54 protein-coding genes (1 of these 54 running past the window's edge) are annotated in these 57,671 nt (G+C 60.4%); 10 read left to right on the plus strand and 44 right to left on the minus strand.

All coding sequences use genetic code 11. The features are described from left to right. Positions 1-257 precede the first annotated feature (257 nt). From PMX60_RS07780 to PMX60_RS07790, 3 genes are all read right to left on the minus strand, one after another. A complete protein-coding gene (locus PMX60_RS07780; protein WP_271747462.1) occupies positions 258-1,658 on the minus strand; it encodes a phosphoglucomutase/phosphomannomutase family protein in 1,401 nt (466 codons plus the stop codon). Positions 1,659-1,816: 158 nt separating this feature from the next. Next, positions 1,817-2,710, minus strand: coding sequence for a homocysteine S-methyltransferase family protein (locus tag PMX60_RS07785; protein WP_271747463.1), 894 nt, complete (start codon positions 2,708-2,710; stop codon positions 1,817-1,819). 10 nt (positions 2,711-2,720) lie between these two features. Beyond that, positions 2,721-3,143, minus strand: coding sequence for a metal-dependent transcriptional regulator (locus PMX60_RS07790; protein WP_040359600.1), 423 nt, complete (start codon positions 3,141-3,143; stop codon positions 2,721-2,723). Between the two features lie 120 nt (positions 3,144-3,263). On the opposite strand from PMX60_RS07790, the gene pepT reads away from it, so the two are divergent. Next, positions 3,264-4,511 (plus strand): peptidase T, encoded by a 1,248-nt coding sequence (pepT, locus tag PMX60_RS07795; protein ID WP_271747464.1) that lies wholly within the window; start codon positions 3,264-3,266, stop codon positions 4,509-4,511. 253 nt (positions 4,512-4,764) lie between these two features. Here pepT and PMX60_RS07800 read toward each other — a convergent pair whose 3' ends face one another. From PMX60_RS07800 to PMX60_RS07935, 29 genes are all read right to left on the minus strand, one after another. Then, positions 4,765-6,000: an LCP family protein gene (locus tag PMX60_RS07800; RefSeq protein WP_271747465.1), complete on the minus strand. Its 1,236-nt coding sequence runs from the start codon at positions 5,998-6,000 to the stop codon at positions 4,765-4,767. Between the two features lie 12 nt (positions 6,001-6,012). After that, entirely contained in the window at positions 6,013-7,296 is a 1,284-nt protein-coding gene (murA, locus tag PMX60_RS07805; RefSeq protein WP_271747466.1) for a UDP-N-acetylglucosamine 1-carboxyvinyltransferase, read from the minus strand. A gap of 88 nt (positions 7,297-7,384) precedes the next feature. Next, positions 7,385-7,777, minus strand: coding sequence for an ATP synthase F1 subunit epsilon (gene atpC, locus PMX60_RS07810; RefSeq protein ID WP_006235718.1), 393 nt, complete (start codon positions 7,775-7,777; stop codon positions 7,385-7,387). A 3-nt stretch (positions 7,778-7,780) separates the two neighbouring features. Next, positions 7,781-9,235 carry a F0F1 ATP synthase subunit beta gene (gene atpD / locus PMX60_RS07815; RefSeq protein WP_006235717.1) on the minus strand — a complete coding sequence of 485 codons (1,455 nt, stop codon included), beginning with the start codon at positions 9,233-9,235 and terminating at the stop codon, positions 7,781-7,783. Next, positions 9,235-10,143, minus strand: a complete 909-nt coding sequence (gene atpG / locus PMX60_RS07820) for an ATP synthase F1 subunit gamma (protein WP_055310126.1) — start codon at positions 10,141-10,143, stop codon at positions 9,235-9,237. Before atpG ends, atpD begins: the two co-directional genes overlap by 1 nt. 5 nt (positions 10,144-10,148) lie before the next feature. Continuing rightward, positions 10,149-11,747 carry a F0F1 ATP synthase subunit alpha gene (atpA, locus tag PMX60_RS07825; RefSeq protein ID WP_035138794.1) on the minus strand — a complete coding sequence of 533 codons (1,599 nt, stop codon included), beginning with the start codon at positions 11,745-11,747 and terminating at the stop codon, positions 10,149-10,151. Further along, positions 11,747-12,223, minus strand: coding sequence for a F0F1 ATP synthase subunit delta (locus PMX60_RS07830; protein ID WP_006235713.1), 477 nt, complete (start codon positions 12,221-12,223; stop codon positions 11,747-11,749). Before PMX60_RS07830 ends, atpA begins: the two co-directional genes overlap by 1 nt. Beyond that, positions 12,213-12,815, minus strand: a complete 603-nt coding sequence (atpF, locus tag PMX60_RS07835) for a F0F1 ATP synthase subunit B (RefSeq protein ID WP_006235712.1) — start codon at positions 12,813-12,815, stop codon at positions 12,213-12,215. The genes PMX60_RS07830 and atpF overlap by 11 nt, the downstream gene beginning before the upstream one ends. A 15-nt stretch (positions 12,816-12,830) precedes the next feature. Next, positions 12,831-13,025, minus strand: coding sequence for an ATP synthase subunit c family protein (locus tag PMX60_RS07840; protein WP_022094262.1), 195 nt, complete (start codon positions 13,023-13,025; stop codon positions 12,831-12,833). Positions 13,026-13,149: 124 nt separating this feature from the next. Next, positions 13,150-13,953 carry a F0F1 ATP synthase subunit A gene (atpB, locus tag PMX60_RS07845; protein WP_022094263.1) on the minus strand — a complete coding sequence of 268 codons (804 nt, stop codon included), beginning with the start codon at positions 13,951-13,953 and terminating at the stop codon, positions 13,150-13,152. Between the two features lie 3 nt (positions 13,954-13,956). Continuing rightward, positions 13,957-14,268, minus strand: a complete 312-nt coding sequence (locus PMX60_RS07850) for a hypothetical protein (protein ID WP_118376864.1) — start codon at positions 14,266-14,268, stop codon at positions 13,957-13,959. A gap of 280 nt (positions 14,269-14,548) precedes the next feature. Next, positions 14,549-15,196, minus strand: coding sequence for a uracil phosphoribosyltransferase (gene upp / locus PMX60_RS07855; protein ID WP_118328835.1), 648 nt, complete (start codon positions 15,194-15,196; stop codon positions 14,549-14,551). A 123-nt stretch (positions 15,197-15,319) separates the two neighbouring features. Continuing rightward, entirely contained in the window at positions 15,320-16,861 is a 1,542-nt protein-coding gene (gene glpK, locus PMX60_RS07860; protein ID WP_271747467.1) for a glycerol kinase GlpK, read from the minus strand. A gap of 13 nt (positions 16,862-16,874) precedes the next feature. Further along, entirely contained in the window at positions 16,875-17,618 is a 744-nt protein-coding gene (locus PMX60_RS07865) for an L-threonylcarbamoyladenylate synthase (RefSeq protein ID WP_195568705.1), read from the minus strand. Positions 17,619-17,752: 134 nt separating this feature from the next. Beyond that, positions 17,753-18,244 carry a type II toxin-antitoxin system HicB family antitoxin gene (locus PMX60_RS07870; RefSeq protein WP_271747468.1) on the minus strand — a complete coding sequence of 164 codons (492 nt, stop codon included), beginning with the start codon at positions 18,242-18,244 and terminating at the stop codon, positions 17,753-17,755. After that, positions 18,211-18,396: a type II toxin-antitoxin system HicA family toxin gene (locus tag PMX60_RS10245; RefSeq protein WP_416377929.1), complete on the minus strand. Its 186-nt coding sequence runs from the start codon at positions 18,394-18,396 to the stop codon at positions 18,211-18,213. The genes PMX60_RS07870 and PMX60_RS10245 overlap by 34 nt, the downstream gene beginning before the upstream one ends. Before the next feature lie 68 nt (positions 18,397-18,464). After that, the gene (locus tag PMX60_RS07875; protein ID WP_271747469.1) at positions 18,465-19,715 is read right to left on the minus strand and encodes a N5-glutamine methyltransferase family protein; all 1,251 of its coding nucleotides are present in this window, start codon (positions 19,713-19,715) and stop codon (positions 18,465-18,467) included. A 597-nt stretch (positions 19,716-20,312) separates the two neighbouring features. Beyond that, positions 20,313-21,380, minus strand: a complete 1,068-nt coding sequence (prfA, locus tag PMX60_RS07880; RefSeq protein ID WP_055252487.1) for a peptide chain release factor 1 — start codon at positions 21,378-21,380, stop codon at positions 20,313-20,315. A 229-nt stretch (positions 21,381-21,609) separates the two neighbouring features. Continuing rightward, entirely contained in the window at positions 21,610-23,025 is a 1,416-nt protein-coding gene (locus tag PMX60_RS07885) for a M20/M25/M40 family metallo-hydrolase (RefSeq protein WP_271747470.1), read from the minus strand. A 72-nt stretch (positions 23,026-23,097) separates the two neighbouring features. Next, a complete protein-coding gene (locus PMX60_RS07890; RefSeq protein WP_117821441.1) occupies positions 23,098-23,883 on the minus strand; it encodes an amino acid ABC transporter ATP-binding protein in 786 nt (261 codons plus the stop codon). Positions 23,884-23,905: 22 nt separating this feature from the next. Continuing rightward, on the minus strand, positions 23,906-25,054 hold the full coding sequence (locus PMX60_RS07895; RefSeq protein WP_271747471.1) for an amino acid ABC transporter permease: 1,149 nt from the start codon (positions 25,052-25,054) through the stop codon (positions 23,906-23,908). A 9-nt stretch (positions 25,055-25,063) separates the two neighbouring features. Beyond that, complete coding sequence (locus PMX60_RS07900; protein ID WP_271747473.1) at positions 25,064-25,990, minus strand: transporter substrate-binding domain-containing protein; 927 nt, start codon at positions 25,988-25,990, stop codon at positions 25,064-25,066. Positions 25,991-26,270: 280 nt separating this feature from the next. Then, the gene (locus PMX60_RS07905) at positions 26,271-27,164 is read right to left on the minus strand and encodes an aldose 1-epimerase family protein (protein ID WP_271747474.1); all 894 of its coding nucleotides are present in this window, start codon (positions 27,162-27,164) and stop codon (positions 26,271-26,273) included. Between the two features lie 79 nt (positions 27,165-27,243). After that, a complete protein-coding gene (locus tag PMX60_RS07910; protein ID WP_271747475.1) occupies positions 27,244-28,113 on the minus strand; it encodes a hypothetical protein in 870 nt (289 codons plus the stop codon). A 176-nt stretch (positions 28,114-28,289) separates the two neighbouring features. Continuing rightward, positions 28,290-29,156: a MerR family transcriptional regulator gene (locus tag PMX60_RS07915; RefSeq protein WP_271747476.1), complete on the minus strand. Its 867-nt coding sequence runs from the start codon at positions 29,154-29,156 to the stop codon at positions 28,290-28,292. An 80-nt stretch (positions 29,157-29,236) separates the two neighbouring features. Further along, on the minus strand, positions 29,237-29,815 hold the full coding sequence (locus PMX60_RS07920; protein WP_271747478.1) for a UbiX family flavin prenyltransferase: 579 nt from the start codon (positions 29,813-29,815) through the stop codon (positions 29,237-29,239). Between the two features lie 33 nt (positions 29,816-29,848). After that, entirely contained in the window at positions 29,849-31,336 is a 1,488-nt protein-coding gene (locus tag PMX60_RS07925; RefSeq protein WP_271747479.1) for a UbiD family decarboxylase, read from the minus strand. 142 nt (positions 31,337-31,478) lie between these two features. Beyond that, positions 31,479-32,936 (minus strand): SLC13 family permease, encoded by a 1,458-nt coding sequence (locus PMX60_RS07930; protein WP_070100742.1) that lies wholly within the window; start codon positions 32,934-32,936, stop codon positions 31,479-31,481. A gap of 241 nt (positions 32,937-33,177) precedes the next feature. Then, positions 33,178-34,125: an isopentenyl-diphosphate Delta-isomerase gene (locus PMX60_RS07935; RefSeq protein WP_271747480.1), complete on the minus strand. Its 948-nt coding sequence runs from the start codon at positions 34,123-34,125 to the stop codon at positions 33,178-33,180. A gap of 152 nt (positions 34,126-34,277) precedes the next feature. On the opposite strand from PMX60_RS07935, the gene PMX60_RS07940 reads away from it, so the two are divergent. The 3 genes from PMX60_RS07940 to PMX60_RS07950 all read left to right on the plus strand — a co-directional run bounded on the left by PMX60_RS07940 (position 34,278) and on the right by PMX60_RS07950 (position 37,586). Next, on the plus strand, positions 34,278-35,540 hold the full coding sequence (locus tag PMX60_RS07940; protein WP_271747481.1) for an MFS transporter: 1,263 nt from the start codon (positions 34,278-34,280) through the stop codon (positions 35,538-35,540). 195 nt (positions 35,541-35,735) lie between these two features. Further along, a complete protein-coding gene (locus PMX60_RS07945; protein ID WP_271747482.1) occupies positions 35,736-37,106 on the plus strand; it encodes an ATP-binding protein in 1,371 nt (456 codons plus the stop codon). 33 nt (positions 37,107-37,139) lie between these two features. Next, on the plus strand, positions 37,140-37,586 hold the full coding sequence (locus PMX60_RS07950) for a low molecular weight protein-tyrosine-phosphatase (protein WP_271747483.1): 447 nt from the start codon (positions 37,140-37,142) through the stop codon (positions 37,584-37,586). Between the two features lie 186 nt (positions 37,587-37,772). On the opposite strand, the gene PMX60_RS07955 is transcribed toward PMX60_RS07950, so the two are convergent. From PMX60_RS07955 to PMX60_RS07975, 5 genes are all read right to left on the minus strand, one after another. After that, positions 37,773-39,134: an ATP-binding protein gene (locus tag PMX60_RS07955; protein WP_271747484.1), complete on the minus strand. Its 1,362-nt coding sequence runs from the start codon at positions 39,132-39,134 to the stop codon at positions 37,773-37,775. A gap of 182 nt (positions 39,135-39,316) precedes the next feature. Continuing rightward, the gene (locus PMX60_RS07960; protein ID WP_215693954.1) at positions 39,317-39,646 is read right to left on the minus strand and encodes a TIGR04076 family protein; all 330 of its coding nucleotides are present in this window, start codon (positions 39,644-39,646) and stop codon (positions 39,317-39,319) included. Beyond that, on the minus strand, positions 39,639-40,463 hold the full coding sequence (locus tag PMX60_RS07965) for a PfkB family carbohydrate kinase (protein ID WP_271747485.1): 825 nt from the start codon (positions 40,461-40,463) through the stop codon (positions 39,639-39,641). The genes PMX60_RS07960 and PMX60_RS07965 overlap by 8 nt, the downstream gene beginning before the upstream one ends. 169 nt (positions 40,464-40,632) lie before the next feature. Further along, positions 40,633-40,944: a transposase gene (locus tag PMX60_RS07970; RefSeq protein WP_233544231.1), complete on the minus strand. Its 312-nt coding sequence runs from the start codon at positions 40,942-40,944 to the stop codon at positions 40,633-40,635. Next, a complete protein-coding gene (locus tag PMX60_RS07975; RefSeq protein WP_334203715.1) occupies positions 40,884-41,735 on the minus strand; it encodes an IS110 family transposase in 852 nt (283 codons plus the stop codon). Before PMX60_RS07975 ends, PMX60_RS07970 begins: the two co-directional genes overlap by 61 nt. Before the next feature lie 408 nt (positions 41,736-42,143). Between PMX60_RS07975 and PMX60_RS07980 the strand changes: the two genes are divergently transcribed. From PMX60_RS07980 to PMX60_RS07990, 3 genes are read left to right on the plus strand one after another with little or no spacing between them, the layout of a single operon-like run. Then, positions 42,144-42,650: a MarR family winged helix-turn-helix transcriptional regulator gene (locus PMX60_RS07980; RefSeq protein ID WP_006235682.1), complete on the plus strand. Its 507-nt coding sequence runs from the start codon at positions 42,144-42,146 to the stop codon at positions 42,648-42,650. Then, positions 42,643-44,457 carry an ABC transporter ATP-binding protein gene (locus PMX60_RS07985; protein ID WP_271747486.1) on the plus strand — a complete coding sequence of 605 codons (1,815 nt, stop codon included), beginning with the start codon at positions 42,643-42,645 and terminating at the stop codon, positions 44,455-44,457. Before PMX60_RS07980 ends, PMX60_RS07985 begins: the two co-directional genes overlap by 8 nt. Beyond that, a complete protein-coding gene (locus PMX60_RS07990) occupies positions 44,450-46,369 on the plus strand; it encodes an ABC transporter ATP-binding protein (protein ID WP_215693947.1) in 1,920 nt (639 codons plus the stop codon). Before PMX60_RS07985 ends, PMX60_RS07990 begins: the two co-directional genes overlap by 8 nt. 180 nt (positions 46,370-46,549) lie before the next feature. Here PMX60_RS07990 and PMX60_RS07995 read toward each other — a convergent pair whose 3' ends face one another. The 7 genes from PMX60_RS07995 to PMX60_RS08025 all read right to left on the minus strand — a co-directional run bounded on the left by PMX60_RS07995 (position 46,550) and on the right by PMX60_RS08025 (position 54,731). Further along, positions 46,550-47,641: a GGDEF domain-containing protein gene (locus PMX60_RS07995; RefSeq protein ID WP_225094011.1), complete on the minus strand. Its 1,092-nt coding sequence runs from the start codon at positions 47,639-47,641 to the stop codon at positions 46,550-46,552. Positions 47,642-47,783: 142 nt separating this feature from the next. Further along, positions 47,784-48,518, minus strand: a complete 735-nt coding sequence (gene srtB, locus PMX60_RS08000) for a class B sortase (protein WP_006235673.1) — start codon at positions 48,516-48,518, stop codon at positions 47,784-47,786. A gap of 20 nt (positions 48,519-48,538) precedes the next feature. Then, complete coding sequence (locus tag PMX60_RS08005) at positions 48,539-49,642, minus strand: DUF7601 domain-containing protein (RefSeq protein ID WP_271740533.1); 1,104 nt, start codon at positions 49,640-49,642, stop codon at positions 48,539-48,541. A gap of 51 nt (positions 49,643-49,693) precedes the next feature. Next, positions 49,694-50,149, minus strand: a complete 456-nt coding sequence (gene lepB / locus PMX60_RS08010; RefSeq protein WP_175406088.1) for a signal peptidase I — start codon at positions 50,147-50,149, stop codon at positions 49,694-49,696. A 173-nt stretch (positions 50,150-50,322) separates the two neighbouring features. Then, positions 50,323-51,375 carry a DUF7601 domain-containing protein gene (locus tag PMX60_RS08015; protein WP_271747487.1) on the minus strand — a complete coding sequence of 351 codons (1,053 nt, stop codon included), beginning with the start codon at positions 51,373-51,375 and terminating at the stop codon, positions 50,323-50,325. Continuing rightward, positions 51,323-53,455 carry a hypothetical protein gene (locus PMX60_RS08020; RefSeq protein ID WP_271747488.1) on the minus strand — a complete coding sequence of 711 codons (2,133 nt, stop codon included), beginning with the start codon at positions 53,453-53,455 and terminating at the stop codon, positions 51,323-51,325. The genes PMX60_RS08015 and PMX60_RS08020 overlap by 53 nt, the downstream gene beginning before the upstream one ends. 397 nt (positions 53,456-53,852) lie before the next feature. After that, a complete protein-coding gene (locus tag PMX60_RS08025; protein WP_271747489.1) occupies positions 53,853-54,731 on the minus strand; it encodes a LysR family transcriptional regulator in 879 nt (292 codons plus the stop codon). A gap of 234 nt (positions 54,732-54,965) precedes the next feature. On the opposite strand from PMX60_RS08025, the gene PMX60_RS08030 reads away from it, so the two are divergent. The 3 genes from PMX60_RS08030 to PMX60_RS08040 all read left to right on the plus strand — a co-directional run. Continuing rightward, positions 54,966-55,847, plus strand: coding sequence for an SDR family NAD(P)-dependent oxidoreductase (locus tag PMX60_RS08030; protein ID WP_006235667.1), 882 nt, complete (start codon positions 54,966-54,968; stop codon positions 55,845-55,847). Positions 55,848-55,913: 66 nt separating this feature from the next. Then, entirely contained in the window at positions 55,914-57,170 is a 1,257-nt protein-coding gene (locus tag PMX60_RS08035) for an MFS transporter (protein WP_117646283.1), read from the plus strand. Between the two features lie 69 nt (positions 57,171-57,239). Continuing rightward, a protein-coding gene (locus PMX60_RS08040) for a Gfo/Idh/MocA family protein (protein ID WP_006235665.1) crosses the window boundary here: on the plus strand, positions 57,240-57,671 show its 5' end (the start). It continues 609 nt past the right edge of the window; only the first 432 of its 1,041 coding nucleotides appear in the window; the start codon lies at positions 57,240-57,242; the stop codon falls past the right edge of the window.

Consider the following 57,671-nt stretch of genomic DNA (forward strand, 5'->3'; position numbering starts at 1 on the left):
AAATGGTTCGATGTCTGCCCGGATGCGACACATCTGGTGTGTCCATCCTCGCAGTATCCGGTTCTCAAGGTGCACGCTTTGCGGCTCATCCGGTCCGACCGGGCCGCGCGGCAAGGAGATATATTGCCAGACCGGAGGGGCCCCGGGGGCGGGAATCTGGGCGTACACATTTCCCACACATATTGGAATCCGACTAACGTTTGCCAGCCGTTACCTACCGCTCGCCGAGCATCTCTTTATATAAGGCAGTCTCATGGTTAAAGCGGATACGTTCCCCTAGCTAAAGCACAGCCAGCATCGAGCAACTCGTCACGTTCTTCCACCGAGAACCCCTCGGCGTAGACGCGCACCACCGGTTCGGTCCCGCTAGGACGGACCAGCAGCCACGTGTCATCCTCGAATGCCAAACGCAAGCCATCCATATGACTAACGTTTTGCGGCACCTTGCCACAAATCGACTTGGGGTTTACGCCCGGCAGCAGGGTTCGTAACGTTTCGGCATCTTCGGCCTCAAGGCGCAAATCGCGTCGACCGTAACTCGTCTTACCAAAACTGTCCTCGAGTTGGTCGACCAGAACGCCCAAAGGCGCGTCCGTCTTTGCCATAAGCTCACACAGAATCAGACAGGCGAGGATTCCATCGCGCTCGGGCATATGCGCGGCGATGCCGATACCACCGGCTTCTTCGCCGCCCATGAGGACGCCGCCCTTCTTCATCTCCGCCGCTATATATTTGAAACCGACTGGTTTGACGGTCACGCGGCAGCCAAGCGTCTCGGCAATGCGACGCACGAGCGTCGAGCATGAAAGATTGACGACGACGCGCCCCTCCAAATTACGAAATTGAACCAAGTCGCCCAAAACGAGCGCCATGATCTGATGCGGATGTATATATCTGCCGCGCTCGTCAACCGCGCCGATACGGTCGGCGTCGCCGTCGGTCACCAGGCCAGCGCAAGCTCCGTCCTCGATAACCGTGCGCTCGCAAGCGTCCACCCACGGTTCAACGGGGTCGGGGCAGATATCTTCTTGGTCAGACGCCTGCCCGGCGTGAATCTCGTGCACCTCAACGCCAAGCTCGCGCAGCAAGTCGGCTAGATAGCCCTGGGCTGCGCCGCCCATGGGATCGACAACCACGCGCAGGTGCGCGGCGCGGATGGCTTCGGCATCGACAAACGATGCCACCGCCTGCATATAGTCAGGAATGATATCCGCGGTGCGATATTGCCCCTCGATCCCCATTGGCTCGGGAGCCATAGTCTCTTCGAGCTCTTCGATGACATCCTGGTTGGCGGTCGAGCCGTCACCCATGCGAATCTTGAGGCACAGATAGCCCTGCGGATGATGGGACCCCGTCACCATGAGCGCGCCGCACGCTTCACCGTCATAAGCCGCCGCCCACGTAAGGGCAGGGGTCGGGACAGGTCGCGAAGCGAGCACGGCGTCTAGCCCGTGCGCTGCTAGCACGCCCGCCGCAAGCTCAGCGAACTCGCGCGCCAGGGGCCGGGTGTCGAACCCTATATATACCGTTTTGCCCGGATTGGTCTTTTGCCACAACTCGCCGACGGCATCGGCGATACGGGCAACGTTATCGGCAGTGAAGTCCTCATCGACGCGAGCGCGCCAACCGTCAGTTCCAAAATGAATTATCGCGCACACGCGCAGACACCTCACAGTGTTTGGATCATGGTACGCATGGGGTATACCCGCAACATGCACTCGGCAACCTGCCGGCACCAGCATTCACCATTTGGGCAAATGCTGCCGAGGACATGCAAGCAATAAAAAAAACCGCCCCGTATGGAGCGGTTTGCCCTTTATATATCGAGCGCCTCGGCCATCGCGGCCGTAGTGATTGCCGTGGTTCCACAGCAACTGCCCACCATTGCGGCACCGGCATGTCCCCATTCGATGCATGCGCGCGCGAAAGCTTCGGGGTTCTCGTGCCATACGGGGCCATCCTGAGTCTGGACCGGATCGCCTACGTTGGGACGCACCGTGACGGGAGTAGTCGCCGATGCAACCATCCTGGGCACCGCCGCGTTCGCGGCCGCAAGCGAACAGCAATTAACACCAACCGAGTTTGCGCCGTGTTTTTCGGCGTGCAAAACGGCTGCCTCGATGTTGAGGCCATCGCCCAACAGGTCGCCTTTATCGTCAACGACAAAACTCACCAGAACAGGCATGCCGTCGGCGGCATCTCGGGCGCCGGCAAGCATGGGCTGCAAATTACGGATAGAAGTCACCGTCTCGATCAGCAGACCGTCAACGCCGGCATTGAGCAAGACGTGCGCCTGTTCGCGCGCAATGCCTCGGATTTCACGATACTCGGCAGAGTCCTCGGCAAACCACTCAATACCGATCGGGCCCATCGAGCCCAGCAGCAGCTGAGGGTGCGCCTGGCGGGCATCGTCGACGGCCCCGCGATTGACCTCCGCCACGGACGGCGCAATCTGGTCGTGCTTGAGGGCATAGCTCGATGCCTGAAAGGTGTTGGTAATGAGCACCTGCGCGCCGGCGGCGACATACAAGCGATGGATACGAGAAACGGTCTGCGGCTCTGCCAGATTCCAAAACGCCGGTGGAATGTCGGCGGCATCGTACTCACTCAACAGAACACTGCCCATGGGGCCCTGCGCCAACAAGGTCTCGCTCGACAAGCGGCGCGTAAGTTCCTCGGCACCAAAGCGGTTGTAATAACTCGTATCCATATATATCCCGCTATTCCTCGACGCTGATTCCCTGCTTTTCGAGATAGGCGAGCCAGCGGCTCATCGTGTCCTCGGATAGCGCATGCTCCATCATGCAGGCCTCGGAATCGGCTCGCTCAAATTCGACACCGAGCTCCTGAACCAAAAACGTGCGGATGAGGCGATGACGGTACCAGATAGCCGTGCCAACCTCGCGGCCGCGATCGGTCAGGATCACCTTGCCGTAGTGCGATTGCTCGACAAGCTCGGATGCCTTGAGCGCCGAAACCGCTTTATTGACCGATGCCTTGGAGACGCCAAGGCGCTGCGCGATGTCGACCGATCGCACGCCGTTGGTTTCCCCCTCTTCGCTTTCAATGCGAACCATGCACTCCAAGTAGTCTTCGTTCGCCACCGTCAGATGTAGTTCGCGCGAGCTATTTGTCGTATCCATGATCTTCCGTCCCTTCTGCATTCAATGGCTGATTCTACCCCATCCAAGCGTCGTGGCATGCCGTGGCATACCGTGCTAGAGTTCTTGTTGCACACGACGACCAAGATTGGAGCGGTCTTTATGGAAAACACCACCACGAGCCCCGATGTCCTCGAGCGCTTTTTGCGCTACGTCCAGATCAACACGCAGTCCGAGGATGCAAACTGCGACCAGGTACCCTCGAGCGCCGTTCAGTTTGACCTTGCCAACGTGCTGGCTGAAGAGCTGCGCGAGCTTGGTGCGGAAGATGCCCACGTGACCGAGCACGCCTATGTCTGCGCGCATATCCCCGCAAGTGCGGGCGCTGAGGACAAGCCCGCCCTGGGCCTGATCGCCCATCTCGACACCACCGAAGTTGCACCGGGCGCCGGCGTGAAGCCGCATATCGTACACTACGAAGGCGGCGACCTGGTCTGCGGCACGGTTGACGGAAAGCCCGTTGCCATGAGTACCGCCAAGCTTTCCGCCCTGAATGACCTCGCGGGTGAGGACCTGGTCTGCAGCGATGGTACCACGCTGCTGGGCGCGGACGACAAGGCAGGCGTCGCCGAGATCATGTCGCTTGTCGCGCGTATCGCTCAGGACCCTTCTCTGCCCCATCCCGCACTCGGCATTTGCTTCTGCCCTGACGAGGAAATCGGCCACGGAGCCGAGCTGTTGGATATCGATACCTTTGGCTGCAAGTACGCCTACACGGTCGACGGCGGCCCCATCGGCGAGCTGGAGTGGGAGTGCTTTAACGCCGCCGAGGCGACCGTCCGCTTTGAGGGCCAGTCCATCCACCCGGGCGACGCTAAGGGCCGTATGGTCAACGCAGGCAATCTGTTCTGCGACTTCAACGCGTTGCTCCCCTACGTGCAGCGCCCGGAGTATACGGAAGGCTACGAGGGCTTTTATCACCTTGAGGGTGTATCTGCGACCGTCGATCACGCCACAGCGCGCTATATCGTCCGCGACCATGACGCCGCCAAGTTCCAGCAGAAACTCGACCTTATTGATGCCGCCGCCTCGCTCCTCAACCAGCGTCTGGGTGAGGAGCGCGTGACGGTCGAGATTAAGCAGCAGTATCGAAATATGGCCGAGATCGTTCGTGACTATCCCGAGCTTATTGATGTTGCCAAGGAAGCCTACCTTGCCTGCGGCGTTGAGCCCCAAGTGCTGCCGATTCGCGGCGGCACCGACGGCGCCCAGCTGTCGTTCCGCGGTCTGCCCTGCCCCAACCTTTCCACCGGCGGCTATTGCTACCACGGCGTCAACGAGTTCGTCCCGGTTAGTTCGCTCGTCAAGATGACCGACGTGCTCCAGGAGCTCGTCGCCCGCTTTGCATAGGGAACTCGAACAATCCAGGTAAGCAAAACCGCCCCGTCCTCAAAACCGAGAACGGGGCGGTTTTTGGTGCAAGGGGAGTAGTCAGCACCGCAGGTTGAGCCAACGTCAGCGAGCGACGTCCAAGGCGAACAAGTTGGCATGAAAAAGGCAGGGCATTGACCTTCTGGTCATGCCCTGCCTTTTGAATGACAAATTGTCGCCTTGGGCGGCGCGCAGCGTCGAGCCGTTACGGCGTTTGGTAAAACCGCGTAACTTAGTAGTTGGCTTCGTAGCCGTTGCCGTCGCCGGTGGGCTCTTCGTAGTAGTCCGAATCGCTCGAATCGCTTGAGTCATCGGAATCGTCAGAGCTGACCGATGAGGTTGCGGTACCGTTTGCGTAGTCGTCAGACGTGTTGTTGTTCAGGTCGTCGATTGTAGAGCTGGAACCGTCGGAAAGACCCATGGTGTTGGGACCCTTGGGATCCTTGCCGGCATCGACGCGCTCCATCATTTCCTTGAGCTCGTCCTCGTAGACAAAGACGTAGCTCACACCGTCGATCATGGTGCTGTCGTCGGCGTACGAGGGCAGGTTGGCCGAGTAGATACCGTCGACATCCATACCGCGCATGGCGTTGACCGTAGCCACGATATTCTGAACGCTCATATCGGTTACGAGCATATCGGACAGCGAATTAACCAGGCCAAAAATCTTCGTGGCATCGAAGTTATTGAGAATCTGGTTGGCAAGGGCGCCAAGCACCTGACGCTGGTGGCGCATGCGTGTGTAATCGCCGTCGGCATAGGTGTAGCGGCAGCGGGCATAGGTAAGGGCGGTGGCACCGTCCATATGCTGCTGGCCAGCGGTAATCTTAATATCCAGGTGCTCGGGGTCGTCAACATCATCGGTTGCGTTAATGTCGATACCGCCAACCGAATCAATCAGCGCCTGCATACCGTCGAAGCTGACCTCGGCATAGTGGGAAATCTGAACACCGCACAGCTCGTTGACCGCCTCGACCATGGCCTCGGCGCCGCCAACGGTATGGCAGGCGTTGATCTTCATGGTCTCGCCCTTGTACTCGACCTTGGTGTCGCGCGGAACGGAAATGAGCGTCGCCTGCTTTTGCGTGGGGTCGATGCGTGCCAGGATAATCGAGTCGGCACGATACGTATCCTCGCCCGGACGGCCGTCGGTGCCAAGAAGCAGCACGTAGAACGGATCCTTTGCCTCATCGGTGTCAACCAGAACCCGACGCAGATTGTCGGTAATGACATTAGAATCGCCGAGCTTGCCCATAATGGTGGCAAACCACAGGCCGGCAGCGGTAGTGGCACTCAGCAGCACACCAAGCACGACAATGAGCGCGACGTGACGAATCGTGTGGCTACGACGACGTTGACGAGCGCGCTCGGAATAGCGAGCCACGTTATCGCGACTGTAGATCTTGGCCTGCGCACCAGTTGAGGGTCTTCGGGCGGTGGTATCCGCGAGGGGCTTTTTATTAAACATAGGCAACCTGTATTAGTAGATGACGGGATCGGGGACGGTAGCATGCTCGACATGCGCGCCGAGCGCCTGCAGCTTTTCGACAAACTGCTCGTAGCCGCGCTTGATGTGATGGATAGCCGAAACCTCGGTCGTCCCGTCGGCGATCAAGCCCGCTACGACGAGGGCCGCTCCGCCACGCAGATCGGGCGAGGTAACCTGTGCACCCGAGAAACCCTTGACGCCATGAATCATGGCATGATGGCTCTCGATACGAATGTCGGCACCCATGCGCACCAGCTCAGAGGCAAACATAAAGCGATTCTCGAAGATGTTCTCGGTAATAACGGAACTGCCGTCGGCGAGAGCGGAGAGCACCATAATCTGCGCCTGCATGTCCGTCGGGAAGCCGGGGAACGGAAGCGTTTGGATGTCGACCGGCTTGATACGCTCGGCACGGTTCACATGGACGCCATCCTCGACGCGCTCGCAGTCGATACCCATGAGCTCCATCTTCTTGAGCACCATGCCCAAGTGAATGGGGCAAAAGCCCGTGACATCGACACCACGATCGTCGGCCATCAACGCACCGGCAACGATAAAGGTACCGGCCTCGATGCGGTCGCCCACTACGCGATGGGTAACAGGATGCAGTTCTTCCACGCCCTCGATGGTCACGACAGGCGTACCGGCGCCAACAATCTTGGCGCCCATCTCGTTGAGCATGTTGGCGAGATCGACGATCTCGGGCTCGCGGGCGGCATTGTCGATAACCGTGGTGCCCTGCGCGCGCACGGATGCCATGATGAGGTTCTCGGTCGCACCGACGCTGGCGAACTCGAGCGTAACGGTGGTACCGCGCAGACCTTGGGGCGCATTAGCGTTGATGTAGCCGTGGGCGGTATCGAACTCTACGCCCAGGGCCTCGAGACCAAGAATGTGCATATCGATCTTGCGAGCACCCAGGTTGCAGCCGCCCGGCATGGCGATCTTGGCGCGATGGAAGCGGCCCAGCAGGGGTCCCATCACGGCGGTGGAAGCACGCATCTTGGCGACGAGCTCGTAGGGGGCCTCCCAAGAATCGACCTGAGAGGTATCAATCTCGAGCGTGTGCTCGTCGAGAACATCGATCGTAGCGCCCATGCCCTTGAGCACCTTGCCCATCACGTGGACATCGGAAATATCGGGCACGTTCTGCAGCGTCGTCTTGCCCGGCGCCAGAAGCGTTGCCGCCATGAGTTTGAGTGCGGAGTTCTTGGCGCCCGAAACGGGCACGGAGCCTCCGATGGCGCGGCCACCCTCAACGCGGATAATATCCAAGGTCTACCCTTTCAAAAAGCATGCCCGGGATGGCTGAGCCATCCCGGGCATGATGTGTTCGCAAATGGTCGAACGCTAAATCGTTTGACTATTGGGCAAGCTTGAGCTTACACCATGCGATTTCATTATAGAGGTAGGCGCGGCGTGCATCATCCTCCGACAAATTACCCAGCTTCTCTTCAAAACCTTGAATATCAGCTTTAAGCTTGTCGGCATCGACGGTCGCCAAATCGCAAGCGCGCTCGGCGAGAACGGTCACGACATCGTCCGCAACCTGGGCATAGCCGCCGGCCACGGCAAACGTGTGGTCGACAGTGCCCATGGCCTTATCGGAAACGCGAACGTAACCGCGGTCGATCGTGCAGATCTCGCTGGAGTGAGCAGGCAGAACGCCAAACTCGCCATCCGTGGACGGAATCGACACAAACGCAGCGTCGCCCTCATAGGCGCAGCTCACGGGGCACACGATGCGGATACGCATAACCTACTTCTCCCCCATCTTGCGGGCGCGCTCGCGCACGTCCTCAATCGTGGAAGCATAGCGGAAAGCCTGCTCGGGCAGGTCATCGGCCTTGCCGTCGACAATCTCGGCGAAAGAGCGGACGGTATCCTCGACGCGGACGTAGACACCGGGGTTGCCGGTGAACTTCTCGGCGACGTGGAAGGACTGCGAGAGGAACTGCTGAATCTTACGGGCACGGTTGACCGTAAGGCGCTGCTCCTCGGACAGCTCATCCATACCCAGAATGGCGATGATGTCCTGAAGGTCGGAGTACTCCTGCAGGAGCTCCTGGACCTTGACGGCGACACGGTAGTGCTCCTCGCCGACGATCGAGGGATCGAGAGCGTCGGAGGAAGATGCGAGCGGGTCGATAGCCGGGAACAGGCCGAGCGACGAAATGCTACGCGAAAGAACCGTGGTGGCGTCGAGGTGCGTAAACGTTGTGGCAGGCGCCGGGTCGGTCAGGTCGTCTGCGGGGACGTAGACAGCCTGGACGGAGGTAATGGAGCCCGTCTTGGTCGAGGTAATGCGCTCCTGGAGGTCGCCCATCTCGGTTGCCAGCGTGGGCTGGTAACCAACGGCGGACGGCATACGGCCCAGCAGTGCGGAAACCTCGGAACCTGCCTGGGAGAAGCGGAAGATGTTGTCGATGAACAGCAGAACGTCCTGGCCACGATCACGGAAATACTCAGCGGTAGTAAGGCCGGCCAGACCGATGCGCAGACGCGCTCCGGGCGGCTCGTTCATCTGACCATAGACCAAGCAGGTCTTGTCGATAACGCCAGACTCGCTCATCTCGAGGAACAGGTCGGTGCCCTCGCGAGTACGCTCGCCGACGCCGGTGAACACCGAGGTGCCGCCGTGCTCCTGGGCGAGGTTGTTGATGAGCTCCTGAATCAGAACGGTCTTGCCGACGCCGGCGCCGCCGAACAGGCCCGTCTTGCCGCCACGGATGTAGGGCTCGAGCAGGTCGACAGCCTTGATGCCGGTCTCGAAGATCTCGGTCTTGGTGGTGAGCTCGTCGAAACGGGGCGCTGCATGGTGGATGGGGTAGAACTCCTCCACCTCGGGCATGGGCTTGCCGTCGACGGGCTTGCCCATGACGTTCCAAATGCGGCCGAGCGTCTTGGGACCAACGGGCATCTTCATGGGCTCACCGGTATCGGTGGCGATGAGGCCGCGCTGCAGGCCGTCGGTCGAGGACATGGCGACCGTGCGGACGACGCCGCCCGGAAGCTGGCTCTCGACCTCGAGGATCGTGCTCAGGTGACCGATCGGGGTCTCGGCCTCGACCGTGAGCGCGTTGTAGATCGGGGGCACCGCGCCGTCAAACTTGACGTCGACGACAGGGCCGATGATTCGCACGATGCGACCATCACCGGCAGTCGTCTTCTTGGTGGCTTCCTCGACCGCAAGCTTTACGGTGTTATTAGCCATTACTGTTCCTCCAATGCTGAGGCTCCGCCGACGATCTCGTTAATCTCGGTCGTGATCGAAGCCTGGCGCACGCGACTATACGTGCGGGTAAGGGTCGAGATGATCGCGGTGGCGTTTTCCGTCGCGGAGTGCATGGCCTTGCGGCGTGCACCCTGCTCGGCAGCCGCCGAATCGATCAGGGCCTGGTAGATGACCGTCAGGATATAAGACGGCACAAGCTTGCCGAGAACATGCTCGGGAGAGGGCACGAACTCGAACGTGGACGAGATGCGCTTAGGGGCGTCGGTCTCGTTCTTACGCGGACCGTGGGCCATAGCGATCATCTCGGGGTCGAGCGGCAACAGATGCTCGACGCGAAGCTCCTGATCCACGCGGTTCTTGGCGTGGTGGTAGACAAGCTCGACACGGTCAAGCTCACCGGCACGATACGCATCGCAGATATGAGAGGAGATCATGCGGGCCTGATTGAAATCGGGCTCAGAGGAGTTGCCCTCAAAGTGCATGACGACGTTTTCGCGGTCACGGAAATACGTGGCCGGTTTGCGCCCACACGCGATGATCTCGCACTCGATGCCGTCGTTCGCCCAAGAAGCGGCGAGCTTTTCGGCCGTGCGCTCCACCGTCGTATTGAAACCGCCGGCAAGGCCGCGGTCCGAGGCAATAACGACAATCAGGCCATGCTTGACGCTCTCATGCTTCTGCAGCATGGGATCGGTGCCCGAACAGGAGGCGTCGCCGGCGACCGTCAACATGACGTCGGTCAGCGCCTCCTTATAGGGCTCGGCCTGCTTGGAGCGATCGAGAGCACGACGGATCTTGGCCGTAGAGACCATCTCCATCGTGCGCGTGATCTGCTTGGTCGTGGTAACCGAGGAGATTCGCTTCTTAATGTCGCGAAGGTTGGCCATGGGGCTTAGTTCTCCTCTGATCCAGAAACATCCGAATGGTGCTTGGCCATGAACTGCTGCTTGAAGTCGCCGATGACGCGCAAGAGCTCAGCCTTGGTGTCATCATCGATCTTCTTGGCGCGAACCTTGTCGAGCAGCGAGCCAAAGCCATTGTCCATGTACTCGATGAGCTCGGCACGGAAAGGCAGCACGTCGGCAATCTCCAGGTCATCCAGGAAGCCCTCGTTGCCAGCGAACAGCGTAACGATCTGCTCGCCAACCTCAAACGGCTTGTAGCGCGGCTGCTTAAGGAGCTCAGTCATGCGAGCGCCGTGGGTAAGCTGCTTTTGCGTGGCCTCGTCGAGGTCGGAGCCGAACTGTGTGAAGCCGGCGAGCTCCTGGTACGAAGCAAGGTCCAGACGGAGGTTGCCGGCGACCTGCTTCATGGCCTTGGTCTGTGCGTCGCCACCGACGCGGGACACGGAAATGCCCACGTCGACTGCCGGGCGCTGGCCCTGGAAGAAAAGCTCGGACTGCAGGTAGATCTGACCATCGGTAATGGAAATGACGTTGGTCGGAATGTAGGCCGAGACGTCGCCGTCCTGGGTCTCGATGATCGGAAGAGCCGTCATGGAGCCGTAACCGTTCTTCTTGGACATCTTGACTGCACGCTCGAGCAGACGAGAGTGCAGGTAGAAGATGTCGCCAGGATAGGCCTCGCGTCCGGGCGGACGATGCAGCGTCAGCGACATCTGACGGTAGGCCACGGCCTGCTTGGACAGGTCGTCGTAGATGACGAGCACGTGGCCACCGGGGTTGGTCTCGCTGGCGGGCTTGCCGTCCTCACCGTTGTACATGAAGAACTCGCCGATAGCGGCACCGGCCATAGGCGCGATGTACTGCATAGGGGCGGAATCGGCAGCGGTGGCCGAAACGATAATGGTGTAGTCGAGCGCACCGTGCTGAGCGAGGGTCTCGCGGATGTTGGCAACCGTGGAGGCCTTCTGGCCGATGGCGACATAGATGCAGACCATGCCCTTACCGCGCTGGTTGAGGATAGCGTCGATGGCGATGGCGGTCTTACCGGTCTTACGGTCGCCGATGATGAGCTCACGCTGACCGCGGCCAATAGGCACCATGGAGTCGATGGCCAACAGGCCGGTCTGAACCGGCTCGCACACCGGGGTACGATCGATGACGCCGGGGGCCTTGAACTCGATGGGGCGACGGTGCGTGGCGACGATGTCACCCAGGCCGTCGATAGGCTGGCCGAGCGGATTGACGACGCGGCCGAGCATGGCGCGGCTCACGGGGATATCCATAATGCGGCCAGTGGTGCGGCACTCGTCGCCTTCCTTGATGGAGTCGACGGCACCAAACAGAACGGCGCCGACCTCGTCACGGTCAAGGTTCTGGGCAAGGCCGAAGACGGTCTCACCGGTATCGGAGCTCTTGAACTCCAGAAGCTCGCCTGCCATGGCGCTCTTGAGGCCGGAGACGCGCGCGATGCCGTCGCCTACCTCGTCGACCGTTGAAACCTCATGCGTATCGACCGTCGCGGAGAGGCTCGTGAGCTGCTCCTGCAGTTTCTTGGCGATATCCTGGGCATTGAGGGTTTCGGACATTAGGCTTCACCTCCGTACGAATTAGCAGAGTTTGCGAGGGTCTCCTGCGCGATGCGCAGCTGCGTCTTGACGGAAATGTCACGACGCTCGCCGCGGGCCTCGAGCACCAGGCCGCCCACGATAGACGGGTCGACCTGCTCGATAAGGAATACCTTGCGGCCGAAGTCCTGCTCGCATTTCTTAGTGATGGTTTGACGCAGCTCGTCGTCGAGCGGGATCGCCGTGGTGACGGTCACGCCCACTACATCCTCGTCTTCCTCGGCAACATACTTAAAGGCAGCTGCCACCTTGGGAAGAAGGTCGAGCTGGTCGCGCTTGGACATGGTGTCGAGCACGGCGATGATCTCGGGGCTGGCAGAAGCCAAGCGCTCGATCATCTCGAGGTCCTCGAACACATGGTTCTCGGCCTTAGCGGCTTCCAGAAGGGAGCGCGCGTAGGTCTCGAGCACCTTGTCCTGATAGCGGCTAGTCGGCATTCAGGCTACCTGCTTCCTGGATGTAGCGCTCGATGAGCTTCTTCTGCTCGGCATCGTCCTCGAGCGCCTCGCCCACGATCTTGGTGGCGACGGCAACGGACAGGTCGGCGATGGAGCTCGCGGCACCGGCGTAGATGGACTTGCGCTCGTCCTCGACGGTCGTATGGGCCTTGGCGATGATCTCCTCGGCCTCCTTGTGAGCAGCCTCGATGATACGGGCGCGCTCGGACTCGGCGTCCTTACGGGCCTCGAGAACGATGTCGGCAGCCTGACGACGGGCGTCGGTGACGATCGAGTCGGACTCAGCGCGCTTGGCGATGGCCTCCTGCTTGGTCTTCTCGGCCTCGTCGAGGCTCTCCTCGATCTTCTTGCCGCGCTCCTCCATGGTTTTCATGATGCCCGGCAGGGCGACCTTGGCCAGCACGATCCAGATAATCAGGAAGGCGATAAGCGCCGGGATGAACTCCGCCATCTTAGGGATGAGGATGTCCGCACCGGCGGCGCCGTCCTCGGCGAACGCGGAAACCGGCATGAGCAGCGCGGCCGCGGACGCGGAGAGTGCGATCGCGCTCTTCTGGGATGAAAGATTCATACTTGACGCTCCGTGCTATTTAACGATCAGCGCGACAACGAAGCCGATCAGAGCCAGAGCCTCGCCGAAAGCGGAGCCCATGATGAAGACGGTGAACACGCGGCCCTGGACCTCAGGCTGACGGGCCATAGCACCCGTAGCACCCAGAGCAGACAGGCCGATAGCAAGACCAGCGCCGATAACACCGAGACCGTAACCGATAACTCCCACGATTCCTCCTTTGTCGTGCGTGTCTTATTTCACGCAGGATAACCTTTTTATAACTGCCGGGCTCCATGGGTACGGGCACCGGCGGTTTAACGAATTGCCTTACCTTTAAGGCACGAACGGAAGATTACTCCTCCTCCGCGACCTCCTCTGCCTCAGAGACATACACGGCGGTAAGGACCGTGAAGACGTAAGCCTGGATGGCGCCGACCACAAGCTCGATCGCATAGATCAGGATGAGGATGGCAAGCCAGGCCAGCGAAGGCAGGGCGCCGACGGCGTGGGCCGCGGAAACCTGCTGAAGCAGCGGCTGCATGAACATGCTCGCCATGATGGCGAACGAGCCCATGACCACGTGTCCTGCGAACATGTTGCAGAACAGACGGACGGCGAGCGTGATGAGGCGCAGGAAGGTCGAGAAAAGCTCGACGACCCACACGAGCACGTTCATCGGGAAGCTCACGCCCTGCGGGGCGAGGCTCTTGATGTAGCCGATCACGCCGTGAGCCTTGCATCCGTAGTAGATGAAGTACACGAAGGCGAAAATGGCGAGCGCGGCGGTGGAACCGATTGCGCCGGTGCCGGGCTTCATTCCCGGGATCAGGCCGATCATGTTATTGATCAGGATGAACAGGAAAAGCGAGCACAGGAACGGGAAGTGCTTCTTCCAGTTCTCACCCACGACGCCCTTGCCGATATCGTTCTCGACGTACTCGATGATGTACTCGAAACCGTTGACGAAGAAGCCCTTGGGAACCAGAGTCTGCTTCTTCTTGAACACGGCCAGGACGATCAGGAGCACGATCGTGGAGACGATCAGCCAAAACGAGTACTGCGTGATGCCGCAGCTCAGATCGCCCACGACAGGGGTGGAGCTGAACTCGCTGACCAGATGATTAATCTCATCAGGCAGCTTTTCAAAAATTTCCACGACTTACCTTTCGACCTCATGAGGATCTCGCAGCGCCTTGGCGACACGAACCGTGCAGGCGGCCATAAAGGCCACGAAGCCGATCGCCTCGCCCAGGAGGAACATACGAAATGCCTCTCCGAACAACGCAAACACAACCAGGGTAAAGACGAGCAGGGCGACTGCCGAGACCGCCAGACTCACCATACCCTTGAGCATGTCTGCATTCTGTTTATCGTCAAGAACCGGCTTGAGCGTAAAGACAAAGGGAAGGAAGGCAATTGCGCCCGCGATGGCGCCTGCAACGATAGCGAGCAGATCGGCTATCTGAAACACTGGCGTCCTCACTTTCCTTTTTAACGCCTCACAGAACAGTTCCCGCCAAACATTGGTGACTATTGTACGAGCCAATCGCTAAAGTATAACCGTAAAACAAACGGTTAATACGCACCTGTACGTTTTCTTAAGGCCTTCTTTATGCCGCAGGTACGGTAATACGTTTTTTCGAACCCCTCAGCTCAAAACGTCCGTTAACAGGAGTGCGCGTGGACGTCTTTTGCTCGCCCGCGCGCACCATTTCTTCGTATTTTCGACGTTAGCCGGTATGGCCCAGAGATTACAGCGTGCCGTAGATGCGGTCGCCGGCGTCGCCCAGGCCGGGAACGATGTAGGCGGCCTCGTTGAGATGGTCGTCGATGGCGCACGTATAAATATGTACGTCGGGGTCCTTTTCAGTCAGTGACTTGAGGCCCTCGGGCGCGGCGACGATGCACAGCATGCGGATGTCCTTGACACCGCGCTCGCGCAGGTAGCTGATGGCCATCTCGGCCGAACCGCCCGTGGCGAGCATGGGGTCGACAACCAGGCAGATGCGCTGGTCGATATCCTTGGGCATCTTGCAGTAATACTCATGCGGCTCGTGGGTAACCTCGTCGCGCTCCATACCGATGTGGCCCACGCGAGCGGAGGGTACCAAGTCGAGGATGCCATCGACCATGCCGAGACCCGCGCGCAGGATGGGAACGATGGCGAGCTTCTTGCCGGCAAGCTGCTTAAACGTGGCAGTGGTGATGGGGGTCTCGACCTCGACGTCTTCCATGGGCAGGTCGCGCATGGCTTCGTAGCCGTCAAAAAGTGCGAGCTCGCGCACGAGCTGGCGGAACTGGTTGGTGCCGGTCTCCTTGTCGCGCAGGATCGACAGCTTGTGCTGGACGAGCGGGTGATCGACAAGGGTCACACGGGACGTATCGTAGGTGACGGTCATGGGTTGATTGCCCCTTTCGTTGCGGCCGGAAAATGACCTTGCTGACAAGGCGCATGGCGATGTTGTTGCCGCGCGCCGTGCATTAGTTTAACGGTTTGTTGTATCGAGCAGCTCGTCGCAGCCCTACTGTACGGTGTTGAGCGAGCGTTTGACGGCATCATGCCAGCCCGCCAGGTTTTGCTCGCGGCGCTCGGCGGACATATGGGGAAGGAAGGTCTTAACGATCTGAGCGTTTTGCTCCAGCTCCTCCAGGTCCTCCCAATAGCCGACGGCAAGGCCCGCCAAGTACGCGGCGCCGATCGCCGTGGTCTCCACCGTCTCGCACTGCAGCACGGGGATATCCAGCAGATCGGCCTGAAATTGCATGATGAACTCGTTGCGCGAGGCACCGCCATCGACGGACAGGCGCTCAATCGAAAGTCCCACGTCCTGCTCCATGGCGCGCAGCACGTCATAACTCTGGTAGGCCATGGACTCGCAGGCCGCACGCACAATGGTCGCGCGACTCGAGGCACCGGTCAGGCCGCACACGATACCGCGAGCACGCGGGTCCCACCAGGGGGCGCCCAGGCCAGCGAAGGCGGGGACGAAGTAGCAGCCCTCGTTGTCGTTGATCGAAGCGGCAAGTTGCGCAGACTCGCTCACGCTCGAGATGATGCCCATGTTGTTGCGCAGCCAGTTCATCGTTGAGCCGGCGGCAAAAATAGAGCCCTCGAGCGCATAGCTGACTTTGCCGTCCGCAGCGATACCGATGGTGGAGACCAGGCCATTCTTGGATTCGACGATCTCGTCGCCGGTGTTCATGAGCATAAAGCAGCCCGTGCCATAGGTGTTTTTGGTCTGGCCGGGACGGAAACAGCAGTGGCCGAACAGCGACGCCTGCTGGTCGCCCGCCACGCCCATGATGGGCGGCATGTTGGTCATGATGTCGCTCGCGACGCGGCCGTAGTCGCCCGAGCTCCAGCGAACCTCGGGCATCATGGAGCGTGGAACGTCAAAGAGTGCCAGCAGGTCGTCGTCCCAATCGAGCGTATGGATATTAAAGAGTGCCGTGCGGCTGGCATTGGTGTAGTCGGTAGCAAAGACCTGGCCGCCGGTGAGGTTGTAGATGAGCCAGGTGTCGATGGTGCCAAACATGAGGTCGCCCGCCGCCGCGCTCTCGCGTGCGCCGTCGACGTTGTCGAGAATCCACTGCACCTTGGAGGCCGAGAAATACGGGTCGAGCGTGAGTCCCGTGCGGGAGCGCACCAGCTCTTCTGCGCCCTGCTCGACCAGCTCGTCGATCAGAGGTGCGGTGCGACGGCATTGCCACACGATGGCGTTATAGATGGGTTGGCCGCTTATGCGGTCCCACACCACCGTGGTCTCGCGCTGGTTGGAGATACCGATGGCGGCAATGCGGTTAGAATGGATGCCGCTCTTAAACTGGACCTCCATCATCACGCCGATCTGGCTGGCAAGCACCTCCGTGGGATCCTGCTCCACCCAGCCGGGACGCGGGAAGCTGGTTTTGACGCTACGGCGCGCCTGGGCGACGATGCAGCCGTACTCGTCGACGATGGTCGCAAGTACCGAGGTAGTGCCGCAGTCGAGCGCCATGATGTAGGAACCGCCAAAGCTAAACGAGGCGTCTTCCATGCCCAGGCTGCCTAGATTCAACGACATCGCTTACACCTTTCTATTGCATCGGGTCGGACAGGACCCGTTCGATCTCTGATGCGGGAAGCGCGCCTTGGCGCAGGATCTGGAGCTCGCCGTGCTGAAACGACACGATGGTTGAGGCGTCGCGACACGGGGTCTCACCGGCGTCGACGGCCACATCGACCCCCTCCAGGATGCGCTCCTCCACCGTGACAAAACTTGCCGGCGCGGGCGCGCCATGCGTGTTGGCGCTGGTGCAGGCAAGAGGGCTGCCGCAGGCGCGGATGAGCGCCTGCACCACGGGCGAGGCCGAAGCGCGAAGTGCCACCGTGTCGTCGGCGGCGCGCATAAAGGTCGGCACGCAGGGGGCCGCCTTAACCACGATAGTCAGGGCGCCCGGCCAGCATCGTCGGGCGAGCACGCGGGCCTCGTTAGGGATATCCACGCCATAGCGGTCGAGTGCCTCGGCATCATCGACCAGCCAGGCAACCGTTTGGGTGAGCTCGCGCTGCTTGAGGGTAAAGATACGACGATAGCCGGTGCCGAGTGCGGGGACCGCGGCGCCGTTGACGGTGGCCTGCGGATCGCGCGGCCACGGCAGAGGTTCACTTGTATCTTGTGGAACGGCATCCGAGAAGGCGTTGACCGCCACGGCGACACCGTAGACCGTCTCGGTTGGAATAAGCGCCAGGCCGCCGCGACCGAGTAGCTCGGCCGTGCGCTCGACTGCAAGCCGATGCGGCTCGCGCGCTCCCTCGTATACCCGATAGACCGTCTGCATGTGTATGCCAGCCCCTTACGCTCTGGTGCAAGTTTGTTTACTGTGGGGCATTCTCGCACGAAACGTTCAACCTATTTGCCCAGAGCGCATGTTGGTTTGGTGAGCGGCTCTAGTAGTCGGTGAAAGTGAGGGGGTTATTGGACTGCGACGAACTTCTTTGGCCTGCCGGCGTGGCGTTCTTGGGCGGCGTAGCGCTCGATGCTGTCTATCGTTATCATCCGACGGCCGTCGACGAGTTCAACATCGAGCTTTCCGGCTTTGACCAGCGCGGTAATCCGCGGAGCGGAGACTTTGAGGTCCAGCGCTGCGTCTTTAAATGTTCGGCACGCCGCTTCCCGAGCGTCCTCGTGGTCGATTTCGACTGAAAGGGCCACGACCTCGGCCGAGCGTTCGTACCCTGCCGGAGTCAAACCGTTGTTGAGGTCGTCGGCCAAAAACGCCATCAGCGCCTCAGCGGCATGGGCAATCGCTTCTTCGCGCGTATCACCATCGGCAAAGGCGCCGGGAATCTGCGGGAAGCTAGCACAGTAACCGTCGTCTTCTTTTATGAGAACGCAGTCATAGGTAAATCGCTGCCTCATTTTGCCTCCAACTACCATCCAGCTTGGCGACGAATACTTGCCCACGTGCCCTTCTTTGGTCGATCACCACCAGAGCCGTTCACGGTGATAACACGGTCACCAGAAACGTACTTAGCATGACTACCGACTTGCGCGACCTTCACGAATCCATCGTGCTTGAGTAGGGCAATGATTTCCCGAAAGGTAGGAGGTTGCATGGGCCGACCTCTTTCAGCCGTCCTAATTATAAACTATTTTATAATTTTTGCTAACCAGTTAATAAATATTACTGGCGCTGCTTGGGCTCGGTGACGATGGCTCGAACGATGCGGGGACGATCGGTGAGGTCGTGGACGATACGCACGTCCGAAAGGCCTGCCTGGCGACAGAGCTCGGCCGCGGCATCGAGGGCACCCTCGTAGAGCTCGCAGGCAAACAGGCCGCCGGCACGCAGCATGTAAGGCGCCGCATTGAGCAGGCGGCGGAAGATATCGAGGCCGTCGGCGCCGCCCTCGAGCGCCAGGTCGGGCTCAAAGTCCTTGACCTCGTGCGGCAGCGAACGCATGACGTCGGTCGGGATGTAAGGCGGATTGGAGACGAGCACGTCGAAGGTACCCCACTCGTCGTGGGGAATGGAGCTCACCAGGTTGGTGAGGCTGAAGGCAACATCATCTGCCGTGAGGCCGAGCGCGTCGCGGTTTTTGGTGGCCAGATCGATGGCGCGCGGCTCGATATCGGTGGCGGTACAGGTGACGTGGCCGCGGCGCTCCCAGGCAAGGGAGAGCGAGATGCAGCCCGTGCCGCAGCCGACCTCGAGAACGCGGGCGATGCGGGGCTCGGCTGGGGCAGGCGAAGCGGCATCCTGAGCTGAAGCCGTCTCCTGGCCGGCACCCTCGATGGCGATGCCGTATTCGTCGAGCTCGGGCTCGACGGCTTCCGCGGTGTCGGCTTCTGCTGCCTGCACGGCGGCTTCCTCGGCCTCGCGGTCGGCCAGCTCCTCGGCATAGGCACGGCTGCCCAATACGTCGCCGCCTAGCGCCGCTTCATCGGCAGCCGTCAGGTTAGCGGCACGGCGCTCGGCGGTCGCGCGTTCGTCTGCCAGCGCCGCCTCGGCCTTGCGTGCCTCCTCGACCTCATCGTTCCAAGGCAGCTCAACACGCTGACGGGCAGCAGCCTCGGGGCTCAGCACCTCGGCATCCAGATAATTGAGGACTTCCTCGACGAGCATCTCGGTTTCGGGGCGCGGAATGAGCACACCGGGGGCGCACGCGACGTCGATCATGCGAAACTGCGTGCTGCCCGTGATGTATTGCAGCGGCTCGCCCTTAGCGCGGCGGACAACGGCCGCATGCATGGTCTCGAGCTGGGCCGCGTTAAGCGTCTCGTCCATGCGCATATATAGGTCAATGCGTGCCAGGCCCGTGGCGGCGCACAGCAGCCACTCGGCAGAAAGACGGGGGTGCTCCTCGCCGCGTTCGGCCAGGTACTCCTTGGTCCACTCGAGACAACGCTTGATGGTCCAGATCTCGTTTGCCATGGGGCCCTCCCCTCTTAAGCGCCGGGCGGCGCGCGAATGTCGGAGCAGATTGTAAGCGAGGCTAGCGCTTGGCAAGGGGCGATTGAAGGCGATTATCGAGAATCAGCCCAGAATTTTGCACCGGTCTCGCTCAAAGTGTTCATTCGCCGACGTCTAGATTTGCATTCGTCAAGCTTTTGGTAAGGTTGACCCAAAACTGACCAATATCTAACCAAGAACTTGCCAAGTCACTTGACGTGCGACGCATCAAAAAATGCACTGCGACTTCTCGGACGATTTTTTGAGCATTATTATCGATAGCAGATAAACGCCGTTGATTGCTTTAAGCAGTTAAATTGCTTAATTTCTAACAAAGCAGATTAAATAAACTCGAATAGCAATTTACTCAACCTAGTCATTTAAGAACGTCCCCAATGACTACCCAAGAGAACGCCGCAGGTAGAGGACGGACAGCGAGCGACGTCCAGAGCGAACAAGTTGGCATGAAAAAGGCGAGGCATAGACCTTCTGGTCATGCCTCGCCTTTTGAATGACAAATTGTCGCTCTGGGCGGCGCGCAGCGTCGAGCCGTTACGCGGTTTGGTAAAACCGCGTAACCTAAACTGCTTGTGCCAGCTTCTCGGCTCGCTCGGCGGCGGCGAGCGCCTCGATGACGGTGCCGAGCTGATCGCCCAGAAGGACGCCGTTGTAGGTAGAGTTAAAGCCGATACGGTGATCGGTCACGCGGTCCTGGGGCTGGTTGTAAGTACGGATCTTCTCGGAACGGTTGCCGTGGCCGATCTGGCTCTGGCGCTCGGCACCGAGCTCGGCCTGCTGCTTCTCGAGCTCCATCTCGTACAGACGGGCGCGCAGCATCTGCATGCAGACTTCGCGGTTCTGAATCTGGGAGCGCTGTTCCTGCGACTGCACCACGGTGTTGGTGGGCAAGTGGGTGATGCGCACGGCGGAGTAGGTAGTGTTAACGCACTGACCGCCAGGGCCGGAGGCGCAGTAGGTGTCGATGCGCAGGTCGGACTGGTTGATCTGGACGTCGATTTCCTCGGCCTCGGGAAGCACGGCTACGGTAGCCGTGGAGGTCTGAATGCGGCCCTGGGACTCGGTCTTGGGAACGCGCTGGACGCGGTGCACGCCGGACTCGAACTTCATGACGGAGTAAACGCGGTCGCCCTCGACCTTGAACTCAATGGACTTAAAGCCGCCGGCCTCGCTGGGGCTGGAATCGAGCACGGTGGTCTTCCAACCGCGCGACTCGCAAAAGCGCTGGTACATCTTGTACAGATCGCCGGCAAAGATGGCCGCCTCGTCGCCACCGGCGGCGGAGCGAATCTCGACGATGGTGTTCTTGTCGTCGTTGGGGTCGCTCGGGATGAGCATGTACTTGATGTCTTCCTCGAGCTGGGGGAGCTTTGCCTCGTTTTCGGAGATGTCCATCTGGAGCATCTCCTTCTCATCGGCATCGGTGGTATCGTGCAGCATCTCCTTGGCAGCCTCGATGTCATCGAGCGCGCCGATGTACTCGCGCGAAGCGGCGATGAGGTCGGACTGGTGCGCGTACTCCTTGTTGAGACGCGTGAACTCCTTGATATCGGAGGCGACGGCCGGGTCGGAAAGCTTCTTCTCGAGCTCCTCGTAGGCCTTGATAATCTTTTCGAGCTTGTCGCGCATGGCGGGACTCCTTTATATGCGTGAAGGTGAAAATCGGCAGAGTTGATGGGGCGCGCGGCGCCACTGCGGGGGTAAGCCCGGCTAGAACATGTCGATCTTCAGATACATGCGTATCCCTTCGCGTATGGGGTACATAGTTGCGGTCTAAACCATACATGATAGCGTGCGCAGGCAAACCTGCATATAACCCGCACGGAATCTGACAAAGGGACAGTCCCTTTGTCGGATTCTAGAGCGTATGGAGCAGGGCGATGAGGAAGCGGACACCCTGGAGGTAGGCGCGGCGGGTGATGCGCTCGTTGGTGCCGTGGACGCCGCGGTCGCACTCGTCATCGTCGACCACAAAGGCCGAGAAGCGAATGCACTCGGAACAAATGCGCTGGTAGTTGGCAGCGTCGGTCGCGCCGATCACGGTCGAGGGGACAATCGCCAACGGCTCGGATGATCCGTTTTCCTCCGTCCCCTTTGGATCACGGAAATAGCGGGCGGCGATGGAGCGAACCGCCTCGAGACCGGGACCACCGATGCGCGGGGACGGCGAGGGTTCGGAGCTGCCGGGGCCCAGCTCCACTTCGACACGACCGGCAAGGTCCGCCCCGGCAACCGCCTCACGGCAGCGCGCCACAACGTCGGCCACGCTCGTGCCCTCGAGCATGCGGAAGTTAATGTTGGCCCACATATCCTGCGGCATTACGTTGGCGCCGGTGCTGCCACCCTCGATCTGCGTGGGCGCGCAGGTGGTGGTCACGAGCGGATAGAGCTTCTTGCTGGCGAGGCACTCGCGCACGATGGTGTCCTTGTTGGAGGCAATTTCATCGGCCGTGTAGAGCCCCAACTCGACGAGTTGGGCGGCAAGCAAGTCGGTCACGCGCGTCGGCCACTCGATATCGCAGATTGCGGCAATGGAGCGGCTCAGCACCTCGAGCGATGTGCCGCCGTAGGGGTTGGACGAATGCCCGCCCTCGCTCTTCGTCTTGAGCACGATATCGGCATAGCCCTTCTCGGCCAGGTCGGCGTGCATAAGCCAGCCCTCGCCCGCGCCGTACTCGGCAGCCGGAACGATGCGGTAGTCGCCCTCGTCGATCAGGTACTCAAGCTCAATGCCGCGCTCTTCGAGCACGCGGCCGATGACACCCGCACCGAACTGCGTGGTTTCCTCGTCCTGGCCAAAAGCCAGCAGCAGGGTGCGCTCGTGCTCCCAGCCGTGGGCCAGCGCATACTCAACCGCCTCGAGAATGCCTGCGACTTGGTCTTTCATGTCGATGGCGCCGCGGCCCCAAATGTAGGCATCGTCCACATGTCCGCCAAAGGGGGCGTGCGTCCAATCGTCCTCGGTGCCCGGCACCACGGGAACCACGTCCATGTGGCCCATGAGCATGACGGGTTTGAGGGCAGGGTCGGAACCGCTAAGCGTCAGCAATAGCGAATGATCGATGAGCTCGACCTTACCCGCTGTAAATACGCGCGGCCACGCCTGCTGCATATAGGCGCGCAGGTCGTCGAACGGCTGCCAGTTCACCGCCTCGGCATCCATGCTCGAGATGGTCGGAAACGACAGCACACGGCCCAAGCGCTCGCATGCGCCGGCCTCGTCTATACCGGCAAAATCATCCTCATGCGCAAAGAAGCGCCAAACCTCGGCCATGACATCCTTTCGATTGTGATGACGAGGGCCGCCCCACCGGAGCGGCCCTGCCACGTAAGCGTTTGCGGTCGGCTATTTGTCCTCGAGATAACGCGAGAGGAACTCGCGGGTACGCTGGTGCTTGGGGTTGCCGAAGAGCTCGGCCGGCGCGGCATCCTCGAGGACCACGCCCTTGTCCATAAAGACCACGCGGTCGGACACCGTGCGGGCAAAGGCCATCTCGTGCGTGACGACGACCATGGTCATGCCGTCGGCAGCGAGCTTGCGCATGACCTCGAGCACCTCTCCCACGATCTCGGGGTCGAGTGCGGAGGTCGGCTCGTCGAACAGCATGATCTGCGGGTTCATGCATAGAGCACGAGCGATGGCCACGCGCTGCTTTTGACCACCGGACAGGCGACCCACGGCGGCGTGCGCGAATTTTTCGAGTCCCACACTCGTCAGATGCTCCATCGCAATTTTTTCAGCCTCGGCCTTGCTCATCTTTTTGAGCGTGACGGGCGCGAGCGTGCAGTTGTCGAGCACGTCCATGTTGTTGAACAGGTTAAAGCCCTGGAACACCATGCCGATGTCCTCGCGGAGTTTATTGATATTGCAGCGCTCGGCCGTAAGGTCCTGGCCGTGAAACCAGATGTGGCCCGCGTCCGGGGTCTCGAGCAGGTTGAGGCAGCGCAGGAAGGTCGACTTGCCCGAGCCCGAGGCGCCGATAATGGTAACGACCTCGCCGGGGTTAACGGACAGGTCGATGCCCTTGAGCACCTCGAGCGAGCCGAAGCTCTTGCGCAGGCCCTCGACGCGGATGAGCGGCTCATTGGTCTGTGCGGCGGCCGCAACGCCGGTAATGGCGGTATCTGCCATGATGATTCTCCTCGTCTTGAGCCTAATTGGAGCTGGGCAGCGTGACCGGAGCCTCGGCGCCGAGCTTTTTGCCAAAGGCCTCGAGCAGGCGGCTCGCCACGAGCGTCAGGATCAGGTAGACCACGAGCGCCACGCAGTAGACCTCCATCTGGCGGTAGTACACGCCGGCGACGGTGGTGGTGGCGTACATAAGGTCGAACACGCCGATGACCGAGAGCACCGACGAATCCTTGATGTTGATGATGAGCTCGTTGGTGAGTGCGGGAATCGCGTTTTTAATACCCTGGGGGAACACGACCTTGCGCATAGCCTGCCACTGCGACAGGCCCAGCGAACGTGCTGCCTCGGCCTGGCCGGGATCGATGGACTCGATGCCGCCGCGCAGGACCTCCATCATGTAGGCGGTGGAGTTGAGCGAGATGGTAACGAGGCCGGCGGTGAAGGTGCTCCAGATCTGGTTGGCCTGGGCGGTCTCGAAGCCCATACCACGCAAAACGGTGAAGCCCGCGTAATAGATGAGCAGACCCTGGACCATCATGGGCGTGCCGCGCACGATGGTGGAGTAGACGGTCGCAAAGCCGCGGCCGATACTCTTAAAGAAGCGCACCAGGTCGTTATCCACGCGATCGAAGGTCTGAATACGCAGGAACACGAAGAGCAGTGCCAGGAAGAATGCGATGACGGTGCCGAAGGTGGCAAGCGCGATGGTGATCTCGATACCGCGAATGAAGAAGTCCCCGCTCTTGTAGGTCATGTAGACCAAGCTCGACAAAAAGTCGCTGGGGTTGGAATCCGAGACAATGCTCACCTGCACCAGGTCGATAAACGACATGACGCAGCGGTCGATAAAGAAGATCGCCGCAATGGCGACCACGACGTAGCTGCCCAGGCGCGCAGCGTGGCGGCAACGCTCGGATGCAAACGGCGACTTTTCGCGATAGTCGCTCCAGTGCATGAGCTTGGTGACCAGCGCCACCGCCGACACGACGAGCCAGGCCCAAAGGATTGCCCAAAGGCAATCTTGGAACACGCCCATAGGCGCCAAGAAGCTCAGCGGCGTGGGGTTGCGCTGGCTAAACGCCAGGCCGAGCGCCGCGATAACGCTCGTGCCCAGGTACACATAACGGTGGTCGGCCTTGATAAAGGAGGCCAGACGATTGATGGTTTTCATGCTGCCTCCCTATGCCGGCTGACGGTCGAGACACGCGTCCCACATTTGGTCGCGCTCCTCTTGGCTAATGCCCTTGAGCGTCTTATCGATGAGCTTAAGCAGCTTGTCCGAGCCCTTGCGGCAGCCGACGTTTGCCGTGACTTCCTGCTTAAAGCCCTCGCCCTCGGCAAATTGAATCGGCACGATACCCGGGTTTTGGGCCATATAGCCCTTCTCGTTCTCGGTATTGTAGGTCACGGCGTCGCAGGTGCCCTGCATCAGGTTCGAAAACACCGTGGGGACCGAATCGACCGGGTTCTTGTGGACAACGCCCGGGATCTCGTCGATGACGGTATCGAGCATGGTGTCCTTTTGGCCGAGGACCGTTGCGCCGCTAAAGTCGCTGAGCTTGGTCGCATTTTGGTAGGGCGAGCCCTCTTTTACGAACAGGCCAAAGTAGCCAATGAAGTACGGGTCGGAAAAGCCGACGGACTCCTCGCGCTCGGGCGTGGCGCTCATGCCGGCAATGATGAGGTCGATCTGGCCGTTGTTGAGCGAATCGATAAGACCCGAGAAGCTCTGTTTGACGGCAACGGGCTCGCCGCCGAGGGCCTTGCAGACGATCTTGGCGATCTGCACGTCGTAACCGTCGGCATAGGCGCCCTGCACGTTGTCGATGGGGATAGTGTACTCGCTGGCTTCGGAGACCTGCCAGTTGTACGGGGCGTAGGCCGCCTCCATGCCGATGCGGATCTTGTCCTTGCCGATCACGGAATCGGACAGGTCGTCGCGACCGCCGCCCGTCGTGGGCTGAACTACTTCCAGCGTGGAGGGGCGCTGGCAACCGGCAAGTGCGCCGGCGACGACAGAAGCGCTCGCAGCGAGAGCACTACCCAAAAAGATGCGACGGCTGCATACCGGCTGTGGATGCGCGTCGCGTTGATGGGGAGAATGCATAATCTGCCTTCCCTGTTGAATCGTATGCTGACGACTTAACAGGATATACGCCACCGACCAGCAGCGCAGCACAAGCTCGAAAAATTAATAGACACGCGGTAGTCATTGGGAACGTCGATGTTTTGGGCATGCCAGCGAGCGCCGCCCAGAGCGAACAAGTTGGCATGAAAAAGGCATGGCATAGACCTTCTGGTCATGCCGTGCCTTTTGAATGACAAATTGTCGCTCTGGGTAGCGCGCAACGTCGACCGGTCCGCTGTTCGTTAGAACGGCGGAACCTCTAGAGCAACGTAACGCTAAAGGTGCGCTTGTCGGTGGCGCCGGGAGCCAAGGTGATGGTGTTGACCTTGTGCTCAAAGACGTCGTCCTCGGTGTCCATGGTGGTGTGACCGGTCCAAGGCTCGAGCGCCACAAACGGAGCGTCGTTGGCGGCAGACCACACGCCAATGTACTTAAAGCCCTCAAAGTCGATCTTGACACCGTGGCCCGACTTGCGACCGCGCAGCGTGAGCGTGGAGCCCGGGGTATCGGTGAACATGATGGCATCGTTATCGAAGCTGCGATGCGTGATGGGCAGCACGTCCGAGTTATCGGGAGCCTTGTAGCTACCCTCGAACGTCATAAGACCGTCGGGCGTGATGATGGGAGCCTCGTTCGTCCATGCCTCGGTAAACGCCAGCTCGTAATCCTCGAATGCCTCGTCCTCGGCACCGGGAGCCGGTACGTTAAACGCGGGGTGGCCGCCCACCGAGAACGGCAAGTCCACGTCGCCGGTGTTGGTGACGGCAAAGGTCTGGGTGAGGGTGGCGTCGCCGGTCAGGGCATAGGTCATGTTGAGCTTAAAGTGGAACGGAAAGGCCTTGAGCGACTCGGGCGTGTCGGTGATCTCGTAGGTGACGGACGAGCCGTCCTCCGAAACCTCGACCAGCTTGTGCTCGACGATGCGCGCGAGGCCGTGGCGCGGCATCTCGCAGGTGCCGGCCGCAGACGTTGCCGTGTTGTTGCGCAGCGAACCCACAATGGGGAACAGGATGGGCGCATGCTTGCCCCAAAAGGCGGGGTCGCCCTGCCACAGATACTCGTTGCCGTTGAGGGCAAGGCTCGTGAGCTGGGCGCCCATGGAATCGATGGCCGCGGTGAGGCTGCCGCGCTTGATGGTAGTGACGGTAGACATGCTACTTCCTCCAAAAGAAAACAATAGTGTCGAGGGCTATTGTCCCACTCTTGGCGGCGGGGTTGAGCGACAGGCGCAGTTATTGAGCAATAGCGTAAAGGTCAAACCCGCCCTGCGGAGTGCTATCGACCGTATCGGGCGCCTGCGAGTTAAAGCTCACGGGAACCATGCGCTTTGAGGCGCGGAAGCGCGTGCCGTCGGTGGCGACGGGCGGTTCGTCGACGGTGAGCTCGTAGTCGCCGGGCTTGAGCTCGATGCCGTCACCAGCGGAATTGACGTATTGATACTCGTCAATCGTCTGCCCTTTGAGCGTACGCCCCACGATGTGGATGAGCATTTGGCTGTCGCCACGCGCGGTGTCCCACATCGCGCCGTCCTTGACCTCGACCGACACATGTACCGAGCGCGTGCGGCTGAGCGATTGCTCGACAGACATCTCGACCTTGGCGGCGTCTTGACGCTGCTGCTCGACATGGCTCCAAACGCTACCGATTGCCGAGCAGGCGATAACGCCGGCCATGAAGGCGATGAGGATGGAGCCGAGCGGAGAACGGCGGCCCGCGTCTTCCTCACGAGCCAGGTCGGGGCGATGTGTGGGCGCAGGCGCCTGGGCGCCTTGCGCGGGCACGTCGAGAATGCTGAAGGATGCCGTGCTGTCGGGGTCGATGGTGTGACGCGGCTGCGGGATCTTTGCCGGCGAGATGGACATGTCCGCCGGCTCACCGAGTGTGGCCGTGGCATCGGCCTTAGCCTCATCGGCCTCGGCTTGGGCCCAAGCCTGCTCAAAGGTCAGGGGCTCGGCGGCATCGGAGGCGGCATCAGGCTCGACAGCGGCATCGTTGCCGGTCTCGTCCTCGTCGCTCGACACGTCACGCGACGCGGGCTCGTCCCACTCCTCGTCCGGAGCCTCGCCCTCGCTATACCACCATTCAAAGTTATCGATATCCATACGGGGCGCCCCTTAGGCCTCGCAAATAAACACTTGTTAGCCTTATACCCGCAGATGGCGCTGGAGCTCGCACGGAATGCGATAAAGGGACTGCTCCTTTGTCGCATCGAAGTTGCGGTGGAATAGTTCCTGTTTGCACGCCCACTCGAGCTATTTAGGGACTATTTCACCGCAAGTTATTTGAGGGCGACGGAGATTTGGATACAGCAGAAGTCCTCTTGGTGAGACTCGTCGTAACTCGTGGTGTCCAGGTAGCAAAAATCGAAAGCATTGCCGATGGGCTGGAGCGCGTGCCTGTCCATGCAGGCCACGATGGCGCGGATACCCTCGGGCTCGTACGGCATGCCCCAGCGACTCATGCACAGGTACGTGCCCTCGGGCAGCACCTCGACGCCAATCTCCGCCAGCTCGGCAGGATCGCTCGGCAGTATTTCCTCGGCACCACGCGGCAACACGGCAAAGGAACCGGCACCGGCGATGGGGTCGCCGGAATACAGCGCCTCGCGACGCAGCATGGCGCCCCAACCGCGCATGGGGCGTGTGCCCGTGAGCGCACGCATGCGCAGAATCGCCCGCATGAGCGTGGGGTGCAGCATCGAGCGGCCACGCTCGATATCGTCCGGGAACTCCTCAAAGACCACATAGCGGCGCTCGAATTGCTTGAGCTCCGGTTTGCCCTCGCGCTCGCGCCAATAGACCGCCTCGTCGTAAAAACTCAGCCGCTCCTGCACGCTCGCACGCTCGGCTTTGAGCCCGGCAATCTGCTCGTCGAGCGCCTGCACCCGCGAGCGCAGGTGGTCGGTCATCTCTCCAATGTCGAACGTCGAGGTCAGGCGATCGATCTCATCGAGCTCCAGCCCCAAGTCGCGCAACATGCAAATCAGGCGCATAAGCGGAATCTGCGTGGGCGAATAGAAACGGTAGCCCTTTTCGTTGACCACGGCGGGTTTAAACAGACCGATCTTGTCGTAGTAGATGAGCGTTTGGCGTGAGACGTTAAACAAGCTCGCCATCTCGCTAATCGCATACATACCCGTCTGCATAGGTCCTCCCGACACACCAAAGCCCGCCGCCCACAGGGGCAGCGGGCTCAAACACTACTCGTATCCTACCCTAAAGATGCCTATGACCAGCGCTTATAGTTTTCGCACGACTCGCCAACAGCTTCGAGCGCCTTGGCGGCGATGTGATGCACTGCATCGTCGAGCGTGGCGGGGCCGTTGTAAAACGTGAGCATGGGCGGCATGAGCATGACGCCCGGCACGCGCGCCAGGCGCGCCATGTTGTCGACATGGATCGCACTGAAGGGCGTCTCGCGCACCATGAGCACCAGGCGGCGCTGCTCTTTCATCTGCACGTCGGCCGCACGCAGCAACAGGTTTTCGCTGTAGCCGCTCGCAATGCCGGCGAGCGTCTTCATGGAGCAGGGCGCCACAATCATGCCGGCGACCGGATAGGTGCCACTTGCGATGGCAGCGCCGATGTTCTTGTTGTCGTAGACCACATCGGCATGCGCGGCAAACTCGTCGAGCGTCATGCCGAGCTCCTGCTCGATGGTGATCTCTCCCCCGCGCGTGACGACAAGCGCCGACTCGGCACCGGCCTGGCGCAGGCACTTGAGACACTCGAGGCCCAGCGCAGCGCCGCTGGCACCAGAAACGCCAACGACAATGCGACGGGAACGGACAGAAGACTCAGGCATGACAACTCCTTAGTTACTTGGTAGGGCTACTTGCTAGAAGGCGAGCTCGGCGGCCCACTTCTCTTCATCGATCTCCATGAACTGCGAGCGGATGAAGTTCTTCTTGAGGTTGAACGGAACCGTGCAGTCGAAGATGGCCTTGCAGGCGATGCCGTGCTCGCGGATCGAAGGATCGAACGCGGGGTCGTTGGACGGATCGAGCACGTGGCAGTGGCAGCCGGGGATGGTGATAAGGTCGACGTCGGCCTGGAAACGCGTGGTCATGGCCCACATCACGTCGCTCATATCGAAGATGTCGACATCCTCGTCGACCAGGATCACATGCTTGAGCTCGGAGAATGCCGAGAAGGCGAGCATGGCGGCGTTGCGCTGACGGCCCTCGTCATTCTTGCTCGACTTCTTGAACTGCATGATGGCAACGAACTTGCCGCCACCGCAGGGAGCGGCGTGGACGTTGAGCAGACGGCCCGGGATAGCGGTCTCGACCATCTTGTAGATGGAGGCCTCAGTGGGGATGCCGGCCATGGACACGTGCTCGTGCGAAGGGCCGATGCAGCTCTCCATGATGGGGTTGACGCGCGTGGTGACGGCGGTGATCTTGATCACCGGGCAGACCTTGGCGCCACCGGTGTAGCCGGGGAACTCGGGCATGGCGTAGCCGTGGCCATTGACGTCCTCGTTGATGGTCTCGTCGTGCATGAGGTAGCCCTCGAGCACGTACTCGGCATTGGCAATGCACTTCTGCGGAACGGTGACGCAGTCGGCGAGCTCGACGGCGTGGCCGCGCAGGGCACCGGCGATCTGCAGCTCGTTAAAACCAAGCGGCGTGGTGGGAGCCTCGAAGCCGCAGCACATGTACACGGCGGGGTCCAGACCGATGGAGATGGAGATGGGCATGTCCTCGCCGCGCTGGCAATACTCGTCAAAGAACGCACCGAGGTGACGGCTGCCCGGGGTGATCCACATGGCGAGCTTGTCCTTGTCGACGCAGGAGAAGCGGTGGATGGTCACGTCGGACTGGGAGCCATCGGGACTCGTGCCGTAGGCGAGGCCCATGGTGATGTAGGGGCCGCCGTCGACGGGCGTGTTGGTGGGAGCGGGAACGATCTTGCGCAGGTCGAAGCCCTCGTCGATCGCCTTGTACACGACCTCCTGGCAGTCGACGTGCTTGCCCTCGGCGATCTGCTCGGGCGCGATCAGGTTCTCGAAGCGCTTGCCGATCTCGAGGCCCAGGCGCTCCTCGTCCAGGTCGAGCAGGGCGGCAACGCGCTTGCGGCTGGCAAGCATGCCGATGCAGACCTTGGCATCGTCAAAGCCCTTGACGTTGTTGAAGACCATCGCCGGACCCTCTTTGGTCGGGCGCATGACGGTGCCGCCAGCACCGACGTGACGGTAGACGCCCGAGACCTCGGCATCGGGATCGACCTGGGTGTCGGTCTCAAGCAGCTGGCCCGGCATCTCACGCAAAAAGTCGAGCGCGGAACGCAGGTCGTGGATCTGGGAAGCATCGGTAGTGGACATGGCGTACTCCTTTCGGGAGAGTGTCCGGCGACGGGGTGCCGCCGGACGGGGTAACGTAATGGGGCCGCGGCGCTCACAAATGGAGCGCTCGACCACTCGAAGTTCAAGCGCTTGGCTGCTTACAGCCGGGGCGCTCGACCGCTTACATCAGGCCAAAGAGGTGGAACCAGGCGGCCTCGACCAGCACGACGACAAAGACGACCGCGGTGAGGGGGATGCCCATGCGCATAGCCTCTTTGGAGGTGTAGCCGCCGGCGTCCTTGCCTTCGCCGATAAGGATCGGCAGGTTATGGAACGGCAGGATGTAGTGGATGTTGATGGACGTGAAGACGATGAGCGCCACGGCGAGTGGGCTCACGCTGGAGCCGGCGGCAAAGCTGATAAATGCCGGCACGCACACGCCGAGCACGGCCATGACCGAGCCCATGAACATGTGGATGATCATGGAAAGCGCGGCGACGAGCAGGGCGAACAGGAAGATGTTCTCAGGCACGGAGCTGGGGAGCACGACGTCGGCGATCCAGGCGTTCATGCCGGTGGCACCGCCCACGGAGCCCACGGCCATGGCGGCCGTCAGGAACATGAGGGACTTGATGTCGACAGCGTTCCAGCTGGCGGGAGTGAGGACTTCGCCGATGATGGGCATGGCGAGAGCAACGCCAATGGCCAGGGTGACCCAGCCGATATAGTCGCCCGAGACGGTGAGCCACAGCGCGATGGCGATGACAAGCCACACGATGGTGCGGATCTCCTTGACGGAGAGCTTGCCGAGCGCGGCCTGCTTGGCCACGATCTGCTCGCGATCGTAGACGAGCTCCTTGCTGGGCTTAAAGAGGAAAAGGCCCAGGAACAGGGTGCACAGCAGCGCAACCAGCATAGGCACGCTCATGTACAGGAACCAGTCGACGAAGGACGGGCTCATGCCGCCGGCCTCGGCACTGTACTGCGCAACGAGCGGGTTAAGCGTGGAGTCGCCCGTCAGGAAGAACATGGAACCCGGGGCGGCAGCGGCAAACACGAGGAAGCCGAGCTTGCCCTTGTCGTCGTCACCGTAGCCGGCGGACTCGGCGATGACCGAGACGACGGCGAGGATGAGGAAGGCGCGGGGGAACGGATGCGGGATCAGCAGCGACAGCACAAAGGTGAGCGCGAAGATCGAGATGATGAGCGACTTGGCGTCGCGCACGAACTTGAGCATGAACGCGTAGGCGATGCGCTCGCCCAGGCCCGACTCCTTGACCGCGCTGGCGATGAGGTAGGCGCCGATGACGAGCCACATGGTGGCCTTGGTCCACGAGCTAAACGTGGAGGCGACCGTCGCCGAGATGCTCGCGGCGCCCGTGTCGTCCACGCACACCTTGAACAGGACGAGCAGTGCGCAGTAGAGCAGGCCCACAAAGCCCGGCTGTGCCACGCCGCATGCCCAGAACACCACCGTGGCGAGCGTCAGTGCCAGACAGGTCTGACCGCCGACCGTGAGCTCGACCGTCGAGCTCAGCTCCGCCAAAGGAAGAAACTTCACCAGCAAAAAGACAACGATACCCAGCACAAAGCCAATTTCGCGCTTGGTGATCTTAAACGCCTTCTTTTCCGCTTCCATCTCCCCACCTTTCTTGTTGGGGGCGCTCCGAATTCGCAGCCATGTTGCCGCTTAAAAAGGGGCGCCCGTTATCGGACACCCCTTACGTTGCGCTGTGTTGCGGCAATACAGTCAAGCGGATTTTTTGGATGAGAAGCGATTCCCTAGACAAAAACCGTCACAACATTCGACGCTTTTCCTCGTTTTCGAGATTTTCGCCGAATGTTGTGACGGTTTGGATGTGGCAAAGGGACTGTCTTTTTTACATAGCGAGGGCCGTGCGGATGAATGGGTCGCCGAGGGCCTCGCGGAGCCAGGGGGCCAGCTGCTCGGGGTGACCCTGCAGGTAGCCTTTGAGCTCGGACGGAGCCACGCGACGCACTTCCGAGATCTCCTCTTGGTTGATATGCAGCTCGCCCGGCTCAACATGGGCAAGGTAGACCTCGCACCATTCGCACTCGCAGCGACCGTCGCCGTGGTCCTCGCGGTACACCACGTGTCCGAGGTGCTTGAGCTGATCGGGCTCGCGCGTAATGCCGAGCTCTTCGTTGATGCGGCGCGCCGTGGCGGCCGCGACGTCTTCCCTGGGGAGCGGATGGCCGGCGCAGCTATCGGCCAGCACCCCGCCCCACAGGCGCTTGAGCGGACTGCGGCGACAGAGCAGCAGGCGCGCGTCTTCGCCCCGGCCCTCGACCAAAAGCGTCAGAAATGCCTGATGCAGGATGCCCTCACCAGCATGGGCCTCGATGCGGTCGACGGGGCCAAGCGCCTCGCCGGTCGCAGCATCGACCGCCACGACCTCGGCGCCCGCACCGCCCTCATCCCAGCCGGCGCGCAGAATGCGGGCTGCGGCTTCCTCGAGCGCGGCGATGAGCTCCTTGGTGGTGTCGAGCACGCGCTGCAGGTCGTCACCGCTCGCTTGTTCAACATGAAAACCCGTGCTTGCAACTACCGGCACGCCAAAGCGCGTGGCCAGCGCCGCCGCGATATCGTGCGCCGGGATCTCGTCTCGATGGCACGGAACGGCCAGGATGCTCACCGTTGCCGTACGGCCGGGCTCGGGGCGCGGAATGGCCTGCGCCGTGGCGCCCAGGTGCGCAAACTCCGGCGAGCAGGCGTACACCGCCATGCCTCGCGGCGTCACCGTCAGCTGGGCCTCGAGCGCAAACTTGCCCTCGCCCACTGCAACCTTTGTCGTGTGCATACCCATGGGATCTCCTGCCGCCCGCGATGTACCTGAGACCATCTTCGCCTGTATTGCGACTATACAGGCAAGCCCTCCATGTGACAAAGGGACTGCCCCTTTGTCACATTCTGTTAGAGTTGCAGGAAGTGAATCCCGCTTATTCATGCGACATTGGAGTGACAACCTTGACCGCCGCAACCACGCCTAAAAGTAAGCCAACCGCCGCCGCGCTCTCCCCCGCGCGCACCAAGCTCTGCCTGGCGCTGCTCGTGCTGTTGGGATTCTCGCTCGGCTGCTCCGAGTTCGTGGTCATCGGCATCGAAAGCGACTTGGCAACGGAACTCGGCATATCACTTGCCACTGCGGGCCAGCTCATCAGCGTGTTTGCGCTCGTCTACGCTATCGCGACGCCGGTGCTCGCGCTCAGCACGGGGCGATTCCGCCGCTACCAGCTGCTCGTGTGCTATAGCGTCGTCTTTGTGCTCGGCAACCTGGTCATGGCGTTGGCTCCCAACTTCCAGGTGCTGTTTATCTCACGCATTGTCCTGGGCTCTGTCTCGGGTGCGCTGCTCGCCGTGGGCGTGACGTACATCCCTGAGCTGCTATCCCCGCAGCAAACCTCACTTGCCATCTCGGTCGTGTACGGCGCGTTTTCCGTGGCGATGGTCTTTGTGACCTCGATTGGCAAGTTTGTGGCCGACACACTCGATTGGCACGTGGCCATGTACGGCACGCTGACCTTTGCCGTTTTGATCTGTAGCGCGCTCGTGGCGTTTATGCCTCGCGCCGGGCAGACCGATGAGCCCGCCACCTTCCGCGAGCAGGCGGGGCTACTACGCGAGCCGAGTATCATCACCGGCATGCTCATCTTCTTGTTTGGCGTGGGCTCGGTCTACGTATTCTACGGCTACGTGACGCCTTATCTGGAGCAGGTGCTGGGCATGGATACCGTTCAGGCGAGCACCACACTTATGGCCTATGGCGTGTTCTGCCTGATCTCGAACATCCTGGGCGGATGGATCGATGCGCGTTTTGGCATGAAGGCGCTGCTGGTTACGTTTGTGCTGCAGGCGGCGGCACTGCTCGGGCTGTTTGCCGTGGGCGCCGCCATGCCGCTCGCGCTGGTCTTTGTCTTTAGCCTGGCGATGCTCATGTACCTGTTCTCGGTGTCGTGCATCACGCACTTTATGGACGTGGCACGCAGCCGCCATCCCAAGTCGATGGTACTCGCAAGTTCGGTTGAGCCCATGGCGTTTAACGTCGGCATCTCGTTTGGCACCGCAGTGGGCGGCGCCGTGGTAAGCGGAGTTGGCATTGCATATGTAGGCGCGGTCGGTGCCGTGTTCTCGCTTGTGGCCTGGGCGCTCACACTGGTGACGATTAAGTTGGCTCGCTGGGAGCGCCGTCGTCAATCAGCACAGCCCCGGATGCAGGCATAGGGGCGAACATAGCCCAAGGTGGCGAGCAACCGGTGAAAACCGTCCCATACGAGTAGTGTTTATCCGCCTGCAAGCTCCAGCAGTGCAATTTCGTGTACTTCAGATACACACTTTTCCACTATTTCGTGTATTCCAAGTACATGAAATCGTACTAAACTATGTATCTGAAGTACACGAAATTGGAAAGGCGGCCCCATGCGCAGATCAATCGAATCCGTTATCGAATCATGGGCGACAAAGGACGCGTCGCGCCCCATCCTCATCCGTGGTGCGCGACGCGTAGGCAAAACGTACGTTGCCGAGGAAATCGGCAGACGAATCGCCGGCGATGCGTTTGTCAAACTCGACTTTCAGACCGATCTTGAGCTGATCGCTCCGCTGTTCGACTGTCCCACCGACGACGTTGACGCCATCGTGGCGCGAATCTCAGACTATAAACGCACCCCCATTCGCAAAGAAACCGCCTTCATCCTGTTTGACGAGGTGCAGCTCTGCGAACGGGCGCTCAACTCGCTTCGCTTTTTTTCGGGTTCGGGCTGGCGCATATGCGCGACCGGCAGTCAGCTCGGCGTCGCCACGCGCAAGCGCAAGTTGCCTTTTCCCAGCGGCGTTCGTCAAGAGACCATGCATCCTATGTCGTTCGAGGAGTTTCTCTGGGCGCTCGACGAGGAGCAGATGGCCAATGCCATTCGTACCCACGCCGGCACGCTCGAGACCTACGCCGCGCACCAAGCCGCGCTCAGCCTGTTTCATCGATACCAGATCGTGGGCGGCATGCCCGCCGCCGTCAACGCATATCGCAAGACGTTATCCATCGAGGATGCGCGCGTCGAGCAGCGCGAAATCGACGAGACCTATACCGCCGATATGACCGACCCCGAAAACGGGATCAGCGGCGTGGCGGCGCGCAAGGTCTGGCGCTCCATTCCGTCCCAGCTGCTGAGATCGTCCACAAAAAAATTCAAGTACTCCGAGGTCGAACGCGGAGGCCGTCGCGCCAAGCTTATCGAGCCGCTCGACTGGCTCGAAGGCGCCGGCATCATATCGGTCAACAACCTGACCGAAGGCATCGAGCCTCCCCTCGTTCCCTTCGACGACGAAGATGGAAGTTTCTTTAAGGTCTATCTTCTCGATACCGGCCTCATGTTCTACAAACTCGGCATCAACCCGCGGCTCTGGCTCGACCTCAAAGAGGATTCCGCCATAGCGCTATCTTCCGACTTCCGAGGCGCCCTGGCGGAAAACTCGGTCATGCAAGCATTTTCGGGCAATAGCTTGCAGACGTATTACTGGGTGCCGCCGTCGTCTTGGAAGACGACCGGCGAGCTCGATTTTTTACTTCAGACCGACCGTATGGAAATTGTGCCCGTCGAAGTAAAGTCCGCACGTAACGTGCGCGCGAGAACCCTCGGGTCGTTTATGGACAAAGCCCGATCGCCATATGCCTACATTTTGTCCGAGAACAATTTTTCCCGCAGCGAAACCGATGACGGGCGCGAGCTGCGCCACCTCCCCTTGTACGCAGCGGGCTTTATTGGAGCAAACTGCCTCAAGAGCAGTCTGTAAGCCCTGCACGACCGCCTAGAAAGGAAGCCGCTCATGCAACGCATTCTTTTTATCTGCTATGGAAATATCTGTCGCTCGACGATGGCTGAGTCGGTGTTTACCGAGCTCGTGCGCCGCGCTGGGCGCGAGGCGGAGTTTGTCATCGATTCCGCTGCGACCTCGACCGAGGAGATCGGCAACCCGCCACACCACGGTACCGTTGCCAAGCTGAGCGAGGTTGGGATTCCCGTCGTCGCACATCGTGCACGTCAGGTGCGTCGCGCGGAGTATGGCGACTGGGACCACATTGTCTATATGGACGACGAGAACGCCCGCGGCCTGTACCGAATTTTTGGGAAGGACCCCGATGGCAAGATCTCGCGCCTGCTCGATTGGACCGATCGCCCCGGCGACGTGGCCGATCCCTGGTACACCGGCAATTTCGACGCCACCTACCGCGATGTACTCGCCGGTTGCACCGCTATGCTCGAGCAGCTGTAGGCGCTCGGGCGGCGCGGGCACACGGGCCACGCCATCGGCATAAAACGAGCGTGGATTTTCTCCCACTTTGAGCGTTCGAGCGCGCTCTAAACGGGAGAAAATCCACGCTCGTTATCTCGGTGGGAGAAAATCAACGCTCATGAATGTGACAAAGGGACTGCCCCTTTGTCACATCCGGGACCGGCCCTAGACCGGCTTGACCTCCAGCTTAATCCCCTTGGCACAGAAGTCGCCCAAAACATCCGAAAGGGCCCAGGTCGCATATAGCGGCAAATAGAGAACCGCTCCGTTGCGCTCAACGTTGCCTCTCGAGAAAACAATCCCGAGCCTTACGCCATATTCAGCCGTATCAAGCACATGACCGAGCGCAGCGTGCGCGTGGTAATAGGAGCCCGATTTAACCTCGATCGGAACAGCCGTCCCATCCGGTCCATCGACCACAAAGTCCACTTCACCGCGCTTTTTTGTCTGATAGTAGTAAAGCTGGCGATTTTGGGCAGCCAGCTGCTGGGCCACCACGTTTTCGTAAATGCCGCCCAGGTTGGGCTCCTTGCTATCAAGATACGCCGCCTGGGCGACTCCAACGGGGTAACGCGCCATCAACATGCCCGTATCCGATTGATATAGCTTGAACTGCGATGGCCGCGCCGTCTTGAGCAGGGGCGATTTTGGCTCGGTTACGATATCGGCTTTGAGAGCAACGCCGGCATCGACAAGCCATACAAAATCTCGCTGATACTTCTCGTAGTGAGCCTTGGGGTCAATGGAATTGAGCACGAAGCGCTTGTTTTCGCCCTCGAGCATAATAGGGAGCTGATCGTAGATGCTCTGCACCTGAAGGGCTCGCCCGCTTGCATACTTGGAGATATCCCGCCGGCACTGTTCGTTGAGCTCTGACTGTAGCTGACGAACAGAGGCAAGGTCGCCCTGCGTGTCAAGGAAACGCTGCACGACCTCCGGCATTCCGCCGACAACGGTATAGGTCCTGAAGTTTGCCATCATCGCGTCATGAATGTAATCAGGAATGGGCCTCTCGCTGATACACGCGTCACGTATCGTTTGGCGAGCCCCCTCGCTCACCCCGATTGCCCAGCAAAACTCCTCAAAATCGAGCGGGAACATCCTAAGCTCGTGAACATACCCCACGGGATAGGACCTGACGCCCTTGAACTGAGTCCCGAGCATTGACCCCGAAAACGCCCAGCGGCACCTCCCGTCCTCAACAAGGAACTTTGCCATCGTCATGATGTCGGGGGCCTCTTGGACCTCATCGATAAACACGAGCGTTTTGCCTGGCGCAATCGACTTTCCCGAAAGAAGCGTCACCCTGCTGATGAAATCATCGGCATTCCGCGCCTCGAGAAGAGCATCTTTTGCCTGGCGGTTTTCCATGAGGTTAAGCTCGATGTAGGTTGCATGGCTGGCTTTGCCAAATGCGCGAATCGAATAGCTTTTGCCGATCTGGCGAGAACCCGTGATGAATAAGGCCTTTTGCTCGGCAGACTTCAGCCAACGCTCCAGCTCTGCCGCTATTTTCCTGCGCAGCATAGGCTCTCTCCTCAGTGTCATCAAATGAAATGCAAAGTTTTATACGCTTGATTATCGATGAAACGCAGAATTTTTAGAACCTAAAATCAAATGAAATGCAGAGATTTGAGATTATAAGCAAAAGAAGGGGCACCACCGGCGAATGTGTCAAAGGGGCTGTCCCTTTGACACATTGCGCTCGACTACTCGTCAACGATCTCGGCAAGCCAGACGTTCAGCGTATCGACCTCGGGGCAGCAGAACTTTGCCGTACCGGGCTCGTTGCCAGGCACAGTTCCGCCATAGCGCAGGATATCGATATAGGGAAAGCCCACATGGCAGGCCATGGCGCACATCTTGCCGCGGTCTCGGTCGAAGTCAAAAACGTCGCCCGGCTTGTGACCATGGTGGCAGCGGCACGCACCCAGCTGGTCCACGCAGCTCACGCGGATACGCGGACGCTTGCCACGCGGCGCGCCGAGCGGCTTGTTATCGCCCGCAGGCTTGATGCCGCCCTCGCCAGCATTACTCATGGTCGATCACATCCAGGCAGGCCTCGATGGGAAGGCCGGCCGATTTGTCCTCTTGGTCGGCATTGCGCTCGATAAGCTCTGCCACCACGCGCATGGCATCGGACGTCGCGCGCTGCAGACTCCAGCCTGCCATAACGCGGCCGACGAGCACCGCCGAGAACGTGTCGCCCGTGCCCGGGAAATAGACCGGAATGAGCTCAAAGGGAATCGTAAAGTACTCCCCCGCCACATGGTCGTAACCAATAACCGCGTTCGTGCCATTGACTACGGCGCTCGTAATGACCACCGACTTGGCACCCAGCTCGCGCACGGCGTCCACAAGGGCGCGGGCCTCATCGGGCGTAATTTGCTCGACGATAGGCGTGTCGGTGAGCAAACAGGCCTCGGTGTAGTTGGGAACCGCGTAGTCGGCGCACTCGAGCAGGTGCCGCATAAGGCCAATCGTGGACTCGGGCACGCCCGCATAGAGCTTGCCGTTGTCGCCCATGATGGGGTCGACGAACACCTTGGTGCCCTTTTGCGCACGGCGGTGGCAAAAGTCCGAGATGATGCGCGTCTCTTCCTCGGTCACGATAAAGCCGGTCGAGATGGCGTCGAATTCAAAGCCGAGCTCCTCCCAGATGGCGAGGCTCTGGCGCACGTACTCCGTGGTGTCGTGGATGTAGAACTTGGGGTAGTTGAGCGTGTCGGAAACGAGCGCCGTCGGCAGGTTATGGATACGGTAGCCCATGTGCGACAGCACCGGCAGCATGGCGGAAAGCGCGACCTTGCCGTAGCCGCACATATCGTTAATCAGCAGCAGCTGAGTGTTCTTCATGAGGGTCTCCCTTGGTTCGGGCACGGCGCAGCAGCGCCACAGTGCGACTAAGTGTAGCGCAGGGGACGTTGTGAGCGGGCGCTACGGTCGCGAAGAGCGCATTGTTGCGAAAAGGTTACGAAAACGAGGTAGTCGTTGGGTGTTCCTATAGTTTTGTCAACCGTCGGGGCTACTCCCGGTAGGGCACCCGGTCGCGCATCACGGCGTATATCGCCCTGAGCCGCTTCCTCGCGACGGCCTTGAGCGCCCGCCCGTGCCCCATGCCCCGCGCCCTGCAGGCCCGGTAGTACTCGCCGTAGCGCCCCGAGGACCTCACCAGGCTGTTGCACGAGAAGATCAGCAGGGACTTGAGCCTCGCGTCGCCGCGCCTGGACGCCCTGACCGACCTCACCGACGTGCCGGAGCTCCTCACCCTCGGGGCTATGCCGCAGTACGAGGCCAGGTGGTCGTGGTCCGGGAACCTCCCGATGTCGACCGACACCGCGAGCTGCGCCGCGGTCCTCGGGCCGATGCCGGGCACGGTGAGCAGACACGCGTAGGTCTCGTCGCCCTCGAGCAGCGCCGCCGTCTCGGCCTCGAGGGCCCCGGCCTCGTCGAGGGCCTCCGATATCCGGGCGGCCAGGAACCTGACCTGCCTGTTCTCGGCCTCGACGAGCGCCGGCGGGGGCGCGGTGGAGGCGGCCGCGGCCTCCCCGGCGGCCTCGGCCCGCGGGCCCTCGGCCCCGGAGCGGGCGATCCCCCACGCCCCGCCGAACCCGGCGAGCAGCTCCAGCCACCGCCGGTCCGACAGGTCGACCGCTGCGACGAGAGGGCGCGAGCGGCCTCGAGGGCCTCGCCGCGGCCCGGGACCCCCGACAGGGAGTCCGGCACGCCCAGGGCGGTCCGCGCGATCACCGCGGCGTCGCGCTCGTCGGTCTTGGCCTCGCCGGCGAACAGGCCCGCGGCGCGGCTGGCGGCGAGGCCGGGCAGGTAGGCGACCCCGAGCCCCGCGGCGCGGGCCCGCCTCACGGCGAGGGACCCTATGTTGCGGAACTGGTCGACGACGACGAGCGTGCCGGCGGGCGCGGAGGCGAACAGCGCGTCGAGCTCGGCCTCCCTGTTGCGGACGGGGGCGCTGTCCAGCACCTCCCCGTCGCGGTCGATCAGGCAGGCCCAGTGCGATGACTTGCCGACGTCCAGGCCGAGCACGGCCGCGGGTCTGGTGGATGGCGCTTTCACGGTGGTATCCTTCCGGTAGTCGTTCGACCGGATGGCCTCCCCCTCGGCACTCACATTACCAGCCGCGGCACCTGCCCGGCACTTTCCTATCAGCCGTCGGGGGCGGCGCGCCCCGCGCCGGCAGCACCCAACGGGCCCTCTCGGGGCAGGGACGTTCGGCCGTGCGCGGGCGCCCGGTCGGCGGCCCGTTCTGGGCGCGCCTCAATCGTAGCCCGAGACGGTCCCGGGCTGACAATTTCGACTGTAATGGACGTTCTTAAATGACTAGTCAAACAAGAACGTCCCCAACGACTATCTCAGATTGCCGCTCTGGCGGGTTTGCAGCATCGAGCGGTTACGGCGTTTGGCAAAACGCCGTAACTTAATAAGTTTGGTACCTTGACATTCATTTCTCATGCTCCTAGATTGGTTAGGCACAAAACAATTCCACTACCTAACTAAAGAAAGGAGCAGCACTAATTCATGTGCGATGAACCTCTTAACCTTTGTTCGCACGAGCCCGGCGGTGACCCGTCGCAACCGGTAGACATACCCGAAGCGGTCAGCGCCGAAGACAAACTCGCCAAGCGCATCCTGAGCGGCCTGGGTTTTTGCGGCCATTACATGCATTTTCATGGCGGAGGCGTGTCCGGCAAGGCGCCCATCATCTGCCTGCTGGCCAAGCAGCCCGGCGGCGAGATGTCGCAGCAGGAACTCGGCATGCACTTTGACCTCAAGCCGGGGTCGCTTTCCGAGATCCTGTCCAAGCTCGAGGTCAACGGCCTCATCGAGCGCAGCCGTAACCCCAAGGATCGACGGCAACTCACCATTCGCCTGACCGAAACCGGCCGGGAAAACGCCCGCATCGACCAGGCGGCCCGCATCCGCTTTAGAGAACGGGCCTTTAGTGCCCTCACTCACGACGAGCGCGAGCAGCTCGCCGAAATGCTCGAGAAAATCCGTGTAACCTGGGAGGAACTGGATGATTAAAACCCTCATGGGCAGCATCCGCGACTATATGAAAGTCGCTGTTGCCACGCCATTGCTCGTGCTTGGCGAGGTGCTCTGCGAGATGCTGATTCCATTTATCACCGCCAACCTGATCGACGCCATCAAAGACGGTACCACCGTAGCCGAGATGCTTCCCACCGCAGGCTTTTTGGTGCTCATCGCGCTGACGTCGCTTGCTTTTGGTGCCGCTGCCGGCGTCACCTGCAGCCATGCGAGTTGCGGCTTCGCCAAGAACCTGCGTCACGACCTGTTCTACAAGATCCAGACGTTCAGCTTTGCCAACATCGATGAGTTCTCGAGCTCCTCGCTCGTCACGCGTCTGACCACTGACATCAACAACGTGCAGCAGGCCTTTATGATGATCATCCGTATCGCCGTGCGCGCGCCGCTGGTCTTGATCTTCGCCTTTACCATGGCATTTATCATGGGCGGCAGCGTCGCCATGGTCTACCTGGTCATCATTCCGCTGCTGGGCTTTGGACTGTTCTTTATCATCTTTAAGGTACGCCCCATCTTCTCGCGCGTGTTCCACAAGTACGACGCCCTTAACGAGTCCGTCGAGGAAAACGTCACCGGCATGCGCGTGGTCAAGAGCTATGTGCGCGAAGACTTTGAGAAGGAGAAGTTCGCGACCGCTGCGCGCGACGTCCAGATGGACTTCACCCGCGCCGAGAAGCTGCTGGCCTTTAACAACCCCATGATGAACATCTGCGTCAACGGCGCGTTTGTCGTCATCATCTACCTGGGCTCCAAGCTCATTATCACGAGCCAGGGCACGCTGTTCGACGTGGGCCAGCTCTCCTCGATCTTTACCTATGGCTTCCAGATCCTCATGAGCCTGATGCAGCTGTCGATGATCTTTGTCATGGTGACCATGGCCGACGAATCGGCGCACCGCATTACCGAGGTGCTGGCCGCCGAGCCCACGATCGCCAATCCCGCCGAACCCGTGCTCGAGGTTGCCGACGGCTCCATCGACTTTGACCACGTGAGCTTTAAGTATTCCGCGCATGCGAAGCGCCAGGCACTCGACGATATCGACCTGCACATTAAGAGCGGCGAGACCATCGGCATCATCGGCGGCACCGGCTCGGCCAAGTCCACGCTCGTAAACCTCATCGCCCGCCTGTACGACGCCACCGAAGGCACCGTGCGCGTGGGCGGCATGGACGTGCGCGACTACGACCTAGACGCGCTGCGCCACCAAGTGGCCATGGTGTTGCAGAAAAACGTGCTGTTTAGCGGCACCATCGCCGAGAATCTGCGCTGGGGCGACCCGAACGCCACCGACGAGGAAGTCCGCGAGGCGGCACATCTGGCCTGCGCCGATGAGTTTGTCGACGGCTTCCCCAAGGGCTACGACACCTGGATCGAGCAGGGCGGCTCCAATGTCTCGGGCGGTCAGAAGCAGCGCCTGTGCATTGCGCGCGCTCTGCTGCGTCGCCCCAAGATCTTGATCCTGGACGACTCCACCAGCGCCGTCGACACCAAGACCGACGCCAAGATCCGCGCAGGGTTGGCAAGCTATCTGCCCAACACAACCAAGCTCATCATCGCCCAGCGCATCAGCTCCGTGCAGGACGCAGACCGCATCATCGTCATGGAGGGTGGCCGTATCGCGCAGATCGGCAACCATGACGAGCTGCTCAAGACAAGCGAGATCTACCGCGAGACCTTCACCTCGCAAAACAAGATGTCTGCCGAGGGCGAAGGAGCCGTCGAGGCCGACACCGAGGCATCCGTAACGCAAGCTCAGACCCAGGAAGGAGGCGAGGCACATGAGTAAGGCAACGACCGCCGAGCGCGCGCTCAACCGCAAGGGCGGCACCATGTCGCGCCTCATCAAGACGCTCTTTGGCTTCTACCCCGTGCTTTTGCCCCTCGTCGTTGTCGGCGTGGTGCTCTGCGCCATCATCAACTCCATCGGCGCGACCTTCCTTCAGAGCGCTCTGCAGATTATTAGCGAATCGTGGCAGTCGGGCGATTGGGAAGCCGCACAGCCCAAGATCGCACAGCTCGTGACCACCCTCGCCTGCATCTACGGCGTCGGCATCCTGTCTTCGCTCTTCTGGAACCGCGCCATGGCCATCGTCACGCAGGGCTCGCTCGAGAAGCTGCGCGAGAAGATGTTCAACCGCATGCAGGACCTGCCGATTCGCTACTTCGACACGCACCAGCGCGGCGACATCATGAGCCACTACACCAACGACATCGACACGCTGCGCCAGATGATCAGCCAGTCGCTGCCCAACCTGCTCATGACGACCATCGTCATCGTCACGGTATTCTTTATCATGCTGTACTACAGCGTGTGGATGTGCCTGGTCATTGTGGCCGGCGTCGTCTTTATGACCTTTATGACCAAGCTGCTCGGCTCCAACTCCGCGCGTTTCTTTATTGCGCAGCAGTCCGAGCTCGGCGTGGTCGAGGGCCATATCGAGGAAGTCATGAACGGCCAGAAGGTCGTCAAGGCATTCTGCCACGAGTCTGCCGCCGAGGCCGATTTTGACGAGCGCAACGAAAAGCTCTTCGAGGTCTCGCAGAAGGCCAACATGTACGCCAACATCCTCATGCCTATCCTTATGAACCTGGGCAACCTGCTCTACGTGTTGGTGGCCCTTGCCGGCGGCATTTTCCTGGCGCTGGGCGTGCCCAACCTGAGCATCTCGGGCATGACGCTGTCCATCGCCGTCGTGGTGCCGTTCCTCAACATGACCAAGCAGTTCTGCGGACAGATCGGTCAGATCTCGCAGCAGATCAACGCCGTGGTCATGGGCCTCGCCGGCGCCGACCGCATCTTTGAACTCATCGACGAGGAGCCCGAGGCCGACGAAGGCTACGTGACGCTCGTCAACGCGCAGGTGAACCCCGATACCTGGCAGCTCGAGGAGGCCGACCACCACACCGGCATGTGGGCATGGAAGCATCCGCACCGCGCAACCGGCGAGATCGAGTACGTACCGCTGCGCGGCGACCTGGTCATGGACAACGTCGACTTTGGCTACACGCCCGACCACGAGGTGCTGCACGGCGTGTCCGTGTTTGCCAAGCCGGGCCAGAAGGTCGCGTTTGTCGGCGCCACCGGTGCGGGCAAGACGACCATCACCAACCTCATCAACCGCTTCTATGACATCGCCGACGGCAAGATTCGCTACGACGGCATCAACGTCAACAAGATCCGCAAGGCCGATCTGCGCCGCTCGCTGGGCGTGGTACTGCAGGACGTGAACCTGTTCACCGGCACCGTGATGGACAACATCCGCTACGGCAACCTAGACGCCACCGACGAGGAGTGCATCGCGGCGGCAAAGCTCGCCGGCGCGGACGACTTTATCACCCGCCTGCCCGACGGCTACGACACGATGCTCACCGGCAACGGCGCACAGCTGTCGCAGGGCCAGCGCCAGCTGATTTCGATCGCACGTGCTGCCGTCGCCGATCCGCCGGCAATGATTCTGGACGAGGCCACGAGCTCCATCGACACCCGCACCGAGGCCATCGTGCAGGCAGGCATGGATAAGCTCATGGAGGGCCGCACGACGTTTGTCATCGCGCACCGTCTCTCCACCGTGCGCAACTCCGACGCGATCATCTGCCTGGACCACGGCCGCATTATCGAGCGCGGCAACCACGACGAGCTGATAGCCAAGCGCGGGTATTACTACCAGCTCTACACCGGAGCGTTTGAGCTGGAGTAGTTCGGCCCGCCGAGACGGCCGATTTGCCGCTCATTCGTCGGGCATGACCCTAAGGTCAATGCCCTCCTCTTTCGGGGCAAATCGACTCATCTCAGCGACCCAAACACAATGCGCCGCAACGAATAAAGCCTCCGCAGCCACACGGGCTGCGGAGGCTTTTCCATACCCTCTATTACAGGCTTACCGCTCCTCGCGTTGCGGCCCAGCTGCCTCGGCTGTCTTTACGCGGTTCTTGTCGATGTACATGTTTTTGTCGGCTTGGGAAAAGAGCTCGCGCATCGTGGGCGGTTCATCATAATCACTAGAAAGCGCATAGCCCACCGCGTAGCTGATAGGCATGTCGGGGTGAGCCTCGGAATACTCGCTCACGTTCGCACGAATCCGAGCGAGACAGGATTCCACGGCAGCTCGATCGGCATCCCACAGCACCGCGATAAACTCATCGCCGCCGTCGCGGCCCACAAAGCAGGTCTCGGACGCCACGCACCCCAGCTGCTGGGCAAAAGAACGGATGTACTCGTCACCCTTCTCGTGGCCAAAGCTGTTATTGACCGTATGCAGATTGTTAAGATCGAAAACACACAGCGCAACAGGCGCTTCGGCGGAAACGGGATGCCCCTGCCCCAAGATTTCCTCGCACTTGTTCTTGTTGGGCAGTCCCGTGGCTTCATCGAGATAGACTTTGTTCTGCAGCTCGCGATTGAGCGCGGCAGTGCGCACCGCGCGAGCAAGTTCGACCGCAAAGGTCGCCACCAGGCCCACGATGTCGATAATCACCAAACCCTCAAGGCGATTGAGCGCCGTGGCCTTCTCCTGGGAGTAGTCCTCCGCAAGCCTCGTGGCATCGTCACAAATGCCAAAGAACTCCTCGCTCATGGCGATGATGTCGGTGTTCTCGTAGCCGACTTCGCGCACACGGGCAATCTCGGTGCGAAGCTTGTCAAAATAGCTCGCGAGCTCGGTCATCTTTGCCTGATACTCATCGTCATCGAGACGGACGAGATTGAGGTCGTCGCTTCCGTAGCGCAAACCACTAATGTATGAATCAACGGCCTTGAGCAGGTCGTCTTGTGGCTGGCCTGCATCCTCGAGCTTAACGATTCGCTGCGTGGTGCCGCGCACCAGACCGGCGTAGTTGACCACGCGCGCCGTGCCCTGGATGTCGGAGACGAGCAACATGACATTGATGAAGAAAAAGATAAGAACTGCCGTGAGCGCCATCATCAGAAGGCGCACCGCCTGGCTGGCCTTCTTGGCGACAGAAGCATTCACAAGCTCACTCCTCCAAACGGTAAAAGCTCAGATAGCGCGCAGTGTGCCGAAATTCACGCGCGGACAACTCTACCATGATGGACCGAGAGCCTCAAACTTGATGCAGCCTATGGGGCGCAGCTTAATCGGAATATTCAATGAGCTACAAGACCTCTGCTATAAGTGCTCGGCGCCCGTTTGTTTTATCACTGCAGGTAGAAAGAGCGATGATGCGCGAATCAGGGCCAACGTCATCCATGTCCGCATGCACCGCCGTCTGCGAGATATGCGTGAGCAGCGTCTGCATCGAGGCCTGGTCCAGGTTTCCCGGCCCAAAGATAATGTCATCACTCGCAGCAAACGAACACACGGCAACGATGCGCAGCCGGAACGCCCCATCCTTTGTGTAGAGCGTGCCCGTGCGGTGCAGGTCAAAGAAGCCCCTGTCTAGAAACCGATCGACATCGCCAAACATCGCACCGTTATCCATGTGGTGCGCATAGAGCAGATTGTAGGGATCGGTCATCGCGCGGCTGTTGCGCGTATCCAAAAACACCGCTCCCGAAACCGCGGACTCCCCCAACACGTTTTTGTTGAGGTATTCCTGGTTATCTTTTCCCTGAACGAAGGGATAATCGATGTTGGTGCCATCGATGGTGACCCATCCGACAACGTCGGGATTTTTGGCCATCAGATCCTGCAGGCGTGCGCAATCGTTGGTCCCGGTGGGTTTGTAGTGCAGCAGCTCATCGCTGATGAACCCGCCGTTCATAACGTTGTTTGTATCCCACAGCGAATAGCCCCCGTACAGCAGCATGAGCAGCACGAGAAAGCCGGCAAACCACGTAAGCACGCGGTCGCCGGCTCTCGCCAGCCGAGCTATGCGTTTAAGCTCCATCGGCTGTAATCCTCGCTGTTTTAACGACGATTACGACGAGGACGGAAGAAGACCACGCCCATCACGGCAGCAAACGCGACGATTGCCGCATAGGGAACGACCGTCCGAATAACATCGGTCGGAACGGTAACATCCTTGGTGTTGGTAAAGATCACCGTGGTGTCGTAAGCACCGATAGCTTCCTCGACAATAGAGCTACCTTCTGTCGAATTGGTGCCATCACCAATCTTGTACGACGTCTTATAACCGTCGCCATGATAATCCGCCTCAGTTACGGCGAATTTATCCTCCGATGAGAGACCGTAAACGATGACGGATTCCCCATGCTTAAGGCTTACGGTAACCGCAGTTCCCGACGTAGCTGGAGTTTGGCTCATGGTGGTGGCACCGTTTTTCACAGTGGCGTACTCATAGCTCTCCCCGTCAGCGCCTTTAATCGTGAAGGTAAAATTAAAGTCCTTATTCTTGTCACCTTGGTTGCCCTTGACGACCTTTGTGATGGTCAGCTTATGGGTGACATATTTGTTCAAAAAACCTGCGGTCTTCTCGCCCGAGCCTGCTTCTGTTCTAAGAATACAGCCCTTAACAACATAGCCCGAACCGCCATTCTCTTCGTTTTCTACGTAAACATCCAGGAAGAGCTCCTTGTATGTAACGTTGAGACCGTCCAGCCCTGACGGCGTCTGCGTAATTTTATATCGATAGATACCCGGAGCCTTGAACAGAGAGGTTTTAATTTCGGCACTCAGTTTGGCGGTTATTGTCTTAGTTTTCTCACCGGTATTCTCTGTGCTTGTAAGGCCTTTGTTGGAAAAATTAACGGAAGTCGGCGAAAGCGTGACGGCGTCTGTCACTCCAGCATAAACGGGCATACCGCTCGTGCTCGTAAGCTCACTCTCCTCATCCGCCGGCGCAATCGAATAGTTAAACGTCGCATTAGGCACCACGGCATTCTCATTCATGGTAAGCGTCGAGGTGATCGTAACCTTGTTGTCTTTTACCGGCAGATGCGGTTGAGCGGCACTGTCCTCCGCCCACGCGGGCGCGACAACTCCCACCAAAGCCAGCAGCATCGTGGCAGCCACAACTGCAAATGCTGTCAGTCGTCTCTTTCCAGTTTTCATGTTGTATCCTTCCTCTCGGGCATATGCCCTTAATAAAACCAATCTCCGTGCCTACAGGTTCGACCTGCGCAGCACGCTGATCACGTTGCCCTTGATCTGCGAGCGGGCAATCGGCCCGTACAGGCGGCTGTCGTGGCCGCCCTCACGCAAATCTGCCAGTACAAAGAACTCATCCGTTCCCAGGCGCACGGGATAGTCCACAGCAGACTCATAGCGCGGCGTCGGCGTGGTGATGTCGCTTTCCACAACAACAGCCCCGTTAACCATGAGCTCGCCTTCCTCGGTAATCGTGACCTCATCACCGGGACGGGCAACCACGCGGCCTAGGCGCTCTGCGCCATCCGCGGTGTATACCACCACGTCACCCTCGTTGAAGCTCTGGCTGAACCTCCAGTAGAGCATGACGTCACCCGAACAGATACGCGGGGCCATCTCGCCAGTCGTGACTGCACCCACGCCCAAGACCACGCCAAAGAGCAGCCAGAGCGTCACGACAAAAAATGCCAAGCGCGCCAGAAAACCCACGATATCGCGCCGGTCGTCCGCTTCTCCCAGATCTGGCGCCGCATGGGCGCCCAACCTCACGTTCGACGCGGCCGAATACCGCGAGCCCCGGGGTCTTCCCTGCGGGGCCGCTCGTGCGGCTGGCCCATCACCAGCATTGCTGGCGCCATGTCTTCTCATAGGCGCCCGCCCCTCTTGGAGCCGCGGCGTAAACGCAGCGCAACCATGCCCGTAGCCAACAGCACGCCGGCGGCCAAAATCGCCAGGGCATAGATGGGGTTGCGCGTAATACCCGTAGGCACCGCGACCTGTCGGGAATTGGTGGCCTTAGCTTCAACGGCAACGGTCACACGCGGACCGTTGAGCGTGCCGCTCGCACCCGTAAGCTCGGCGTGGTACCCCAACGACGAATAATCGTCTTCGCTCACGGTATAGACCGCGTTGTAATCCAGCGCCTTAATCGAAACGGTCAGGCCGTCCTTAACGGCAAACGGCACGGTCGCCTTGCCCTGGCCATCGGCCGTAAAGGCCGTCTTGTTTTCCACGGTCTCGGCCCGATCATTCGGTCGCGCCACGAGCGCATGGCTGCCTTGGGCAGACGCATCCGAATACTCGATGGCGTAGGTCTGACCAGCCTTGAGGCCCGTAAAGGTCGCCGTCATCTTAAAGTAGGCACGCTTGTCGCCCATATTGCCCGTAACGCTCTTGGAAACCTTGAGTGTGTAGGTGCGCGGGGTGAATCGTGCGTATACGCATCCCGTATGGCGGTCCTTCACGTTGTACGTATAGGTGGGTGAAGACGACAGCAGCTCCGGGGCGTCCGGATTCGATAGGTCGTACCAACCCTCAAAGTGATAGCCCTCCTTGGGAGCGGCCACCGCCTCCACAAACGTGCCGTCATCCACAAAGTAGGCAACGCCCGATTTTTTGTACGCGTCCTCGTCCTTGCCCGAGCCATCCCCGGCATCGATGGAGCCCTTTGCCCCCTTAAGCTTGGAGCTGACCGTGCCGCCCGTCGTTACGTTGCTCCACGTGCCATCGGCATTTTTAAGCTGGGCAACAAAGGCCTGACGATACTTCCATTGCGCCACGAACGTCGCGCCCTGGCTCTCGGGAATGTTTTCGACGGTTACCGCATCGCCCACAGCACCGGTATCCGGATTGACCTTCTTGCCCTTAATGGTAAGAGTGCCGGAATCCGTGGTGCCCTCGGGAGCTGTATGGGTCACCGTGTGTTTGGCATCGAAGCGAACGGCTTTTTCCCGAGCCCGCGTACTCCCAGCCCATAAACTTCCAGTCGTCGTTTTGTCCAACGGCAGCATGGGAGGTATAGCTCGCTCCAGCGCCAGAAAGCTGTACGAAATCGCCCGTGGACTCATTGTACGGATCGTAGTGATACGCTTTGCCGCCGTTCACATCGTATTGAACGCCTGCCTTGGAAAACACGAGGTGCACTTTGTAGTGCTTTGTGACCTTGTCGGCCTCAAAGCGATAGGTACCATCTTCCAATCTGGTCCAATGTGCGTCGTCGTCTGCGGAATAGAACTCGCCGTTGACAAAAGCACCGATAAAGACTGCCCCGTCATCGCGTTTGGCATCGACCATAAAGTAGGAGTTCTTCTCCTGTTTACCTACGTAGTTTTTGGCATAGGTAAAGTCCGCCGTCTTGGTATTGGCGTTATAAAAATACGTTCCGCTTCCGTTGGGCGTCGTGTATGTCTCGATGCGATAGAACTCCCTAAACGAGATATTGTCGAGGAAGTTGCCGGTCGAATTGCTCCCGTTGGCCGTGTTGTAGGCCACAAAAGCAAAGACGCTCTGGTTTTGGCCATCCGGAATGGTGTAGGTATAGTCGTAGTCAACCTTTTTGCTCTGCTCGAGCGCGTTGGAACCGTAGGAAGCCCACGCGTCGTTTTCGGACGCCATGATCCATACGCACCATTTTTCGGTATGCTCCGCATCGGCCGTCCATGAGAACGCGCTTCCGCTGGACGCATTGGCAAATCCGCCCACTTTGTCAAACTTGGTTGAATACAGGATGATCTTTTTGCTGCAGCCCGATTGGGAAAAATTGACCACATCCAAGCCGACATAGTTGTCGACGCTCATTTGAATCCATTGAACAATTTGCTGGTACTGATCGAGTGCCTTTTGATTGTCCTTGTACGGCTCGTTTTCTTGTCGCGGACCGATGATAAGGGCCATGGCGTCTCGACCCGAGCGGCCGCGGTGGTCGAGCCCCCACTCGTACTGTTTTCCCGGCTCGGTCGTCACATATTGGTAGAGCGAACTCGCCTCGTGTGCGTTGAGCTCGGCTGCATAGTCACCATCGGAGGGCGTAAACGTAACAGAATGCCCAACTGGGTCGATATAGTAGTCGTTCTTGGCAACGATCTCGATACGATGGTCCGTCTCGGTCGTACGCCAATGGGGCGAGCACAACGTAAACTTGCTGGGCCTCTGGTTCCCTAGATGTATATCCTCTTCAAAGCTGCCGTTAGCAATGTTCGTATTCTCGTTCTTAAGATTCGAGGTCGAGAACGCATAGTTTGTGAGCGTTGTCATGGTCTCGGACGAATTTTCCCAATACACCTTGGCAAAGTCGCTATAGATGTCGCGTGTGCCCTGCTTTTCCACGTGAACGTCGTTGACCAGATTACCAAACCACTCCCGGTATTGTTCGTTCTCCCCCGTAAGATTTGAATCGTAGCAAGTCAGCGCAAGCATCGTTTTGTCGGACGCTGCGGTATAGTCAGCCTGATAGGCAAACTCATCGTCTTCCTCGGGAAGATCTCGATAATAATGCGTGCTGTTGGTGCCAAAGGAGAACCAACCCTGTCCGTTAGAGCTTACGAGCCACACAGAAAGCGCGATGCGACCGTCGCTCTGTTCAAACGAAAAGTGGGATCCATCAGCACTGTTACCAGCAAATCCGCCGTTTGCAGCAAAGGGATCGCTGTAAACGGTGTACTGCTCAACGGTATTTCCCTGGGGCATCTTGACCTGCGCCTTAAGCCAAGCCCGCAGCTGCATAAGCTGGTCTTGGCCTGCGCTGTTAATCGACAGATTCTCCTGTTGAGGACCCATCGTGAGCATCAGCACGTCGTGGTCGGTTGCGGCGCGATGGTTTAGGCCCCACTCGTACGTGGCGCCGCTCTGGGTGGAAAAGGTGGTGTAGGTTGATCCAGGTTCAAAATAAAGATTGGTGCCCTGTGGCCTAAAATTCCACGCAAGCGCAAAGTGATTGCCGTTAGCTTGTTTGGTGTTCGTTTGGGGCTTGAGGAGCTGCGTGGAAAGCTCGAGCTTCATCGTCTCGCCGATTCTCTCATTCGGAGAGGTCGTCGACCAGCCAGTAGCTTGGTTAAGAAAGTTTGGGTTTGTTATAAGGTTGCCATCGTCACCGTACGCGCGCGAGGGCAACCCCCCGGCCATAACGAACACGCATAAGGCCGCTGCCAACATCATAAAGGTGCGGCGCATCGACGCAATATGACCGAAAGGACCCTGCACGGGCGCATCCCCCCCAGCCGCAGCCCGAGCTTTCGCGCAAGCTGCACAAGTAGTTCGTTTAAGCTTTTTGATTCTACAACCAGCCCAGGGCAAAAGCAAAATCATGCGTGACCGATTTGCAGTCATTTTTCGCATCATTTTTCGCATTGTGCTGGTAGTGCGGCGAAAGTAGCTAAAAAGCCCCGTCCTAAATTAGCTAGTTAAGGAGTTGGGCCATGGCGTTGACGAATTTTTGGACTTGGAGGGTGGGCTCGAGCGGGTAGTGCAGAAAGACTGGCACCTCGCGGCCGCACAGGAACGGCACGCCCACAAAGGCCGGGTGCACCCCCGACCACGCTCCGCAGGTGAGCACCGCGTCACCCTTTTCCTCCGCCTCGTTAAAGAGCGCAAAGTCGAAGCTATCCACGTCGATCACATCCACGCCGCCGTCGGCCAACAGATCGATACGCAGGCTGTCCATAGCGTCGTTGCCGTGACGGAGCACGCGCAGGCGCTTGCCCTCCAGGTCGGCAACCGTGATGCGCGTCTTGCGCGCCAGCGGGCTCGTGCGCGGCAGGTCGATATAAAACGGCACGTTGACAATGCGGAGCTTTTGGCAGGTGTCGCCCCAGCGCGGAGTCGAAAAACTCGACTGCACTACATCCACCTCGCGGCCAAGGCTGCGCATGACGGATTCGCGCTCGTCGTAGAGATCGCTTACCGGCACGATCTCAAATCGCAGCGACGGTTCCAAATCGTGGATGCCCGTCCACATCGACAGCGTTTGACGCCCCGGACACATCATCGACACGCCCAGGCGCACGGCACCGCCATCGCCCGCCGCGCGCCGGGCACGGCGCAGCGCGTCCTCGGACTGCCGCATGATCGAGCGCGCATCGTCCACCAGCAGTGCGCCGGCCGGCGTCGCCTTGACGCCCGAGTGCGAGCGTTCGAACAGCGTGATGCCGAACTCGGCCTCGAAGCCCGACACCTGCTTGACGAGCGCCGGAGTCGACACGCGCAATTTTGCCGCCGCACGCGAGAAGCTTCCCAGCTCCGCGGCGGCCGATATGGCCTCAAGTCGTCGATCGTACACGTCAATCTCCCGTTTTCGCGCCCGTGACCGCATGGTGCCACAGGGGGGTTGTTTTCGCAGGTCACGCGCTCAATTGAGAATAAACTGCATCGCACAGTATAAACCTACGGTTAACGCCATTCTAACAAATATGCAATTCACCTGCGCAAATGCAAAGCATACGATAACCAGCGAAAACCACGTGGGTCGGTTAATGGGAGCGACCCACCGGGAGGCACAAGAAGGGAAGTTCCTATGAGCAATTGGCTTAAGCTCGAGGGCGATGTCTGCGCCGTGACTGGCGCGCTCGGCGGTATGGGCGCCGAGATCTGCCGCGAGTTCGCCCGCAATGGCGCCAACGTCGTCCTACTCGATCTGGACGAGGAAAAGGTCAAGGCCGCTGCCGCCGACCTCGCTGCCGAGTTTGGCATCCACGCCGAGGGTTACAAGATGAACGCCACTGACGAGGCCGAGGTTCAGGCTGCCGTCGACGCCACCATCGCCAACTTCGGCCGCGTCGACGTCCTCGTCAACACCGCCGGCATCCTGCGCTTCGCCGCCATGGAGGACCTGCCGCTAAGCGACTGGGAGCAGGTGCTCAACGTCAATCTCACCGGCTACTTCATCACCTCGCAGCGCTTTGGTCGCGAGATGATCAAGGCCGGCCAGGGCCGCCTGGTGCACATCTCGACCGTCGCCAGCCACTCCCCCGAGACGTTCTCGGGCGTGTACAGCTCCACCAAGGCCGGCGTCAACATGATGTCCAAGATGCTCGCCGCCGAGTGGGGCCCCTACGGCGTCCGCTCCAACTGCGTCGAGCCCTGCTTCGTTAAGACCCCGATGTCGGCCAACTTCTACGCCGACCCCGAGGTCGAAAAGAGCCGCAGCCGTCTGATCGCCACGCGCCGCATCGGCGAGGTCAGCGATATCGCCAACGCCGTCATGTTCCTGGCGTCCAAGCGCTCGGACTTTACCACCGGCGATGCCATCAAGGTCGACGGCGGCTTCTCCAACATGATGGGCGACCTCACCGCCAAGCCCGGCGGCCGTCGCGCCTATGCCGACAACTACCTTAAGAACAAGGGTGTCGAGCTTTGGTCCGATGAGTCCGGTGTCGCCAAGCCGACCGACCAGTAAACCAACCTGGCAGGGAGGTCCCGCGGACACGCCCGCTCCTCCCCCGTATCGATTAGAAAGAGTCCAATGGCTTCCACCAACTCCAACAAGGGTCGCGCCGTCGTGCTTTCCGCCGCGTGCGTCACCATGTTCTTCATCAGCTCCATCGCGCTGTATTCCGTCGTGAGCAAGAACCTGCTCGCCGTCTACCCCGAGTGGTCGAGCGCCCTTACCTGGGCGTTCCCGGTCTTCCAGACCATCATGGCCGTGACGGGCATCTTCGCCGGCCGCATCTCCGACAAGATCGGTCCGCGCAACGTCGTGATCGCCGCCGCCGTGTGCTACGGCCTGGGCTGGTTCATGTCCGGCACCGTCACCGAGCCGTGGCAGTTCTACCTGTGGTTCTCGCTCGTCGCCGCCATCGGCAACGGTCTGGGCTACAACCCGGCGCTCACCACCGGCCAAAAGTGGTTCATTGACAAGAAGGGCCTCGCCTCCGGCATCACCCTGGCCGCTTCGACCGCCGGCCCCGCCGTGCTGTCCCCGGTGCTCGCCTCGCTGCTCATCCCGAGCCTGGGCATCTTTGGCGCCCTCAAGGCACTCGGCGTCATCTTCTTTGTGACGATCGCCGCCTCCGCCCTGTTCCTGAAGGCCCCCGAGGCCGGCTGGCTGCCCGAGGGCTTCGAGGCCCCCAAGGGCGGCGCGCATGCCGGCACCTTCGGCGACCTCACCCCAGGCGAGATGGTCAAGACCCCGCGCTTCTGGGTCCTCATCGTCACCTTCGCCTTTGCCGCCACCGCGGGCACCCTGCTCGTGGGCAAGGTTGCCTCCATCGCCGCCGTCCAGCTTTTCGCCGACCCCACGAGCGCCGCGGCCGTCGCCCTCGGCGGTGTAGTGGTCTCCGTCAACACCTGCGCCAACCTGGTTGGTCGTCTGTCCTTTGGCCAGATCATCGACAAGCTCGGCGCCTATAAGTCGCTGCTCATCAGCCTTGTCGTCACCATCGTCGCACTCGTCATCATGTCGATGAGCTTTACGCAGAGTATGTTCTTTGTGGCGCTCGCCCTGCTCGGCTTTAGCTTTGGCGCCCTGCTCGTCATCTACCCGCCGCTCACCGGTGGCGCCTTCGGCACCAGCAACATCGGCGTCAACTACGGCATCATGTTTTTGGGCTATGCCGCTTCTACCTGGATCAGCCAGCCCATCACCGCCGTGCTGTATCACGCCGAGGCTGGCAGCGCCGCCTACCAGCAGTCCTTCTACGGCGCCATTGTGATCGCCGCCATCGCCGTCGTGCTCACCGTCTACATGATGGTCTCCGACAGCAAGAAGAAGTCCGCCTAGTTTTACCGATGCGACAAAGGGACAGCCCCTTTGTCGCATTCCACCGGCCACCAGTATTAAGGAGTCGAAATGTCTGAGCTCAACCCCGTCCGCATTGCCGTTATCGGCGCCGGCGCCATGGGCCGCAACCACATCCGCTTTGTCACCGAGGAGCCCGAGGCCGAGCTCGTCGCCATCGCCGACGCCTTTGAGGGCGCCCGCGCCACGGCCGAGGCCGCCGGCGTGCCGTTTTACACCGATCCCGCCCAGATGATGGACGAGGTCAAGCCCGAGGCCGTCATTATCGCCACCCCCAACGACCTGCACCTGGGCGTTGCCCGCGAGGCTGTGAAGCGCAACATCGTGCCGCTGGTCGAAAAGCCGATCTCCAACGACCTGGAGGATGCCCAGGCTTTCGCCGCCGAGGCCGAGACCGCCGGCGTGCCCGTGCTCGTGGGTCAGCACCGTCGCCACAACCCCTTCGTCAACAAGGCCAAGGAGATCATCGAGTCCGGCGAGCTG

The organism is Collinsella aerofaciens, from assembly GCF_028206995.1.
Lineage (GTDB): Bacteria > Actinomycetota > Coriobacteriia > Coriobacteriales > Coriobacteriaceae > Collinsella > Collinsella aerofaciens_AQ.

Bases quoted from the DNA above. Each gene is read 5' to 3' on its own strand.
- PMX60_RS07785 (WP_271747463.1), bottom strand. From the start codon at position 2,710: ATGGATACGAGTTATTACAACCGCTTTGGTGCCGAGGAACTTACGCGC.
- PMX60_RS07790 (WP_040359600.1), bottom strand. From the start codon at position 3,143: ATGGATACGACAAATAGCTCGCGCGAACTACATCTGACGGTGGCGAAC.
- pepT (WP_271747464.1), top strand. From the start codon at position 3,264: ATGGAAAACACCACCACGAGCCCCGATGTCCTCGAGCGCTTTTTGCGC.
- PMX60_RS07800 (WP_271747465.1), bottom strand. From the start codon at position 6,000: ATGTTTAATAAAAAGCCCCTCGCGGATACCACCGCCCGAAGACCCTCA.
- atpC (WP_006235718.1), bottom strand. From the start codon at position 7,777: ATGCGTATCCGCATCGTGTGCCCCGTGAGCTGCGCCTATGAGGGCGAC.
- atpD (WP_006235717.1), bottom strand. From the start codon at position 9,235: ATGGCTAATAACACCGTAAAGCTTGCGGTCGAGGAAGCCACCAAGAAG.
- atpG (WP_055310126.1), bottom strand. From the start codon at position 10,143: ATGGCCAACCTTCGCGACATTAAGAAGCGAATCTCCTCGGTTACCACG.
- atpA (WP_035138794.1), bottom strand. From the start codon at position 11,747: ATGTCCGAAACCCTCAATGCCCAGGATATCGCCAAGAAACTGCAGGAG.
- PMX60_RS07830 (WP_006235713.1), bottom strand. From the start codon at position 12,223: ATGCCGACTAGCCGCTATCAGGACAAGGTGCTCGAGACCTACGCGCGC.
- atpF (WP_006235712.1), bottom strand. From the start codon at position 12,815: ATGAATCTTTCATCCCAGAAGAGCGCGATCGCACTCTCCGCGTCCGCG.
- upp (WP_118328835.1), bottom strand. From the start codon at position 15,196: ATGACCGTCACCTACGATACGTCCCGTGTGACCCTTGTCGATCACCCG.
- glpK (WP_271747467.1), bottom strand. From the start codon at position 16,861: ATGTCGTTGAATCTAGGCAGCCTGGGCATGGAAGACGCCTCGTTTAGC.
- PMX60_RS07865 (WP_195568705.1), bottom strand. From the start codon at position 17,618: ATGCAGACGGTCTATCGGGTATACGAGGGAGCGCGCGAGCCGCATCGG.
- PMX60_RS10245 (WP_416377929.1), bottom strand. From the start codon at position 18,396: ATGCAACCTCCTACCTTTCGGGAAATCATTGCCCTACTCAAGCACGAT.
- PMX60_RS07875 (WP_271747469.1), bottom strand. From the start codon at position 19,715: ATGGCAAACGAGATCTGGACCATCAAGCGTTGTCTCGAGTGGACCAAG.
- prfA (WP_055252487.1), bottom strand. From the start codon at position 21,380: ATGCGCGACAAGCTCGAAAAGATTATCAAGGCCTACGAGGAGCTCGAG.
- PMX60_RS07885 (WP_271747470.1), bottom strand. From the start codon at position 23,025: ATGGCCGAGGTTTGGCGCTTCTTTGCGCATGAGGATGATTTTGCCGGT.
- PMX60_RS07890 (WP_117821441.1), bottom strand. From the start codon at position 23,883: ATGGCAGATACCGCCATTACCGGCGTTGCGGCCGCCGCACAGACCAAT.
- PMX60_RS07895 (WP_271747471.1), bottom strand. From the start codon at position 25,054: ATGAAAACCATCAATCGTCTGGCCTCCTTTATCAAGGCCGACCACCGT.
- PMX60_RS07900 (WP_271747473.1), bottom strand. From the start codon at position 25,990: ATGCATTCTCCCCATCAACGCGACGCGCATCCACAGCCGGTATGCAGC.
- PMX60_RS07905 (WP_271747474.1), bottom strand. From the start codon at position 27,164: ATGTCTACCGTCACTACCATCAAGCGCGGCAGCCTCACCGCGGCCATC.
- PMX60_RS07910 (WP_271747475.1), bottom strand. From the start codon at position 28,113: ATGGATATCGATAACTTTGAATGGTGGTATAGCGAGGGCGAGGCTCCG.
- PMX60_RS07915 (WP_271747476.1), bottom strand. From the start codon at position 29,156: ATGCAGACGGGTATGTATGCGATTAGCGAGATGGCGAGCTTGTTTAAC.
- PMX60_RS07920 (WP_271747478.1), bottom strand. From the start codon at position 29,815: ATGCCTGAGTCTTCTGTCCGTTCCCGTCGCATTGTCGTTGGCGTTTCT.
- PMX60_RS07925 (WP_271747479.1), bottom strand. From the start codon at position 31,336: ATGTCCACTACCGATGCTTCCCAGATCCACGACCTGCGTTCCGCGCTC.
- PMX60_RS07930 (WP_070100742.1), bottom strand. From the start codon at position 32,936: ATGGAAGCGGAAAAGAAGGCGTTTAAGATCACCAAGCGCGAAATTGGC.
- PMX60_RS07935 (WP_271747480.1), bottom strand. From the start codon at position 34,125: ATGGGTATGCACACGACAAAGGTTGCAGTGGGCGAGGGCAAGTTTGCG.
- PMX60_RS07945 (WP_271747482.1), top strand. From the start codon at position 35,736: ATGCGCAGATCAATCGAATCCGTTATCGAATCATGGGCGACAAAGGAC.
- PMX60_RS07950 (WP_271747483.1), top strand. From the start codon at position 37,140: ATGCAACGCATTCTTTTTATCTGCTATGGAAATATCTGTCGCTCGACG.
- PMX60_RS07955 (WP_271747484.1), bottom strand. From the start codon at position 39,134: ATGCTGCGCAGGAAAATAGCGGCAGAGCTGGAGCGTTGGCTGAAGTCT.
- PMX60_RS07960 (WP_215693954.1), bottom strand. From the start codon at position 39,646: ATGAGTAATGCTGGCGAGGGCGGCATCAAGCCTGCGGGCGATAACAAG.
- PMX60_RS07965 (WP_271747485.1), bottom strand. From the start codon at position 40,463: ATGAAGAACACTCAGCTGCTGCTGATTAACGATATGTGCGGCTACGGC.
- PMX60_RS07980 (WP_006235682.1), top strand. From the start codon at position 42,144: ATGTGCGATGAACCTCTTAACCTTTGTTCGCACGAGCCCGGCGGTGAC.
- PMX60_RS07985 (WP_271747486.1), top strand. From the start codon at position 42,643: ATGATTAAAACCCTCATGGGCAGCATCCGCGACTATATGAAAGTCGCT.
- PMX60_RS07990 (WP_215693947.1), top strand. From the start codon at position 44,450: ATGAGTAAGGCAACGACCGCCGAGCGCGCGCTCAACCGCAAGGGCGGC.
- srtB (WP_006235673.1), bottom strand. From the start codon at position 48,518: ATGGAGCTTAAACGCATAGCTCGGCTGGCGAGAGCCGGCGACCGCGTG.
- PMX60_RS08005 (WP_271740533.1), bottom strand. From the start codon at position 49,642: ATGAAAACTGGAAAGAGACGACTGACAGCATTTGCAGTTGTGGCTGCC.
- PMX60_RS08020 (WP_271747488.1), bottom strand. From the start codon at position 53,455: ATGAAGCTCGAGCTTTCCACGCAGCTCCTCAAGCCCCAAACGAACACC.
- PMX60_RS08030 (WP_006235667.1), top strand. From the start codon at position 54,966: ATGAGCAATTGGCTTAAGCTCGAGGGCGATGTCTGCGCCGTGACTGGC.
- PMX60_RS08035 (WP_117646283.1), top strand. From the start codon at position 55,914: ATGGCTTCCACCAACTCCAACAAGGGTCGCGCCGTCGTGCTTTCCGCC.